Genomic DNA, 57,671 nt, shown 5'->3' with positions numbered 1-57,671 from the left:
TGGCTCGATCGAGGACTTCCAGTAGATGCACACATGCCGTAACGCTCTGCGGTCCGCCGTCAATGGGTGGCCGTCTCAGCGCGGCCGCACTGTGAACGCACCCATGCGCACCTTCCGGAGCGCGCGAATCACCTCGTCCATCCACGAGGGCGCCGCGAGCAAGGCGTGGTGCGGTAGCCAGATGCTGTCGCGGCAGTAGGCTTCGGCGTGTGGACAGGGCTCCACGCGATGCCGATGCGCGTCGAACAACGGATTGCGATACAGCGGATGAGGATATCCGGCAGTCACGGGCACGCCTTCCGCCGCCAGCGCAGCAATGACGTCTGCCCGGGTCGCGCCCTCGAATGCCGCGGTGTCCAGCCGCATAGAGAAGATGTGGTACGCATGGGCGTCGATGCCCGGATCGAGCGAGGTCGGCGTGGGCACCACACCGCCGATCTCACGCAGCGCGTCGCGCAGCCGGGCCGCGGCGGTGACCCGTCGGCGACTCTGCTCCGGAAGCCGCGCGAGCTGCGCCAGCAGGAGCGCGGCCTGGAATCCCGTCAGTCGCGCGTTGGTGCCAAGACGTACGTGCTCGTACCATGCTCCCCCGGCGCGGCGCCCCTGGTTCATCAGCGATCGCGCACGTTCTGCCAGGTTGGCGTCGCTCGTGATGAGCATGCCTCCCTCGCCGGCCGTCAGGTTCTTGCTGGCCTGAAAACTGAACGACCCGAACGCCCCGACGCTGCCCACCGGCCGGCCTCGCCACGCGGCACCAGGCGCGTGCGCGCAGTCCTCGATGAGCACCAGTTGCCGCTCTCGGCAGAGCGCGCCGAACGCGTCGAGATCCGCCGGGCACCCGGCAAAGTGCACGAGCACGATCGCACGCGTGCGTTCGGTAATCGCTTCGGATGCACGTTCAACGTCCAGGTTGGTCGTCTCGGGATCGACGTCCGCAAACACAGGCACCGCTCCGGCGCGCACAATCGACGTCGCCGACGCGACAAAGCTGATTGGCGGGACGATCACCTCATCGCCGGGGCCGACGCCAGTCGCAGCCAGCGCAATCTCGAGCGAGACCGTGCCGTTGGCGACCGCAATCCCGAACCGGCCGCCGTGCATCGCCGCCATCCGGCTCTCCAACTCGGCCACGGATGAGTGGTAGCCGCCCCACGTCTCGCTCTCGAGCACGGCGACCAGTGCGCGCCGTTCGCGATCGTCGAATTCCGGCCAGCGGGGGGCGGGCGTCTGAACGGCCGGCGTGCCGCCGTGTATTGCGAGTGCATCATTCACGTTCATGGCTCTTTCTCCAGCAATCGCGCGCATTCCCGGGCGGCCTCCACCAACGCCGCGACCTTCCGCGCCGACACCTTGCCCGTGGGTGACGCTGGCGATCGGGTGGCTCGCCCGACGTGCGCTTCTGCCACGCCTTCGGCAGCGAGCAGGCGCAGGCGTCCAGCGTGACGCCGCCGCCGGCGAGCACGGTCACGGTGGGTGCGGCGCGGAACGCCAGCCGTGCGAGCCGAGCGGCCTTCTCCCCCCACGTGCCGGCGACGCAGACGCCCGACCTTTAGGTCGGGCGCTAAGTGAACAGCATTGCTGTTACAGGACACTAGTTAGCGGAGTAGTATTCCTCCAGAATGCAGTTGTCAAGTGATTTTTAACTCCATGACCGGCTGGATTGGGGGCAGCGAATCGGCTAGCGGCGCTCCAGGATCCGATCGAACACCAGAAGATTCAGCATCAGGTGCCGCGGATGGTGGTAGTTTTCGAGGCGCGGCGGCATCCGGTCAAATGATGCCATCGTCATGGCGCGGTCGCCGGCGTACATCCAGACCGGTGACGGCCGGCCGCGCGCGCGGAGCGGATACGTCTCCGTCACGTACCGGTGCATCCGCGCGAGCTCATCCTGTGCCCACTGCGCGCCCGTCTCCTCCACGATCAGGAGCGTTCCAATGAGCACCTCTTCCTGCGCCCACAGCACCTTGTCCACAGCCACACGTTCCGATCGACATGCTGCAGGTTGCGGAACACGCCGCCGTACACATCGTCCCACGCCACGGCGATGTGACGCCGATCGTGGCCGGCCGCACGATCGAACAACGCACGGTCGCCGCGCCGGCGTGCCTCGGCCAGCACCATCCAGAGCACCTCGATCGCGTGGCCTGTGTAGACGAGTTGCGCGTACTCGTTCTGGGGGCGTGACAGGTCGTGCTCGAGCAGCTCGTTGAGAAGACCGAAGCCCGGATGCAGGTGATGGTCGAGCAACGCCGTGAGGGCGCGGTCGGCGACCCGTTCCACCCCGGCGTCCGTGCGGCGCTCGAGCATTTGGGAGGCAACGCGCAGCAGGACCATCCAGACGCCGAGAATGCGTGCGCCGGCGATGGGCCGTGCGCCTGGGCCCAGATACGTTTCGCCGACGACCGGCCGGTAGTCCGGCCGGTCGTACCGGCGTACACACTTGAAGAACAGGTCCCGCGCGGTGTCGGTGAAGCGCGTTTCACCCGTCGCGGCGGCGTATTCCTGCAGCGCTTCGGCCACGAACAGATCGCCGTAGATCTCCCCGTCGGCGAGCTGCAGCGGCCGGCCTTCGCGCGTGTAGGTCTTCGGCCAGAGTCCGTCCGGGCCCGACGGGCCAACCTGGCAGACGGAGGCGACGCGGTCGGCGGCGTCTGCGCGGCGGCTTCTGCCTCCGCTGAATCTGGGTGACCCCCTCTTCCACCGGGGAACTCCTCGGCTCGCTCAGAAATCCCCGTCTTTGACGTAGGGGTGACTCCACAACGTTACCTGCAAGAGGCATGATTTCATCCACGCAGCATGCATCTTCTCAACGTCTTCGGCCGAGTGTCCCTTCTTGGCGAGGAACGGCTTGAGCGTGAATGTCACCGGGAATACCAGCAGGAACAGGTTGCGGAACGGCACGATATCGGTCGAGGCCGCGCCATCGGTGCGGTTCTTCTTCGTGCGGTGGTGGCGGAGGCCGATCTCATGCTGGTAGTCGAGCCACTTCTGGTCGTACTCGGCTGCGGCCGTGTCGAGGATCCACCGGCCGAAGCGCTTGCGGACTGCGGTCAAGTACTCCACGAGTGGCTTCCCGTCGCGCGCGCCCGTGAACGAGGCGAGCAGGTGTGGGTTCGAGCCCACGAAGCCGTACCAGACGTCGAGGATCGCCTCGACCTGGTCCTGCAGCACCTCCCGCGAGAGGCGGAGGTACTTGACGTCCTCCTCGCCAAACAGGACGCTCTTCTTCATCAGGTCGAGGTCGCCGAGCGTGATAGGGGAGGGCGCCACGGCACTCGTGCCGTACGTGTACCCGGGGATGGTCATCGTGTTCCTCCTGGGGTCGTGGCTATTCAATCTTCCGGAGACTCGGACTCATCGTGCTCCGTCGGATCAATCCTACGCAGCAAGGAACCCCTTGTCAGGAATGCACTTTTCGGTAAGGTAGTGACCAAATGGTTCAGGGACGATTTCGTGAGTGGCGCCAGATCGAGGCCCTGTTCGCCTGCCTCACGTTGGAGCCGCGTGCTCCCCAGCAAGCGTCTTCAGAACGACGTAGCGCAGGAACCGAGTGCGGTTGCGGGCCGACCGAAACTGGGGGTTCTGCAGGACACGGTCGAGCTCCCGGCGGATGTCACCAGCGTCCATCGCTTCTCTCCCAGGCCGACGCCGCTGGACCCAGCGCGGACGGATCTCGGGCTCCGCCAGCCAAGCCGAGCGGGCGAGTTTCACAGCTTCTATACCCTGGACATCGTGCTTGCCGTCGGTGGCGTGACCGACGAAGTCACCGTCAGCGCTGGGGCGTCGCTGCTGGAGACGGAAGATAGCAGTTTCGGCACGGTCATCAACGAGCGCACGATCAGAGAGTTACCGTTGAACGTTCGCGACTCGATGGGGCTGATTGCCCTGACTCCTCCAGGAGTGTTCACCGCTGAAGGCTTTGGGGCAAGTGGGGGTAGCGACGTCGGCCGGAGCTTCTTCAAGTCCGACTTCAAGGTGGGCGGTGGCATGATGCGGGGGCAGGAAATCCTTCTCGACGGCGCGCCCAGCACGACCTCGGACCGCAACTTCGCACCCTATGTTCCTTCCGTGGACCCACGCAGGAGTTCAAGGTCCAGGCCAACAGCTTCTCGGCGGAGTTCGGGCGGACCATCGGTGGCGTCGTGAACATCGTGACCAAGTCGGGCACCAACGACTTCCGCGGCACCACCTTCGAGTTTCACCGCAACAACGCGCTGGACGCGAACACCCTCTTCGCCAACCGCTCCGGCCTCGAAGGGGTGGACTTTCGGCGGAACCAGTTCGGTATCAATGCCGGCGGGCCACTCGTTCGAGGTCAGACCTTCTTTTTCGCAGCCTATGAGGGGTTCCGCCAGGAACCCCCGACACGAGGCTGTCTACGGTGCCGACCGCTCGTCAACGGCAGGGTGACTTCTCTCAGACGCTTGCTTCGGACGGCAGCCTGATATCAGGATTTATGACCCCCGACGCTCACTCGAGCCCGGGCTCACCCACAGCAGACCAGTATTTCCGAAGGATTTGATCTCGGTCAGCTCGGCTTTCCGCAGGACTACGTGGACGTGGCGGCCCCACACTTTCCCACGTTCAGCGTCGCCGATATGAGCAACCTCGGCAACGGGGTCTTTCACAACCAACCGCGGAACACGTATGCGCTGCAGGGGAGTGTCAACAAGGTCGCGGGCCGGCATTCGCTGAAGAGCGGATTCGACATTCGGGCGCCTCGTTTTCACGCACTTCAGGATACGAACCCGACCGGCACGTTCAACTTCAGCCGTCTGACGACCCAGGGGCCCGATCCCCTCACGGCTCGGGGCGACGCCGGGTTCGGCCTGGCTTCGTTCCTGCTGGGAACCGGCAATGGCGGCAGCATCAATCACACGCAAGGCCTCTCGCTGCAGCGCCTCTACTACGCGTTCTACGTCCAGGACGACTGGAAGATCACGCCTCGGCTCACGTTGAACGTCGGGCTCCGCTACGATCTTGATTATGCTCAAACCGAGCGATTCGACCGGCTGACTGTCATGGACCTGGAGGCCCGCAGTCCGCTGAGCGACCAGGTGGGGATGGAGCTACACGGCGTCCTCCGCTATCTGGGCGACGAGGGGGGCCCCCGCAATCAGTTAAGACGGACAAGAACAACGTCGCCCCACGGGCTGGCTTCGCCTATCAGCTGAGGGAAATGACCGTCGTCAGAGGTGGCTATGGCATCTTTTATATTCCCGTGGTCGTGATCGCAGATGGTTCTATTGGTTTCAACTCGTCCACGCCGTGGGTGGCCACGCTCGACGATCTGAGGTCCGAAGCCCTCATCTCGGATCCATTTCCGCAAGGTTTCAACCTTCCGACCCATGCGCGCGATCCGCTGACGGATGTTGGCTTTGGCATCTCCGGCTTCGTGCACGACGAGCCGGTTGGCTACACGCAGCAGTGGAACCTCTCCGTCCAGCAGGAGCTTGGCCGCGATTTCCTGCTCGACCTCGCGTACTAGGGGAACAAGGGGACCAAGCTGCAATACCAACGGGAGACATCGATAACGATGGAGACGTCGATCTCCTGACTTCCAATAACAATGGTCCGGCCAGGCTGCTGCTCAATCGGTCGAGCTCACGAGGCCACTGGATTTCCGTGGGGCCCCAGGGCCGGGTGAGCAATCGGGAGGGTCTCGGGTCCCTGGTGACAGTCCTCCTTCGCGGCTCGCCTCCCTTGGTCCAGCGCGTGCGCCGCGACGGAAGCTATCTCGCCTCGAGCGATCCGCGTGTGCACGTCCGACTGGGAAAACCACCACGGTGGACGAGATCAGAGTCTGTTGGCCGACTGGACAGTGCGAAGGATGGGACGAAATCGAGACAAATAGTCTTGTGATCCTGAAAGAAGACAGCGGAAAGCCTGTACGCTCCTCATCGCTCAACTCTCGCGCAGCACCGCAGCGGGGTCGATACTCGCCGCCCGACTGGGAGCGCCGCCGCCAGACCGATGACAACGAGTACGACGACCGCTCCAACCAGGGTGACGGGATCGTGCGGTTCGATCGATCCCGCGTGGGGCCACCTCACGATCAAGATGGCCGGGCACCCCCCTTCGGAGCGCAGATCATCCTGAACGGGCATGAGTACGTGGCCTGCCAGGGACGCCAACAGGAGGTGACGTTCACCAAGGAAGGCAATTGTTTCACCGCCATCGACACGCCCGCAGCCTTCGCGACCATCGCAGACACCTTGTCCGACCCCCGGACGATAGGGCGCTTGAGCCAAGTCTGTGAGGCGTGGATCTACGGTACGTGCTTGTGCTTTGCGGTCGATCGCGCCGACCAGGAACACAGCGGATTCTGCTACGAGTATTCGGTCTACCAGGTCGAAATGAGCCGCAATCTCCTCTTTCAGCGCGGCGGCCACATGGAGCAGATCTTTCAAGGCGTGATCGATCGGACCCGCACGCGCCTGAACGTCAAACGACTCAAAACGATCTTCGGGATGAAGGCCCGGCCGCATCGGGATCGGAAGGGGACATCGCCTCGCATCGAAGTCGTGGTCGAGACACCTCAGTATGACCTGGTCATCTTCAAGATTCACGTCGGCAAGGTGACCCTCAAGGCCGATACCAAAGGCGAACGCGTGCTCCGGTTCGAAGCGATTGTGCACAACACGAAAGAACTCCACTGCGGCCGGGCCCTGGATCGGTTTCCCCTGATCGTCAACCGGCTCCAGCAGATCCTGGAGCGGTTCATGGACACCCTCTCCGGCATGGATGCCGCGTTCGTCAGCGACGACACGTTGGACCACCTCCCCACTCCTTCTCGGGTCGGGCACACGCGCGTCGGCGGCGTCGATCTCAACTCGCCACGCATGCGCGCGGTGCTGACAAGCGTGCTCGCCTTGGCGGCTGCCCCGGAGGGCTTCACGGTCACACAGGTCGCGGCGATCGTCCGTCCGCGGCTGGCGACCTCGACGCCGACCTATGGCGCCCGCCAGGCCGCGTACGACCTCAAGAAACTCCGAGGGAAGACCCTGCTCACGAGACCCGCCCGTTCTCACCGCTACCGCATCCCGACCGACGCGATTCGTACGATCGCCGCACTCGTCACTCTCCGCGAGAACGTCCTTCGACCCATCCTCGCGGGCGTCGCGCACACCAGGGCGCCTCGCACATGTAACAACCGGAGCCCGATCGATAACCATTACGCTACGATCCGACAAACCATGTTCACCCTATTCCAAGACCTGGGCATCGCCGCCGTCTAAAAACTGACAAACATTTGCCGATCTCGTTTCCGTAAGCGCCTAAAAGTTGATCCGGTGATTTGTTACGCCCCGTGGGGGCACTACGAAGGGAATCCGGATCACTACATCACCGCCAGGGCGGTGGAGGCGGCTTGCTGGATGGCGGGAGGGCGATGGGATTATCCAGAACACCGGGAAGCAGGCATTCTCCCTCATGCCGTGCGGGAGAAATACTACTTCGCGCGCGGGCCTCAACTGATCAATCGAGTCGTTGATATTAGTTCGGTGATCGATCAGAACGTGGAAGTCAACCTTGTCAACGTGACGCAAGGTCCCGCGGGCGCTAGCGGCGCCGCCTGGCGCGTGCGTCTAGCGCGAGAGGGAAGAAAACTCCCCATTCTTGGCGATAGTGACGAAGAAGCGAATCGCCAATACATCAAGCATTTCGTCCTGGAAGATGATGCGGCCGTCGGCAGCCGTTTCGGTCTCGCCTACCCTGAGCCGTTTCACTATATTGGGCCACAGCCTGATAAACTCTCCCGCTACAGTGACGACAATGCCGCGCCATTGTAGGCAGCCGGTCGTTCTATTGGGCTCCTTACAAAACGTCCGCGGTCATGGTCCCCGAAAGCGGAGGCCACGAGGTCTGCCGGGTCGCTCCCATTCAGATCTTTGAGAACGGTATGAGAGATACGGTGGTACGCGGTCAGGGCTGCGTCGCCCACTCGGCCAATCACCTTGCCGGTTCACCCCCCATCTGCCTGGTGTGGATCGCCTGTGTCGTCATCGGCAGCGGTGTGGCGGCATGCACGCGCGAACGCCGTGTGGCGACTGAGACGCCGCTTCTGCCGTCGCAGGCGGTCGCACAAACCTCGGCCTCCTGCCGCGAGTGTCACGGGGACATCGTCGCCGCGTGGGCAGGTACCGACCACGCGCGCGCCAACCAGCCGGTGGAAGATGCGGATCTGGCGGGTGCGTTCGATCCGCCGCGGGCGGAGGAGGACGGCGGTTCGCGATTCCGCGTCGGACGCAGCGAGAAGGGGCACCCGCAGATGATCGCGGGTGACCCGTCTGCCGGCAGCGCGACACATCCGGTCGAGGCCGTGCTGGGCTGGAAGCCTTCACGCCAGGTGCTGGTGCCGGCGGAGGGTGGGCGCTGGCAGGCGGTCGACCTCGCGTGGGATCCCGCGCGACAGGAGTGGTTCAACGTGTTTGGGAACGAGCGTCGTCATGCCGGTGAGTGGGGCCATTGGACGGGCCGCGGCATGAACTGGAACTCGATGTGCGCGCACTGCCATATGACGGGTTACCGCAAGCATTACGACGCTGCGACGGATCGCTATCGCTCCACGTGGGTCGAGCACGGCGTGGGGTGCATCCAGTGTCACGGCCCGGTATCCGCCACGCATGGTCGGCGGTCGGCGAACGAGAGCAAGGACTCGAGCGGGTCGAGGCTGGCGTGGATTCGCGATCCTCAGCGCGCCATGGAGCGCTGCGCCTATTGCCATGCGCGCAACGAGCCGTTGACCGCGGAGCTCCCACCCGGCGCCAACTATCACGACCATTTTCGGCTCACGCTGCCGGTGGATCCCGCGATGTTCTGGCCCGACGGCCAGCAGCGCGACGAGGTGTTCAATTGGACCTCGGTGATGCTGAGCCGGATGCGCCACGCCGGCGTGACATGCACGGACTGTCACGACCCGCACACGACGAAGCCAATGCTGCCTGTCAGGAACAACGCGTTGTGTCTGCAGTGTCACAGCGCGCCCGGGCAAGTCATGCCGGACACAGGCATCGAGGCCCCGGCGATTGATCCCACCGCGCACTCGCACCATGCGGCCGATTCCACCGGCAACCAATGTGTCACGTGCCACATGCCCACGACGAGCTATATGGTGCGCTCACCGCGACACGATCACGGCTGGCTCAAGCCGGATCCGCTCCTGACCAAAGAGTTGGGCATTCCCAATGCGTGCAATCGCTGTCATACCGACGAATCGGTCGACTGGGCGATCGCGCACGTGACGAAGTGGTATGGCGACAGGCTCGAGTCCCGGCAGCGTGCGCGCGCGCGAGCCGTGGCGGCGGTGCAAGCCGGCGACGCGTCCGCGGAGCAGGCGTTGCTGAGGTTGCTGGCGTCGGAGGACATCGCGGCGTGGCGCGCGACGTATCTCCAGTTGCTCGCCGGCCGCCCGGATGCGCCCGCGGTCGTATCTGCCGCGCGCGCGGCGCTACGCGATGCGGACCCACTGGTGCGTGCGTCGGCGGTGCAGGTGTTGACCGGCGAGTCGTCCACCGCGGCGGCGCTCGGCCCGTCGCTGCGTGATCCGGCGCGGCTGGTGAGGCTCGACGCGGCCTGGGCCCAGGCGGCGACGCTGCCGGCGGGCTCAGCGGTCGAACGGGAGCTTCTCGATTACCTCGATCTGCTCCTGGATCAGCCGAGCGGCCGGTTGCGACGCGGTCAGTTCCTCGCCAACACGAGCCGCCTCGAGGAGGCAGAGGCGGAGATGCGTCTCGCGGCCACGTGGGATCGCTATTCTGCGGGGATCCACGAGAGCCATGGGAGGGTATTGCAGGCACTGGGCCGGGCCGGAGACGCGGCTGACGCATGGTCTCGCGCGGCGGAGCTCGAGCCTGACAACGGGGAACTGATGCTGCGCGCCGGTCTTGCTTACGCTGAGGCCAACCGGCTGCCTGAAGCCGAGATGGCGCTGCGCGCGGCAGTCGAGCGTCAACCGGCGCTCCACCGGGGCTGGTACAATCTCGGTCTCCTCTTGGCGCAGACGAGCCGGCGGGACGAGGCGTTGGAGACGCTGGCCGAGGCGGAGCGGCGTGCCCCGGCCGTTCCCGAGTATCCGTACGCGGCGGCAACCATCCACTGGCAGTTGGGTGATCGCGACCGGGCGGTCGCGGCAGCGCGCCGCGCGCTCGCAGCCGACTCGGGATTTGCGCCGGCGCGGACGCTGCTGCAACAGCGTTGACCCCGCCGGTTCTCGCGTGCACTGGCGCTCTGGCCGATTTTAGCCGCACACTCGAACGTCGGGGCTCCAGGCGCGGCTTCACTTCCGGTCAGCGTAGAACTGTTTCCGATGCTGTTCGGCGAGCTGTTGGAGCGTCTGCGCGATCGCAGGATGATCGTCGATCACATTCATGCGCTCGTAGGGATCGGCCCCGAGATCATACAAGGCCAATTGCTGCGCTCTCTGCTCGTGCTCACCGGGGAACCCACCCTCACCGTGTCGAATCACATGCCTGTACTCGTGAGGAAGATGCAATTTCCATTTCCCATCCCCCGACATGACCGCCTCGAACCGGTCCCCGGTGGAGAAGGCATAATAGGCATGCGGGTTCTGCGCGCCAGGTTTGCCGGCGATGAGATCCCACACGTTGCGCCCATCGATGTCGTTGTCCGGCGGCTGGGCGCCCGCCAGGTGGGCAATGGTCGGCAGGATGTCAATGGAGCAGATGGCTGTTTCAGACGTCGTCCCCGGCTGAATCTTGCCCGGATACGAGCCGGTGAGCAGGGCGGCTCTCGACGCCGAGCAGACGCCCTGGGGCACGTAGAAATTGTTGAATCGACGGCCCTCCGATGCCAGTCGATCGACATTCGGGGTTGGATATCCCGGATTGGCGAAGGGCCGAAAATCCGCCCATCCGGAATCGTCGAGAAAAACAATCACGAAGTTTGGTGTGGCGCGGCTCTGTGAGACGAGTAGTCGACCCGGCAGCCCCGGGGACACCGTGAACAGGACGACACACGCGGCCAGCGTCCGTTGGGCTGCGGTCGTCCACCTACGAGTAGACCGATGGTTCTTCATGAAGATCATAGGGGGATCAGGCCCTCGAGTTCTTGGATGACAGCGCTTCTGAGACGCCGTCCTGAAGGTTCGGGCCTACATGACCTCATCCCAGCAGCAAGGGTGTAGGCCCACTAGGTCGGGCGCGAGGTGAATACGATTGTCTCTAAAACTGCACCCTGAGGGTGAGCTGAATCCGCCGCGCGTCGCGCGCCGCGAGGTAGGCTCCAAACTGGCCGTCGATCTGATTGCCCGCCTCGTCGAAGACGGCACCGGTGTCCACGCTCGAGAACTGGACGTTGTTGAACGCGTTGTATAGCTCGACGCGGAACTGCAAACGCCGCATACCGCCGAGCGAAACATTGCGATTGATGGCCATGTCCCAGTTGAGATAACCGGGACCAATCAGATCATCCGTCTTCGCCGTGCCGATCCGGTTCGTCTCGAGCGAGGGGGGCTGTACCACTTCGGTGCGGAACGCGCGATCAGGTGTGCGCTCACCGCGTGGCAGGTTGGGGTCGCCCGTGAGGTCGACGCGTGTATCGACTCCGGCGCCCGCACCGCCGGTGAGGTCACTGGCGCCCTCGATTGCGTACGACAGATTCAGCGCGGCGCCGCTCAGCGCGGTCGTGACACCGGACACCTGCCAGCCGTCGAAGAGCACCCGCGCCAGCGCATTGTTCCAGCGCTCGCTGAGATTCGGGAGATCGTACGCGTAGTTAATCGCCAGATTGTGCGTGCGCCCGATGCCCGCATAGTTCCGATCACGGGCATCGAGAAATGGGTTCACGGTCCCGGCCGTGGTCTTGGAGGAGGACAGCGTGTAGGAAACGCCGAACTGCAAGCCGTCCGTGTACCGCCGGTTCAACTGCACCTGGAGCGCCTGGTAGTCGGAGAAGCCGGCGAACTCGTGGAACAGGATGTCGCCGTACCCACGGAAGGGCCGCAGGAAATTCGGCGGAAGCGACTCGCCGGTCGAGGGGTCGATGCTCGAGGCCTGGAAGCGCGTGCCGTACGGCACGGCGTTCAGATTTCTGACCTGCAGCAGGTCGCGCCCGGCCGACCCCACATAGGCGACATCCGCTACCAACTGGTAGCCGAGATCCCGCTGGACACCGACGCTCCAGTTGTACTTCATCTGGGGCTCGTAGTCGGTGTCGAGATGCCGTGCGGTGGCCGGACTCAGGCTGAGCGGTGACGACAACAGCTCGTCGATGGTCGTGTAATTGACCGACGGCGTGTTCACCAGCGGCGGCAGCTCGACCAGTTGCAAGATGAGGTCGTCGTTGAAGCGGTCGGGAAAGACGCCAAAGCCACCGCGCACCGCGGTCCTGCCGTCCCCGGTAACGTCCCACGAGAATCCCACGCGCGGCGCGACTTGAATCGGCGGTGCGTCCAGCACCGTCTCGTCGAAGATCTGCACGCCGTTGGCCGGATCGCCGGAGCCAGACGCGAACGTGCCAATCTTCACCGCCGGGAGGATCTCGCCAGTCACCGGGTCGAGGCCGCGCCGGCCATCAGGCGTCATGATCGGCTGCACGAGCTCCGGCGCGTTGGCAGGGTCGAAATCGTCCGGCTGGAACACGGCGAGCTGATCGCCGCGGCTGCGGGTCGGTCCGATGTAGTAGAAGCGCACGCCCGCGTCGATCGTCAGGTGACGCCACACGCGCCAGTTGTCCTGGACGAACCACTCGAGGTTCATGAACTGCGCGTCCGCGTCCGGGTGGCTGGTCGCCTCGGAATAGCTCTGCACCGACCCGAGCAGCGCGTTCGCAAACGGATGGTTGGCATCGAGTGGATTATTGGTGTCACGTGAGAAATTGAAGGCGCCGTTGAACTGGCTGCCGCGAGCCGCCGGACGCGTCGTGTACTCGTAGAAGATGCCGGCCTTGAGGTTGTGCGCGCCCAGGATCTTGGTGAGGTTGGCCGACGTGTTCCAGATATCGTTCTCACCAAAGAACGGATAGCGCCTCTCGACACCGAGCTGCGGGAGGTTCGCGAGCGCGAGGCCGGACGCGCCAAAGCTGGCGTTCGGCACGATCCGCTGCGGATTGGCCTCCGGGAAGAACTGGGGGAGGCCGGCAAGACCAACGTTCAGTCGATCGTTGCGGTCGAGGTCCGCCTGCGTCAGCGGTTCCACCGTTTGCTTCCCGTGGTTCAGGCCCACGGTGACCTCGAGGACGGTCGTCGGGTCGAACGTGTGCAGGAGCGTGTTGACGACCCCGTAGCTGTGAATCTCGTACGCAATCGGGAGCTGCGGCCAGTTGGCGTTGTTCAAGACGAAGCCCCATCCGCCCTTGAACGCCTCGTAGCCGAAATTCAGCCGCGAGTAGAAGGTCGTCTGCGGCGCCACGTTCCAGTCGACGCGCAGCACCTGGTCGTTGCGCGGCTGGTCGAACGAGCTCTGGAACGTGTAGTTGAACTGCCTCGCCGGATCGCTTGCGTTCGGCAACGGAAAGAGGGTCAGCAACGCCTGGCCGTTGGGATCAATGCGATCGGACGGAATGACGTTTCCGGGGAACGGCTGCCCGGTCAACGGATCGTTAATGACGAGCCGATTCCCATTCGTGTCGAACGACCGTGAGAAGTCCCCCCGCCGCTCCAGCTCGGTCGGCATCGTCCGGCGCTCCAAGTTGCCGGGGTTCGTCCTGGGCAGGAACTCCTGGCTCCAGAAGAAGAACAGCTTGTTGCGCTGGCGATTGAAGCTCGGCAGCAGGACCGGCCCGCCGAGGTGGTAGCCGACGTAGTCGAATCGGTACGGCGGCTTCGGCTCGCCAAACTTGTTGTTCTCCCACTCGTTGGCGTTCAGCTTCTCGTGCCGCTTCGAATAGAAGCCGCCGCCGTGGAGCTCCTGCGTGCCACTCTTCGTCACGACGTTGATGGTGCCGCCGGAGCTGCGGCCGTACTCCGCTTGATAGTTGGAGGTGAGCACCGTGATCTCGGCAATCGAGTCGAGCCCGGGCGCCAGGAAGGGCCCAGTGTTCGACCCGGTATCGAGATTGGTGACGCCGTCGTAGGTGAGGTTGATGGTGTTGGTGCGGCCGCCGTTGACGCTCAGCCCGGTGAGATTGTTCCAGCCCGGCGCTTCCCTGGCGTTCGTGTCCACCACGCCCGGCAGCAGACGTAGCATGCCCATGTAGTCGCGCCCTTTGAGCGCGATGTTCTCGAGCTGCTCCTCCGTGACGAGCCCAGAGCGCTCCGCGCTCCTCGTTTGGACGCGGGCGACATCGGCGGTCACCGACACGGTCTCGGTCACGTCGCCGACCTCGAGCACGATCTGCCTCAGCGCGACACGCTCGTTGGCCGACAGCGCGACGCCGGTGCGCGTGTGGGCCTTGAACCCGTCCAGCGCGACGGTCACGTCGTAGGTGCCCGCCAGCAGCTCGGTGATGACGAACCCACCCGTCGAATCCGAGGCCACGCTGCGTGTGGCCTCGGTCCCGGTGTTCCGGACGGTCACCGTTGCGCCTGGTAACACGCTGCCAGACGAGTCCATCACGGTTCCGGAGATCTGCCCGGTCAAGCCCTGGGCGTAGAGGGTGGCGGGAGCGAGCGCGGCAAGCCAGACGACGAACACACGCACGAACGAACGGACCTCGGGAGTCACAATGCCCTCCTGCAGATTCGTGATGCTCACGTAGTGCACGCGGAGATTCACGCGTACGACGAGGCGCCCGCCGTGACGTGAGCGCCGCGCTCCTTGGCGACCCGCTCCAGATACCCGCTCTGGCGGAACGCAGCGATCGGATCCTCAGGCAGTCCCTTCGAGGCGCGCCAGTCCCGAATCACCGGCCGCACATCCGTCGCAAAGGCATCCTGCAGGCACGCCTCCGCTCGGATCAGGTCGGGCGCGCGCTGGGCCGCCGCCAGGCGCTCGTGGTCCACGAGCGCGGCCTTTGCGAACAGCTCCTGCGCCATGGTCACTGTCTGGATCATCGCTTCGATCTTGGCCTTCAGGTTGTGACTCTGGTCGATGACGTAGGCGATGTCGGCGCGCGTGTCAGTCTCCCACGCGAACGATCGAATCTCGTGGAAGATGCGAAACACTTGATACGGGTCGATAGATCCCAACGTCAGGTCATCATCCGCATACCGTCGATCGTTGAAGTGAAAGCCCGCGAGCATATGCTCGGCCAAGAGCCAGGCGACGATCTGCTCGATATTCTGTGCGGCGTAATGGTGTCCCGTGTCGACCAGCACTTTCGCCCGCGGCCCTGCTGCGCGCGCCAAGAGGAGCGCCATCCCCCAGTCCGCGATGTCAGTGTGGTAGAAGGCGGGCTCGAACGGTTTGTATTCCACCAAGAGCCGCTGGTCTGGCGATAGCTCCCCGTGCAGGCGGGCGAGCGCGGTTTCAAACCACTGTCGTCGCTGGCGAATGTTCGCCGTCCCGGGATAGTTGGAGCCGTCAGCAAACCAACAGGAGATATCGCGGCTGCCGACGCGCGTCGCGATGCGCACGCTGTCGATGCCATGCTGCACCGCCCGCTCGCGAATCGCCGCATCCGGATTCCCGAACGAGCCGTACTTGTATTCCTGATCCTGGAAGAAGTTGGGATTGATCGCACCGGGCTGGACGCCGTGCCGGCGCGACAGCGCCTTGACCATCTCCGCGTCGGCGGGGCCGCCAGGGAAGTCCCACTGCACGTGCAAGGCGACAATCGGACAAATCCCGGTGAGCGCGTGGACCTGTCCCGCATCGGCGAGCTTCTCCTCGAGCGTGCTCGCCGCGCCAGGCTGCAGATACTTGCCAAACCGCGTGCCGGTATTCGCGAATCCCCAGGACGGCAGCTCGATGCGAAAGGTCTCCAGAGCTCCGAACACCTGATCTCCCAGTCTGCGATCCATACAGGAGAGCCTGCCACTCACCGCGAGCGATCGCAAGCGAGTTCTCTGACGGCGCACGCGTTCTGCAATGCGAAATATCGTGGCGCCTGGACTCATCCAGGCCAATTTGCGGGGAAATGGGAGAGAATATTGTGTATCGAAACGATGAATCCGACGTAAACAGGCCTTCTTGACCGCGGCGCGCGTGAAGCCTTACGGCCTCTCACGTTTCTCGATGCGATACGCCTGTCCCTTCCATAGTTTCCGTTTCGCGGACGCTTGGCGGCGTGAGAGAATCCGGGCCACCAGCGCACAGAAGTGTCTGTTTTGCCAACAGAGCCGCCGAAACTGCGCGGCAGCACTGCAAGGAAAGGATGTCAGTATGAGCGCTCAGTCCCCAAAGCGCGATCGCTATCTGGTGAAGGCCGTTGTCCACTCCTCTCAGCTCTTGTCTGCCTTTCGGTCGCCCGGCGAGGCATTGCCGCTTCGTGAAGTCGCGGCGCGAAGCGGCTTACCGAAGAGCATGGCGTTCCGGCTGCTATATACACTCGAGCGGTGCAGCTTGATCGAGAAGGTCGGCGAAAACCTGTATCGGTCCTGCCTTCGGCCGTTCAAACCACGGCTCTACAGACTTGGGTATGCGGCACAAGGTACCGATTATCAGTTCTCAACGGAGGTCTCGACGAGCTTGCAGCGAGCGGCGGATGCCGAGGGCATCGAGCTGATCTCGGTCAACAACGCGTACAGCGCCAAGACCGCCCTGCGCAATGCCGATGTGCTCGTGCGCGAGAAGGTCGACCTCGTGATCGAGTTCCAAACCGACGAGACCGTCGCCCCGATCGTGGCGGCGAAGTATCGCGAGGCGAATATTCCACTGATTGCCATCGAGATCCCGCATCCCGGTGCGACCTATTTTGGCGCGAACAACTACGAGGCGGGCGTCATTGGCGGACGCCAGCTCGGTCGCTGGGCCAAGCAGCGCTGGCAGGGCCAGGTGGACGAGATTGTCCTGATGGCGCTGCCGCGTGCGGGGAACCTGCCGATGATGCGCCTCACCGGCATGTTGGTGGGGATGAAGGAGATGTGTCCGGTGCTCGAGAACTGCCGGGTGACGTTTCTCGATGGCGATGGCACGCTTGGTCCGAGCTTCGAGGCCATGCGGCGTTGCCTCCGCACGAGCCGATCGCGCCGTCTGCTGGTCGGCGCCATCAACGATCCCAGCGCCTTGGGCGCGCTGCGCGCGTTTCAGGAGGCGGGCCGCACCGAGTGCTGCGCCATCATGGGCCAGAACGCCTCCCCGGAAGGACGGAGCGAGCTCCGCCAGCCGGGCACCCGCCTCATTGGCTCGGTCGCGTACTTTCCTGAAAAGTACGGCACGGCCATCGTGGGCGTGGCGCTCGATATCCTGGACCGGCGTCCCGTTCCGCCCGCGGTGTTCGTAAAGCATCAATTGGTCACGCCGGACAACGTGAATCACGTCTATCCGAATGACGAACTGATGCACGTGAATGGAGGTCATTACCCGAGAAACGCCCCAGGCAATCGGCTGTTCACTGGAATGACATGACCCGTGGTCTTGGCGCGGTGGTCGTCGTCCAACCAGCAGATCGCGTTCGCGCAATCCACGGGGAGGACTGGCCGGTGCGTCATCGTGCGGTGGGCGCTCGACCTGGTGTCCTGGGACAGTAACGTGTGAAGTGGATATGCCCTCGAAGGGTTATGTATATGTATCAACAACTCCAGCGCGCTCGGTTCCACGCCGACGGTTTGTCGAAACGGTGCCTGCGCCACCTTGGCATTCTCGGCGGCATGAAGGTGGGTCGCCTGTCCGTTCTTGCGGCGAGTGTCGTCATTCTCACGGCCGTCGCTTGCGGCGGACGCGCCGCGCCGCCCGCCGCCGCGCGGCCGAACATCCTGTTCATCGCCATCGACGATCTCAACGACTGGGTCGGACCGCTGCAAGGCCATCCGCAAGTTCAAACGCCCCACATGGATCGGCTGGCCGCTCGCGGCACGACCTTCCTCAACGCCCATGCGCAGGCTCCGCTGTGCAACCCCTCGCGGACGAGCCTCATGACCGGGCTGCGGCCCTCGACCACCGGCATCTACGGCCTGGCGCCCTGGTTTCGCGACGTCGCCGAGTTGCGCGACGTCACGACGCTGCCGCAACACGTCGAGCGCGCCGGCTACCGCACGTACTCGACCGGCAAGATCTACCACGGCGGTTACGGCCGCAAGGCGGAGGACCGCGAATTCAACGTCCTGGGTCCGCCAGCGGGCGTCGGCGCCAAGCCGGACAAGAAGCTCGTCGACACTCCAAACCCGCACCCGCTGGTCGATTGGGGCCTGTTTCCTCACCGCGACGAGGACAAGGGCGACTGGCAGGTCGCCAGCTGGGCGGTCGAGCGCCTCGAGGAAGACCTCGAAGCGCCGTTCTTTCTGTCGGTGGGGTTCTTCCTGCCGCACGTGCCGTGCTACGCCACCGAGAAGTGGTTCGATCTCTACTCCGAGGATCACCTCGATCTGCCGCGCGTGCGCGAGGACGACCGCGACGACACGCCGCGCTTTTCGTGGTTCCTGCACTGGAAGCTCCCCGAGCCGCGCTTGAAGTTCCTCGAGGAAGCCGACGAGTGGAAGAACCTGACGCGCTCCTATCTCGCCTCGATCAGCTTCGTCGACAGCCAGGTCGGCCGTCTGCTCGACGCGCTGGACGGCTCGGGCCACGCCGACGACACCATCGTGGTGTTGTGGTCCGATCACGGCTGGCATCTCGGCGAGAAGCTCATCACCGGCAAGAACACGCTGTGGGAGCCCTCGACGCGGGTACCGTTGATCTTCGCCGGGCCGGGGATCGCCGAGGGCGCCGCCTCGACGCGTCCGGCCGAGCTGCTCGACGTCTACCCGACGCTGGTCGCGTTGGCGGGGCTGCCGGCAAAAGAGGGGATCGAGGGCGTGAGCCTCGTTCCGCAACTGCAGGACGCCGCCGCGCCGCGCGAGCGCCCGGCGATCACCACGCACAACGCGGGCAATCACGGCGTGCGAAGTGAAGATTGGCGCTACATCCGCTACGCCGACGGCTCGGAAGAGCTCTACGACATGCGCGCCGACCCGAATGAGTGGACAAACCTCGCGGGGGATCCGAAGTTCGCGTCGATTCTGGAGGAGCACCGCCGCTGGGCGCCCGCGTCGAGCGCGCCGCCCGCGCCCGGCAGCGCGTCTCGCATCCTCACGTACGAGAACGGACGCGCGGTGTGGGAGGGCGAGGCGATCGCCCCCGGCACGCCGATCCCGGAGCTGTAGTCCGCGAGACGGACGCCCAACGCCCTAGGTCGCCTCGGGCGACGACATCACCAGAAGAAACGCTCCGACCACGGCGAGCGCTGGAGGCGATTAATCCAAGGGGCGAATTCAGTAGCGAGGTTGTCTCCGCTGGCCGTCGCTATGACGAGAGCCCGTCAACGAGGGCCATTCCGTTTTGGGGCGAAAGTTGTAAGGCAAGAAGTGTTGATTGATCGTGGCGCTGTTCCAGCGTGACACCAGCGCCATCCTCCGCTTCTGCAACAACTGTCGCGGATCGATCACGCGAGAGACATTGATGAAGTCTTTCCAGGTGCCGGTAAAACGTTCGGTTGCTGCCGTCGCTGGCGACGACCTCCGTTCCTGTCTCGGGATCGAAGTTGACGAAGCGGTTCTCCGCCTCTCGAGGAGGCGTCGCGTATTCGTCCAACTGAACGTCGCTCGAGGATTCCATGAGCGTGGTGTCTGAAACTGTGGCGTCGACGTATGACGGCCAATGGCGTCAAAGCCCTGGATGTTCATCTTTGGGAGACCGCCCATGATCGCCGGATCGTTGGGCACGTTGGTCAACCCGATTTCAGCCGGGCCGTCCACGCCGAAGGTCGGTGGATACGTGAAGTTAGTTCCCGCGCGCATACCCGAATCGGATGTCGCCGACGAGGGTGGGGCTCAACGTCCACGTCAGACCCAGCGCAAGCCCTTGAGAGCGATTCAGACTCGAGCCGCAGGCCACTCTTCATGTGTGAAACCTCGTTCCGCTGCGTCTCATAATCGTTCATGGCTTGGTCGGTGGCGGTTGGCGCTTTGCGAGCTCGGTGGCGCGCTGAGGATCGTACTGCGGATTGGACCGGGGCATCCGCGCGCCGACCTCTTCTCTCCAAGTCTCGAGAGCTGTGTGGAGCTCTTGTCCCTTCTCTGTCATGTGGGCGGCACGATTGGTCTGCTCGCCTGGGTCCGCGCGGAGATTGTAGAGCTCAAGGGCGCCGTCTTCAAAAAACTCGATCAGCTTCCAGTCGCCGCGCCGAATTGCGCTGGCCGGCGTGCTGTGATGATAGTGGGGCAGGTGCCAGTACAGGGCGTCACGCGCGAGAGGGGTGGTGGGGGCCTGCAGCAACGAGGCGAAGCTGGTGCCGTCGAGGGGCTGGTTCTTCGGCCCGGTGAGATCCACGATTTCGAGGAGCGTGGGATACAGGTCGATCGTGGTCACGGGCGTATCGGAGTGGGTGGCGGCGGGGATGCGGCCCGTCCACCGCGCGATGGCCGGAACCCGGATCCCTCCCTCGTACAATGTCCCCTTCTCACCGCGCAGCGGCTGGTTCGAGGTCACGACGCGCCCACTCTGCTCGTGTTCTAGCCCACCATTGTCGGACAGAAAAAGGATCAGCGTCCGCTCGGCCAGACCGAGGCGATCAACCGTGTCGGCAATGCGGCCGACGCCCTGATCCAACTCCTCGAGGAGTCCCGCATACACGGGCAGACTGGGGTAGCCGGACATCGGCGGCTTGGCCTCGTACTTGGCCAGCAAATGCGGCGTCGTGGAAAGCGGGATATGCACCGCGAAGTGGGATACCTGCAGCAGGAAAGGCTGGTCTCGATTCGCCTCGATAAAGTCCAGTGCCTTGTCGGTGAGAAATTCCGCTGTGCGTTGCTCTCCGCCGCGCCCGGAAACCCGTGGCGGCGCCGTATTGCCCTGATGCTCCACAGCCGTCTCCCAACCCTGGTCCGCCGGCCCGTACCCGGGGCCGCCCAGATGCCACTTGCCGAAGTACCCCGTGGCGTAGCCGGTGCGGCGTAGCCGCTCGGCAAAGGTTTCCACCTCCAGCGGCAGATGCAGCGGGACAATCGGATCGATCAGTCTGGCATACGGGCGCCGGTGGCCCGGAATGTGCTGGGTGATGCCGAACCGCGCTTGATCCTGTCCTGACTGCAGATTCGCACGAGTCGGCGAGCAGACCGGTCCGGCATAGAACTGCGTGAAACGAACACCTTGCCGTGCCAGACGATCAATGTTCGGCGTTTCGTTGTACGTGTTCCCGTACGCTGCGAGGTCTGCCCAGCCGAGATCGTCGGCCAGGATAAGAATGACGTTCGGCCTCACGGCACGAACAGCCGCGGCCGACTGGTCACGCGCTGCGCCGAGCGGCGCCAGGGAAGCGGGCCTCGGGAGCAATAAGAGTAGCAACGCCGCAGCTAGTCGGGCTGCCATTGGCATGCCTCTCGAGCTCCTCATCCGTCCGTTCGCTTCGACGCCCATAATCATTCGCGGTCAGAATTCCACCTTGAGGCCGAGCTGCACCTCTCTGGGAGCCCCGGCCGAGCTGATCACGCCGAAGTTGGGCGATCCCAACGCCCGGCCCGGATTGTTGAAGTTTGGGTGGTTGAAGACGTTGAAAGCCTCGATACGGAACTGGACGTTGTAGTGCTGTCCCCAGCGATGGTTCTTGATCAGCGACACATCGAAGTTGGCCAGTCCTGGTCCGGTCAGCAGCGAGCGGCCGGCGTTGCCAAACGTGAGTTCCGGCGGCGCAACCACGGCCTCCGTATCGAAGTAGCGCTCGACAGTCCGCTCGGACGTGGGCAGACTCGGGTCCCGGAGGACGTTCACCCGCTGGGGCCCCGGCGTGAAACCGTTCGTCGTGTTCACCTGCGTCACCAGGCCTATCGGGTTGCCCGCCTGCAGTGTCATGATGAGCCCGACGTCCCAGCCTCCGAGCACGCTGGCCGCGATCCCTTCATTGAGCGTCGCCCGCCCTTTGCCGAACGGCAGCATGTACACCGAGCTCCACACCAGGCGGTGGCGAACGTCATTGCCGGAGAGGGCCTTCTCCGACGCGCGGTCAAAGAGGTTTTGCGGGCCGCCGCCGACCGAGCCCGCCTCGAACTGCGCGGGCACATCGTCGATGAACTTCGACCAGGTGTAGTTGGCCAGGAAGTTCAAGCCGTGCGAGAACCTCTTCTCGACCTTGATGTTCATGCCGTGATAACTGGAGGTCCCGTCCATGGGACTGACGCGGGTGACGTCGTTGAACTGAGGGAACGGGCGAAGCGCCTGCCGGTTGCCCGGGCCGAAGTTGTCCGGGGGCACCTGGTTGATGCTGATACTTGGGCCAGGGACATTGCGGCCCAGGTTGCCGAGGTAGCTGAGCTCGACCATCGTGCTGAAGCCGATCTCCCCCTGAATCGAGAGGTTGAACATGTGCGAGTACCCGAGCCGGCGGTCCTTGTCGATGAACTCGGGAGAGAACACCGGCGCTTCCCCCACCGGAACCGCTCCGAAACCGGGTCCCAACTCGAGCCGGGACGACGCCGGAAAACCGTCCCGCAACAGGAAGGGCGCGGTGATGCCGTTGTCGGGTGTCTGGAGGTCTCCCTCGATGCCGAAGCCGGCAGCCGTGTTGTTGGATCCCGGCAGCGGCGGGCCGTAAAAGATGCCATAGCCCGACCGGATCACCGCATTTCTGCTGCCGAATGGCCTCCAGGCGAGACCGATGCGGGGACCGATGTTGTTGTAGTCGCCATCATAGACAGTGCGGCCGAGGCCATCCCGCCCGGCGAACGTGACCACGCCCGGCGTGCCGGAGACCGGGTTGGTGGCCACGGGGTCAAATCCGTTTTGCCGGTCGTTGGCATCGACGCGCGGCGTATGGGCCTCCCACCGGATGCCCAGGTTCACCGTGAGAGTCGGGGTGACCTTCCAATCGTCCTGCACGAACAGCGCGAAGTAGTTCGCGCGCCGATCGAGGATGTCGAATTCCGCCACTCGGCCGCGGTGCACGTAGCCGAGCAGCAGGCTGGCAATCGCGTTGCCCGTATTAGCCTGTCCGGGCAATCCGGTGCCCTGTGGCTGGAACGTGAGGTTCCCAGAAATCGACTGCGCCAGCGCCTCCTGGTTTCGGGACAACCGGATTTCCCCTCCGAGCTTCAGCGCGTGCGACTTCCGGAACCAGGAGAACGTATTCACGATGTGCGTGTCAGTGATCGGCGCTTGCACACGCCCTTGGTTGTTGTTGCCCAGCGCCACGAAACCGGCCGCGTTCACCCGCGGGAAGGGAGAGCCGTTCACTCCGTTCAAGCCAAGTTGCGCCGGCCAGTTCCCGTCGGGTTCCAGCGGGTGAATCTGAAACCGCCGCGGCTGGTAATTCACCCGCAGATCGTTGAGCAGGGTTGGGGAGAAATTGTGCAGGTGGTTGAACAGGAAGCTGTAGGCCCGCCTGTCCGTTTCAACCCCGAACGGATCGGCCGCCGCCTGTGAGAAGACGGGTGTATTGTTGGTCGGAAAGTCATGGAGGATAAAGCGGAACGCGAACCGGTCCGTGTCGCTGAACGTGTGATCCACTTTTGCTGTCAGGGTGGAAAGATTCAGCGCGTTCGTGCGATTGCCGACAAAGTTGTTCGCGCCGGCCGGGTTGGTCGGCGCCTGGTTGGGCAGCGGATAGAACTCGACCAGCGTCGCGCCCACCGGATCGAAGCGGTCCTCCGGGATGACATTGTTGGGAAACGGATCGCGTATGATTCGGCTCGGGTCTTCCGGATCCTGGTGCGCGGTGAGCGGATCGTAGATCGCCGTCAGCGCGCCGGCGTTGTCCGTGGTCTGTGAGAAATCTCCCGAACGCTGGAGCTCGGTGGGGACGGTGAGGGTGTTGGTCACGCCAATCCGCTGCCGCTGCCACTCGTTGTGCACGAAGAAGAACGTGCGATTCCTGATGATGGGCCCTCCCATCGCCGCGCCGAACACGTTCCAGCGAAGGGGGGCTTTGTCGGCCGCGAAGAAGTTCCTGGCGTCCAGTGCGTCATTGCGGAGGAACTCGTAGAGGCCCCCGCGATACTCGTTGGTGCCCGACTTGGTCGAGATCGTGACGACACCCCCGGCGCTGTTGCCGAGCTCCGCGGAGTACGCGTTCTGCTGGACCCGCATCTCCTGAACGGCTTCCACCGGCGGGTTGAACAGGGCTTGCGGAATCTCCAACGCGATGTTGGAGGCATTGACGCCGTCGATCATCCACTGCTGCTGATCCCCGCGTCCGCCCGCCGCGGCCACGCGTGGGCGAAGCACGTCTTTGGATATGGTGATGGCGTTCCCCATCAGCGAGATCAACTCGCCAGCGCGGCGGGCGTTGAGCGGCATGTTGATTACCGTCTCGTTCTCGATGAACTGCCCCACGCTCGACGTCTCCGACTCGAGCAGTGGCGTGGTGGCACGAACCTCCACCGAATCGGTCACCTCGCCCAGCTCCAACGCCATGTCGAGCCGAATAACCCGCCCCAACTCCACGACCAGGCCGCTTCGCGTGAAGGCGCGGAAACTGGGGAGGCTTGCCGTCAACTGATACTCTCCTGGTTGGAGCAGCGGAATCGTATACTCGCCTTGCGCATTCGTCACGGTCGACCGCGAGACGCCGGTCGCCACGTTCGTCGCGACCACGTCGACACCCGGCAGGTGCGCGTGCGACGGGTCGGTAACCACCCCAGTAATCGTCCCGGTCGAACCCTGCCCAAACAGCGGCATCACGATCAAGAGAAGGCAGGTCGCCATGCTCCCGAGAAGTCGGACTCCCGCGAGAGCACACCCCGTGCGAACCTGAATGTCAGCGTTGGAGAACATAAAGGGCCCCCTCCGGACAAACGGACGCGCGTCAGCCCCCTCTGTGCCGGGATCGCGGATGTCTCCACGACAGATCCAACCGGCTGGAGGGCGAGGCATGCCATGCAGTGGATAGCTTCAGCTTCCTCGGCCCGTAGGGACAGACGCATGTACCGCTGAACAGCGAAAGAATGACCAATGCGTCATGACACCGTCAACAGCTTTTCGCTGAGCGCTTTCAGTTTGACTCTGCGAAATACTTCCATAGCCACCTGAATGGATGTAAGTGATACAGCGAGCGAGACTAAGCAAAGGCGCATCCTCTTGGACCGAGACGTATGACCAGCATGCGACATCCCGCGTTTCGAAACGGCGCTGTTCTGAGCAATGACGCCATCGAGCGTGAGCGTACGGACGTGGATCGTTGGGAAATCCGAATGTGTCGCCGTTTTGTATGGCAAAACGGCAGGAAGGCCCAGGCCCTGCGCACCCCATCGGCCGTGGAGAGCGTTTGCCGCGCTTGCGCTCGGCGAGCCCTCGAGTTATCGCCACTGAGTGGTTCATTGATGCATTTCGACACGTCAAACGAGCCCCTCCGAGCGTAAAACGCTTGATGCTCACGGGAAATCAGGTAATGTCTCGGTGCATCCACGGGGTTGAGAAGGGGCTGCCCCCAGCAAGAGGAACCCGCAGCGAGAGATCGCAGGTAGCGCAGGGGCCCCTGCTGTTGCGCCGCGGTCTTGGCTCTATGGCTACAGCGCGTCAGCCTAGCCAAGCGACGAAGAGCCTGGAAGAGCCAGGAAACGAGGGAACGCCATGAAACGGTCACGGTCGCCTTCAGAGCCGAAGCGTTCAATCTCTTCAACCGGGCCAATTTCAACCTGCCCGTGGCCAACACCGCGGATCCGAACTTCGGCCGCATCTTGAGCGCCAGGGCCCCGAGACAGGTGCAGTTCGGCCTGAAGGTCTTGTTTTGAAGGAGGAGGACGACGTGATGCACGGCGCGACGACGATCATTGGGGTCTTGCTTCTGGCTGCGTTGGCCAGAGCTGAGACCGCCTGGGCGCAGACCGCGGAGCAGGCGAGGCCCAACATTGTGCTGATCGTTTCCGATGACCAGGCGTGGACAGACTACGGTTTCATGGGGCATCCGATCGTTCAGACGCCGCGCCTCGATCGTCTGGCGGATCACAGTGCGGTCTTCCGCCGAGGCTATGTCGCGACGGCGCTGTGCCGGCCGTCGCTGGCGACACTGATCACGGGCGTGTACGCGCACCAGCACAAGATCAGCGGGAACGATCCCTCGCCTGCGCTCGCGCCGCCGGACTCGACCCGGTACGCGGAGTTGCGCGAGCAGATGATCAGTCACATCGATCGTTACCCGACCGTGCCGAAGCTGCTGGCCGAGCGGGGCTATCTGAGCTTCCAGTCGGGCAAGTGGTGGGAGGGATCGTATCAGCGCGGCGGCTTCACGCATGGCATGACTCGTGGGTTTCCCAAACCCGGCGGCCGCCACGGCGACGACGGATTGACGATCGGACGAGAGGGCATGGAACCGGTCTTCGAGTTTATCGACCATACGGTCGCCGAGAAGAGGCCCTTCTTCGTATGGTACGCCCCCTTTCTCCCACATACCCCCCACAACCCACCGGAGCGCCTCCTGGCGAAGTATCGCGACAAGGTCGATTCGCTGTTCGTCGCGAAGTACTACGCGATGTGCGAGTGGTTCGACGAGACCTCCGGCCAGTTGATCGACTATCTCGACGAGAAAGGGCTGACGGAGAACACGCTCTTTCTCTACGTGGCCGACAACGGCTGGATTCAGCGAGACGACGCCGGAGGCTATGCGTTACGTTCGAAGCAATCGCCGAACGAGGGAGGTGTGCGAACGCCGATCATGCTGAGCTGGAAAGGTGTGATCGATCCCCAGGAGCATGACACGCTGGTGAGCAGCGTTGATCTCGCGCCGACGATTCTGAGTGCAGCGGGTGCCGCGATTCCGAAGAACCTGCCCGGCATCGACCTGCTGCCGGTGGTGCGGGACGGGAAGAAGTTGGATCGCGACACGATCTTTGGCGAGGGGTTCGCCCATGATGTGGCGGATCTCGACAACCCGGAAGCGTCGCTGCTGTATCGCTGGGCGATCGAGGGCCGATGGAAGCTGATATTGACCTACGACGGGGCGCTCGGCCGCTACGCCAGCTCGCATCCCCGGACGGAGCGCCGACCGCAGCTGTACGACCTCACCGCGGACCCGCACGAGACGGACAACGTGGCCGCGCGGCATCCGGAGGTCGCCGAGCGCCTGGCGAAGAAGATCGCTCGATGGTGGCCGGTGACCGAGCGCCAGGTCCAGACCGCCTGGCCGCATTGATCGCTGGCACGGCGAAGGCCCCCACTGGCTCTTCGCTACGAAAGAACCTACCGTGGAACGTCGTTGATGGGGTAATGATCAACAGCCATGACGACCGCGGCTAGCGCAAGCGAACCGACGGATGTGAGCGATACGAGCACTAATCGGACGAGCATAGCGAATAACCACACTCCCTCGGCCATCGCGCCCGATGAACCCACCGGGCGAAAGGGCGCGTCTATCTGGCGCTGGCTCTCATCGGACGCGGTGCCTTGCTCGCGCTACCGGAGGGACAGGGTGGTGACGCCATCCGCTACGTGTGGGACGCGCGTGTCCAGCGTGCGGGGCTGGATCCCTACCGCGCTCGCCCAAACGACCCGGCGCTCAGCGGGCTCCACTCGGACCTGGTTTGGTATCTGCGATCGCTGGATGGATCGTGGATTGTGCCCGTGCCGTTGCTTACGCTCGAGTATGGCGCGGTCGCCGTCGCGGCGCTGTGGCTCGCGATGGGCCTCACGCGCAACCTGTATCCAGAGACGCGGGGGGGGGCGGCGCGCCGCAGACGCCGATCGCCGAGCCGCCTCCATTCACCTTGTCACCTTGTGACCCTGTCACCTGCGTCTTGCTGCGTGGGCCACCCATGGGCGCTGCGCGCGGGTGGCGGAGCGGTGAGGATCCCTCAGTCAGAAGGGCGGTGAGACTACGCGCAGCCGACCCATGATTTGACTACTTGGACCGGTCAGAGTAGTCTAGTCGCATGAGTCCATTGAATCCACCTGCGCGGGCCTGGAGGCTTCATCAGGCCAAGGCGCGCTTCAGCGAATTGTTCCGACTCGCGCGCGCGGGGGGGCCTCAACGCGTTGTTAAGCAGGGTGGTGAGGCGGTCGTGATCGTGCCGGCCGAGGAGTTCGACCGGCTCCGAGGACGAGCCGAGCAGCCTGAATCGCTCGTTGAGTTCTTCCACCAGGCGCCCACCGGCGGGCGGGCGCTCGACATCCAGCGCAAGCGTGACACCACACGGGACATCGAGTGGTAGCAGCGACGCTAGCGGGGGAACATCGAGCCGATGAACGCTCTGTCTCCAGAAGTGGCTACCTCCTCGACACGAGTGTGATCTCAGAGCTTATGAAGCGTCGGCCGAACCGAGGTGTCACGGCCTGGGTCGATGCCACAGCCGAGGAGCTCCTGCACCTAAGTGTCATCACCATCGGTGAGGTCCGGAAGGGCATCGACCTTCTTCCACACGACGATCCGAAGCGCGCCTCCCTCCAGAGCTGGCTCGATCGGGACGTGCGTCTCCGGTTCGCAGGGCGCTTATTGGCCTTCGATGATGCCGTGGCCGAGCGATGGGGCCAAGTCGAGGCGCTCGCGAAGCGACAGCGCGTCACCCTGCCGACAATCGACGCCCAACTCGCCGCCACCGCGCTGCATCACGGGCTCACGTTCGTCACGCGGAATACTGCGGACGTGGCCACAACCGGTGTGCCGGTCTTCAACCCGTGGAGCGGCTGAGAGTGAGTGAGCCGTAATCTCAGAGAGGTTCGTGGCGTCTCAGATCGGGGAACGGTCGGCACTGTGCCGTTCCGTCGCCGCTACCCATTCGCCCGGTGGCGGCGACCCCGTGATCGCAGCGACGACAAAGGTCGCGATCGGCAGAAAGGTCAGGGCCCCGCCCGCGCACCGCCGGGACCCTGATGGTCATCCGCTATTTGAGGTTTCCCAGGTCAGTCGTTCCGTCTGCATTTTTCACCAGCCGAATGATCCCAACGGACAACGCCCCGGCACCCGCAAACGCCTCGGCGCCGGCAGCGCCTAAGCTGCTACCACCGAGTTCAACGGCAGCCTGTGCCATCGCCTGGACTTCAACTTTCTGAACCCCCGGAACAACGTTCGCGCTCAGGAAATTGAAGTGGTGAGCGCCCAGCGTTTTCAGAATCAGTTGGAGCTCCTCAGGATCTACGCACGTGACCTCACCCGTGACGGGGTCGGCAGTGCAGTTCAGACCCGCGAACTTCGCCGCCAGCTTCTGGTACCTGTCGCAGTACGTAACACCGGGCCCGGGATCTAGAAGCGTGCCGGCAAGATCGGCCCCGTTGCTAGGCTGCGCATAAACGATGGTCCCGTCTGGCTGCGTGATCTTGACTCTGACCTTGATTCTCCCTTGGGCGGCAGCGGTATCTTGGTTCCCACCAACGCTCTTGACGGTAGTATCGGTGACAATCCCACACTGAAGCGAAACGCCGATCGCCAGCTCCTTGGCATTGGGTGTCTTGATGTGAGTTGTAAGGATGCTCACCCAACCCGTGCCGTTCGGACCGGGATCCTCCGTCTCGGCGACCGCATGGTCAAGCGCGACGATTTCTTCAAACCTCCACGCGGCCTGAGAAGCCTGGGCAAACGCCGATGTGGTCACGAAGATGACGAGACCTGCCCCTGCCAGTAGAGACGCTGTAAACTTCTTCATAGCCTTCCTCCCTGTGATGACGAGTTGGTCATGTGTTGCAACGGGCGCGAGTGCGGATCGAACGATAGCCGTGTGCTGAAACGAGGGTGTCACCGTCGCGTCAACTTCTCGTAACGATCGAGCGCAATGCATCATGTCCGCACGCATCGGAGCCCTCGCTGAAACCTTGAAAGGTTGAAGGACTCGGCAACCTCCACGCGCGCTGCAAGTGCGGACTGGCTAGTTGTTTCGAGGATTCGGACGCCCGCATCCGTATTGAGGCACGTCATGTCGTCGGTGGCCTCCCCGACGGAGGGGAGACTGCCGAACGAAGCATCGGGGTCAGCCACCAAGAATCGGTCAATCCACCAGTCAAGCAGGAGGGAGCCGTTGACGCCTTCGGCGTACGGTCCGAATGAGATTGAAGCGCGCTGCCGCCGCAAGTTGCGACCGGTAAGCATACCCAGTTCCTCCCAACGGGTCTGCAAACCCGCGCCCATCCATATCTGAGCTGAAGTGCAGTATTTTACGAGTCTCGGGCGACGCTGTCAAGGCGCGTATGGACAGGGGGTGCTTCACGGAAATGAGGGTCGTGACCACACTGAGCAACGTTGTTGACGCGAATGACACCTGATAGAATGAATAGTTCGCGACGACAACTAATGAGCTCCGGAGCTCGGAGGTGTATTGTGAAATGGCTGTCGCTTTTCCTTGCGCCCGTACGCACGCATCGCGCTGGTGGCCTTCCGCTGTTGCTGGTGCCATTTGTGTTGGCGGTCGCGGTCCTGCCCGCGTCGACGCAAGTGCTTTACGGCTCGCTCACTGGCACGGTCACGGATGCCACTGACCAGGCGGTGCCGGGCGCCGATGTCGAGGCGTTGAACGTCGGCACGGGCGTGGCGAAGCGGGTCACCACGGATCAGCGCGGTGGGTACTTCTTTGGTGACTTGCTGCCGGGTGCCTACCGGGTGACCGTCTCCCTGCAGGGCTTCACCACCGTTGTGCAGGAGGACGTGCGCATCGAGACCAACCGCGTCCAGCGCGTCGATGTCACGCTGGAGGTCGCCGAGGTGGCCGAAACGGTCGAAGTCTCAGGCACCAACGTGACGCTCCAGACCGATCGTGCCGACGTCAACGTGGTGCAAACGGCCAGGCAGGTGAACAACCTGCCGCTCCAAGGCAGCATGGGCCGGAATTACCAGGGCCTGATGGGCCTCGTGCCGGGCGTCACCTTGGTCGGCGAGATCAACTCCGTCGCGGGCAGCCCGCAACGCTCCATCTCGTTCAACGTCAACGGCGTCTCGAGGGTGCAGAACAACACGAAGATCGATGGCGCCAGCATCCAGTACCCATGGCTCCCCACTAACACGGCCTACGTGCCGTCGGCGGAGGCCATCGAATCGGTCAACATCGTGACCAATGCCTTCGGCGCCGAGCAGGGGATCGCAGGCGGCGCCGCCATCAACGTGAGCATCAAGTCGGGCACGAACGCGTACGCCGCCACCGGCTGGTGGAACCACACGAACAGCGCGACCAAAGCGCGCAACGTCTTTCTCACGACGCCAGACGTCCCCAAGGATCTCCTCAACCAGTTCGGCGCGAATCTGGGCGGCCCGATTCTGAAGAACAAGCTGTTCTTCTTCGGCAATTGGGAGACGACGACGCGGCGGCAGGCCTCGCCGGTCCGGCTCTCGAGCCTGCCGACCGAGGCGCTCCGCAACGGCGACTTCAGTGGGGTCGACACCGTCATCTACGACCCCGCCTCCGGCCCCGACCCGCGTCAGCGCGCGCCGTTTCCAAACAACCAGGTTCCGCGCGACAGAATCGACCTGGCCGCGCGAGAGCTCATCGCGCGCATGCCGGATCCCACGGGGCCCGGCCTCGTCGACAACTTTCAAGCAAGCGGCACGAACACGTTCGACCGCGACAACCTCGATTTCAAGGTGAGCCTCAACGCCAGCGACAGGTCCACCCTGTGGGGGCGCTACAGCCTGTCGCCGAGCGAGGTCTTCGATCCGCCGGCCCTGGGCGAGGCGGGCGGCGACGCGCTTGCCGGTGGCCAACAGGGCCTCTCGCCTGCCCGCACTCAAGTCGCGGGCGTTGGCGGCACCTATACCTTCGGTCCGACGCTCGTGTTCGACGGCAACGTGGGATACACGCGCCAGCGACTGGGCGCCGAGAACGTGGACATCGACACCAACTTCGGATTGGATGTCTTCGGCATTCCCGGCACGAATGGTCCGGACCGGCTGCAGGGTGGCATGCCGGCGTTCCGCATCAACAACTGGGCCAGTCTCGGGAACCCAAATCCGAGCAACCCGTTTCTGTTTCGCGATAACCAGTACGTGGCGACGGCCAACCTGAGTTGGTTGACGGGCGCGCACGCCTTCCGCATGGGATGGGACTATCAGAATCAGCAACTCAATCACTTTCAGCCCCAGGCGCGAGGCCTGTCACCCCGTGGCACCTTCGGCTTCAACGGCAACGCCACGGCGCGGCAGGGGGGCGCTGCGGCCGATCGGTTCAACAGTTGGGCCGACTTCCTGCTCGGCTTGCCCATGCGCGCCGGCAAGACCGACCAGCTGTCGAATCCGAGCGCGGTCTACATGCAGGTGCACGCGCTCTACGCGCAGGACCAGTGGCAAGTGGCGCGCAATCTCACCCTGACCTATGGTCTGCGATGGGAACAGTATCTCTGGCCCAGCCGCGACAACGACATCGGCGTGTCACGCTTCGACCCCGCGACGGGCAACGTCCTCATCGGCGGTCTCGGCGATGTGCCGAAGGACACGGGTGCGGATGTGGGGACCGGCAAGCTCCTGCCGCGCGTGGGTGTGGCGTATCGCGCCAGCGAGAAGACCGTCGTCCGCGCGGGCTACGGCCTGTCGGCCGACGGCACCTCGTTCAAAGACTTTCGCGACGCGTTTCCTGCGGTGCTGTCGTTCGAACACCCCACCATCCAATTGAACGGCGTCGACAATGAGTTCATCCCGGTGACCACGCTCAGGGACGGGCTCGACGTCGAGCGCTTTGGCCAACCACCTGATATCGGCTCCGGGGTGATCCCGCTGCCGACTGGTGTGGGGACGCTCACGTGGCCGCAAGAGGTCGAGCGCGAGCACACCCACTCGTTCAACGTCACCATCCAGCATGAGGTGACGCGATCGCTGACGGCACAGGTCGGCTATGTCGGCACGCGCATCACGGGGCAGATGGGCCGCATCAACCTGAACGCCGCGCCGCCGGGCGCAGGCGATCAGGGACGGCCGCTGGCGCAGTTTGGCATTGTGGATGACATCGTCTCCATTCAACCGTTCGCAGACGCGTTCTACGACGCCCTGCAGTCGCAGCTCACGTACCGGAAGGGGGGCTCGCTGGTGGGCGTGTCCTATACGTGGTCGAAAGCCATCAACTTGCTAAGCGATGGAGAAAATGCTGGCGGTGCGCGCATCCAAGCGCCGGGCGAGATTGACCGTAATAGAGGCCGCGCGTCGTTCGACCGAACGCACAACCTACAGGTCCACTGGGTGTTGGACGCTCCGTTCGGGCGCGGTCAGGCGTGGTTGCAAGAGGGACTCGGGAGCGTGCTGCTCGGCGGGTGGCAGCTCAACGGCGTGCTGACTGCGATGAGCGGGACCCCGTTCTCTATCGTGCAAGGCACGGCGCCGCAGCTCCTCGCGGGCGGCAGCGGACAGGTCCCCGACCAGGTCAAGCCGGAGGTCGAGATCTTCGACAACAACCAGAAGGGCGTGCCGCCGCCTGGCGCCGACCCCGCGCAGTTCCAGTACTTCGACACGTCGGCGTTCGCCCCCGTCGACGAAGCGCGCTTCGGCGACGTGGGCAGAAACACGATTCGCGGGCCGGGATTCTTCAACCTGGATCTCGGCCTGTTCCGGACGATCTCCCTGCCCTTCGGTATCCAGATGCAGCTCCGCGCGGAGGCTTTGAACGTGCTGAACCATCCCAACTTCGCCAATCCCGGCGGCAACGTGTCCGATGCGGGGACGTTCGGCTTTATTCGTTCAACCAGGGGTGTGGGAGAGCGCAACTTCCGTTTCGGCGTGCGTCTGCAGTACTGAGTTGCGTGTCTTGGGGATAGAACGGCAGCGGGAGCGGGCCTCGCCCGCGGAGGTTGGCCAGCAGTGCGTCACGTATCACACGGCCTGCCTTGCGGAGCGCCGGATCCCCAGAGTGGAGCGGCTCGAGCGTGATCGAGACGTCGGGCTCGAAGTGCGCGCCGTCCGTGACTGCTCAGCCACGACAGCATGGATGAGGGCGCTCGTGGTTTATAGACGGCGAGAGCCCCAGAAAATCAAAGCCGCACAGATGAAGCACAACAGCCACTGGCTGAGGACGAGGAAGTCTTTGGCGGGGCGCCTCAGCACGATCAAAGGGACTAGCCATGCCACACCCCACAAGGCATAAAACGCCGACGTTGCCAAGGCCACGGTTTTCCGTGCGGGAACGTACTCGGTCGCCCAAACGCAACTAGTACTAGTGTCCCGTAACAGTGATTCGTCACATAAGTCCCGGGGGCATCCCGGCTGGCGGCGTTGCTCGTCGGTCAAATACGGCCTGTATGCTCCCTCCGCTTCTCCGCGTTCCCTGCCTCCGATCGCCGGGCATTGCGTCGGTTTGCCAATGGCATCTTCTGCGGCGACGACACCTGGGGGTGGGCGTCGGCGCGTGAGTACCTCGAGGCCGCGGCACACAGCCAGACCGTCACGTCCGGGGCGACTCGCTTCTCCGTGTCGCCCTGCTTGTAATACACGAACAGGTCGGAGCCGACGTAGACCCTCCGTTTGCGGTGCCGCCATTCCATCGGGCTGCGAGTGCGGACGGTCTGTCTCCAGTGGACGTCGGTCTCGGTCATCGGCTAGGAGGTCCGCTTATGCAGTTCTCTCGTCGTGAGTTCATCCATGCGTCAGCCGCCGGGATCGCCGCGGCGCCGTTCGCCAGGATCTCCGCCGCCGTTGCGAATGAGGATTCGCCCGCCGATCTGCGCCTCGCGCCGTTTCGTTTCGACGTTTCTCCCCCGATCGGCCATCCCTGCTGCGGGGGCTGGATCAAGCCCGTCGAAGGCTACGACGATCCGCTGGAAGCGATCGGGTTCGTCCTGCTTGGCGCCGGCCGGCCGATCGTGATCTGCGCCGTCGACTGGACCGGCATCCTCAACAAGGCGCATCTGGAATGGCGGACGGCGCTGGCCGAAGCCGCCGGCGCGCCCCCCGAGCGCGTCGCCGTGCAGTGCGTCCATCAGCACAACGCCCCCTTCGCCTGTCTCGAAGCCGAGCGGATCACGCAGGAGCAGGGGGATCTGCCGCACATCGTGGATGTCGATTTCTTCCGCCGCTGTCTCTACGCGGGACGTAAGGCGATCGCCGCCGCGCTGCCCCGCGCCCGGCGCGTCACTCACGTAGCGCATGGCCAGGCGAAAGTTGTGCAGGTCGCTTCCAACCGCCGGATTCTCGACCCCGACGGCAAGGTCCGCGCGATGCGCGGCAGCAGCTCCACAAATCCCGAGTTCCGCGCGCTCCCCGAGGGATTGATCGACCCCTTCCTCAAGACCATCGCTTTTTACGATCGCGACAAGAAGCTCGCCGCCTGCCACTACTACGCTTGCCATCCCATGAGCTACTACGGCGACGGCCGCGTGAGCGCCGATTTCTGCGGTCTCGCCCGCCGACGCCGGCAAGAGGACGAGCCGGACTGCACGCACCTTTACTTCAACGGCTGCGGCGGCAACATCGGGGCCGGGAAGTACAACGACGGCTCCAAGGAGATGCGACCGGTGCTTGTAGAGCGAATGTACAAGGGGATCGTCGAGTCGGAAGCGGACCTGAAGCCCGAGCCGATCGAGTCCGTCCGCTGGGTCACGCACGACATCCTCCCGCCGACTGACGAACGCTGGGACGCCGCGCGTATTCTGCGGCAAATCGCGGACAAGTCCCAAATCGTCGTCAACCGCAACCGGCCTGCATACACGGTGGCGTGGATCCGGCGGCACGAACGGAAGCTGCCGATCGTGCTCAGCGCGCTGCACGTCAACGATGTTTCGCTACTGCACCTGCCCGCGGAGTGCTTCGTCGAGTATCAGCTTGCGGCCCAGCGGACGGCTCCCGGGCGGTTCGTGGTATGCGCGGCGTACGGTGACGGAGGGCCGTGGTATATCCCGACGAAAGGAGCGTATCCGCAGGGAGGGTACGAAGTGAGCGTGGCGTGGTGCGCGCCGCAGGTCGACGGCATCCTCTCGGACGGGATGCGCCGCTTGCTCTCGATCACCTCCGATCAAGATCCGTGATTGAGAACACCGCGTCCACGGCGAGATCGGTTGTGGCGCGTCGAAGCGGCAGGCGCGCTCCGTGCGCTTCGTAGTATGCTGCGCTCGGCAGGGCGGCCTGCGCTGGGGCTGGGGTGACGGGTCGCGTGAATCCGATAACGGACGATATGTAAACTGAGGAGGCGGGTGGGAGGTGAGCATGACAGGGCCGTCATGCTATCGTCTCGGTGTATATAAATGCTCATGGGATCCTCCGTCGGCCGCTTGCGCGCGCTTGCTGCCTTCGGCGTGCTCGCGTGCGGTGCGGCGCTTGCCGCACAGGGCACGTCCACTCGAGGCGCCGCTGAGCCACAGCGGCCCCCGCTCGCGTATGAGACGTCGGCCTACGAGCTCGACCCCTTCATCCCGCAAGACGACCGGCCGTGGACTCGCACTGATCTGCAACGCGTGCTCGCTGAGCGCACGGCACGGGAAAAACAGCGCCGCGAGTTGAACGTTTATTACTACCGGATCGGTCATACGCTTGCCTTTCCGCTGCCGGTGGCAACGCGTCCGACGCCGGAGGAGCTGCCCGCCGGCATCAGCACGATTACGTATCCGTGGTTGACCTGGTTGGCGTGGGATCTCGAGGAGCGCTGGCGCATTCTGCACGCGGCATGGCGCGGGAACAACGACCTCGAGGCAGGGCGCCTCCTCCAGCACGAGCTCGCCGCGCTGGCGGGATGGGATCGATTTTACGAGATGACCAATCAGGCGGGGCTCGTGACCGCTCACCTGGCAGCGAGCCTGTCACTCGCGCTGGCGGACTCGAGCCGCTGGGACCCCGCCCTCCTGCGAGAGGCCCGCGCCGCGGCCGAGGCGTTGATCGAGCGCGACGTCTGGCCCTGGTTCGAGGAGCAGTGGAGCGCGAAGGTGGATGCTCCCGCGCGCCTGCACAATATTCCGGTCATCACGCTCGCGCGCAGCGCTCAGCTCGCGCGCATCATCGGCAGCGCGCGGACCAATGCCTTGGAAGGGAAAATGACCGAAGTGCTCACCGCCTGGGGCCGGTTTCGCACGGGCAAGGAATATCACACCGAAGGCACGAGCTATGACGGGTATTTGATGGACAGCGTGACCGAGTGGCTGGCGGGACTGCCGGGCGTCCGCGACATATTGGAGAAGCATCGCGATGCGTTCCGCAGCGTCGCGGACGAGTGGATTGATCTCACGCTGCCGGGCCGGCCCGACCTCCATGCACCGCTGGGCGATGTCGAGCCCGAGATGCCGTTTTGGAGCAGCGCGCTGCTGCGGCTCGCGCGCTGGTATGAGTGGCGCGATGCGGCCTGGCTTCTCGCGCATGTGCCCGCCGTGCGGCTGCCTGCGGCCGCGCTCGTCGCGGCGCGCGGCGACTTCCGCTTTTTCGAGCAAGCGTCCGCCTCGCGGCGGCCGGTCGCTGCCCCGCATGAGCACCCGCACGCCGTCACGCTTCGAACCGGTTGGGCCAGTGGCGACGCTGCCGCGTCCGTGAGTCTGACACGCAACGCGATGCGCCATCTGCACGCCGATGGCGGCCATGTCATCCTCGGCTGGCAGAATCGCTTCTGGATTACCGATCCTGGCTATCAGCAATATCGGCCGGGCGCGGAACGGGACTACACCTTGGGAATCTGGGCGCACAACAGCCCCGTGATCGACGGCGAGGCGCAGAAGCCGCGCGCCGCCCGACTGCGTGTCTTGGAAACGGACAGGCGTGGGTGGCAGCATGTGGGCATTGACTTGAGCGCCTGTTATGAGGGCTTGCCCGCAGGCGCTGTCGTTCGGCGCGACGTGTGGCTCATGAGCGGCGAGGCGCCGGCGATGGTTGTGCGCGACACCTTCCGCTCACTGAAGAAGGATGCCGAAGTCGGCACGAGTTGGACGGGCGGCGCGTATCTCGCGTGGGCGTTCGTCGGCGGTTGGGCTCGATTGAGCGACGGCGAGCATGCGCTCTGGGTAGGCACGTCGCCAGGCGGCCTAGAGGCATCTCAATTGGTCCGTCACGCCGGCAGCCGCGGACCGCTGACGCTGACGCCCAGGGCTCGCCTGCCCGAGGGGAGCGGCGTCCGCTGGTGGATCTTTTGGCGCGGCGGGGTTGCGGGGTGGACGCCGCCGGTCACCAGGATGGAAGGTGAGACATTGCTCCTAGCGGGTCCCGCGGACCGTGCTGCCACCAAGTGGATCCGTCTCGAGTAGAAGGGGACTGGTGACACTGAACCAACGTTCGTGCCTCCTCAGGGTGCTGCGCGTGCGGCGGAAAACCGCGGCCAGCACGAGGCCATCGGGGCCCCAGCGAAGTGGCACAAGGGTTGTGCCGAACGGTCCAGACCTGTGGTGTTGACCATCGAAGCTTGTCCGGGCTATATCTAGTCCAGACAAGGGTAACCGCCGATGCCGTCTTTCGAAGCACCGCCGCTCCTAGACATCTCCTAAGGGAGATGTCTAGGTTCCGTTGGTCCGCGAGCGTCGTATATGCGGTTGAGAATATCGACGGCTCTCGAACGCAGGTGCGCACGCGTTCGAGGTCAGGATCCGGAGACGAGGGCGGCTGCGGGTGTGGCGGTACGGCGGCCGCGTCTGTGCAGCATGGCGCCGAACGCCACCAGCAGCACGCCGATCGCGAGGTCGCTCAGGCGTGCCGCCTGCGATCGCGCGAGCAGCCCCGCGAGCACGAGCAGCATCCCGACGGCCATGGTCGACCGCCCGAGAATGGGCATCGCCGTGTTGCTGGTCGCTCCGGGCACTTCGTGCGCCGCGATCGGACGATCCAGCGCGTCGAAGAACGCAGCCGCCCGCTCGCTCTCCGCGTTGTCGCGCGGTCCGAGCATCGTGCCGATTACGAGTCCGATCACCGTCACCGCGGCATTCACCAGCAGCGAGAGCCCTTCGAATGCGTACGTCGTGGTCAGCGACGCCCCACCCGGCAGGGACGGCAGCCACCAGGTCTTGGCCGCCAACATCACGAACCCCGTGATCAACCCCAGGCAAAAACCGAGGAGGGCGCCGTGCGCGGTCAAGCGACGCGATGCCAAACCCGCCAGCAGCGGCAGGAACGTCGGCGCCATGAACAGTCCCAGAAGCGTCACCATCGTGTTGAAGAGCGCCTGCTGGCCGAGCGCGGCAATCCACAGCGCAAGCCCGATCGTGACCAGGCCCAGCGCGAGCGTCGCCCAGCGTCCGACCTGCAGGAGCTGCCGGTCGGACGCGCCGGGCCGAAGCAGCCGCTGATAGACGTCCTTCGTGAGGACGCTGGCAATCGCATTGAAGTCCGCGCTGACGACGGCCATGGTGGCCGAGAACATCGCCGCCACGATGATGCCGACCATGCCAACCGGCAGCAAGGTGAGCACGAGCAGGATGTAGACGTCGGCCGTCCGCTGCTCGGCGAGTAGGTCGGGCAAGAGGTGGCGTCCGACGAGCGCGGGCAGGATCATCAGCGGGGCACCCACGAAGTTCAGCGCCGCGGCGCAATACGCGGCCTTGGCTGCCTCCGTTTCGTCCCGCACCGAATAGTACTTCTGCGCGAGCGACCAGCTCGCGTTGTAGCTGATCGTCATGAGCACGACGAAGCCCGCGATGTAGATCATCCCGTAGGGGCCGCCTGTCGGCGCGAAGAACCCCTGCGGAAGGCCTGCGAACGCACGCGCGGCGCCTCCCGCCTGCACGATCGCCAGCGGGAGCAGCAGCAGGATCGCGAGCGTCTTCATCAGAAACTGCACGTAATCCGTCACCACGAGCGCCCAGAGCCCACCGAGGAACGTGTACGCCACCATGACGAGGCCGCAGACGGCGATCATCCATTCCAGATCGACACCCGTCGACGCCGACACGAACAGCCCCGTCGCGAACACCTTCAGCGCATCGTCGAGCACCTTCATCGGAATTCCCGACCACGCGAACAGCTGCCGCACGAAGCTGTTGAACCGGGCCTCGAGGAACTGGATCGGGGTGATGATCCGCGCGCGGCGCCACCGTCGCGCGAAGAACAGCGCTCCTGCGAGGCAGCCGGGAATCGTCGCCCAGAACAGCGTTACCGACACCCAGCCGTACATGTAGCCCATCTGCGCGTACGCGACGAACGAGAACGCGCTGAAGCTCGACATGTAGTGCGAGATACCCGCCAGCCACCACGGCACACGATGGCCGCCGGCGAAGTAGTCTTTCGGCGCGTCGAGCCGCGACCGGAAGTAGAACCCGATCCACAGGACAATGACGAAGTATCCCGCAATGACCACATAATCCGGCATCGAGAGCTGCGCGCGCGTCATCGCCCCTCACTCCACGAAGATTCGCCGATCCAGCGTGTGGCGCTCCAGCGACCGCTCGTCCACGGTGAAGCCGAGGCCCGGCCCCGACGGCACATGCAGATAGCCGCGTTCGAGCTGGAGCGCTGGCGCGAGGAGGTCATCCACGTACCAGCGCGCGCTCGGCTCGACGTCGGTTGGAAAGCGGCATGCCGGATGAGATGCCAGGACCAGCGCCTGGGCGGCGCCGACGCCCAGCTCCGGCATGGTGCCCATCCAGACGGGAACGCCGCTCTCGGCGCATGCCTCCATGATCCGCAGCGCGTCGAGAAAGCCGCCCACGCGCTGCAGCTTGACATTGACGATCCGGCAGCTGCGCAGAGCGATCGCGCGCGCGGCCGCTTCGACACTGTCCACGCTTTCATCGAGACAGATCGGTGTGCGCACGATGCGCTGGAGCGCCGCGGACGTCTCGAGGTCGCGCTTGCCGAAGGGTTGCTCGAACATCACCAGGCCCGAGCGATCGAGTGCCTCGAAGACGGGGAAGTCGTCGCGTGCGTAATCCCCGTTTGCGTCGACGGACAGGGGCATGCCGGGCCACCAGTCCTGCACGGCCTGGGCGAGCGCGATGTCGTCGCCGCGCGTGATCTTGATCTTCAGCCGCAGGTAGTCGCGCGGCCGGTACCGCTCGAGCGCGGCGCGCAGCCCGCTCAGATCGTCGTAGAGCCCGACCGCGAGGCCAGAGGGCACGGCACGGTCCGGCAGGCCGAACAGAGCACGCAGCGACTGCCCGCGGGCACGCGCCGCTAGCTCCCATGCCGCGGTCTCGACGGCGACACGCACGAATGGGGTCGTCGCGCGCTCCCGGAGGAAGCCATCGAGCGCGGCGAGATCGGTGAACGTCCGTCCAGCGAGCGCCGGCAGCAGCGTGGCCGTCAGCTCGTGCCAGCAGCCGTCGGGCGTCTCCGACGAGTAGAACCCGCCCGGCATCGCCGACGATTCTCCCCAGCCGAGCGACTCGCCGTCGCGTATGCACACGATGACCGCCTCCTTCGAGGCCACCGTCCCGGAGCTGATCCGGAAGGGCTCGTGCATGGCGATCTCGACACGCGACGCTTCGAGGCGCGCGAGCCGGATGGGGCCGGTGCGGCGCGCGAGCTCATCGACCGCGAACATGGTTACGCAGAGTATAACCGCGTTTGATTATTCCGCAACGAGATTCGATCTCGTGCGATACGCAGGGGCCACGGCGATGCGCCTGGATGCGCTGTGCGGACGTGAGGCGCGCGGCCGGCGGGATCAGGCCCGGGGGCCTCGCCCGTATCCGAGCTTGGCGCGAATCTCTCCGGCGGCGCGGCGTAGGGCGTCGCTCGCCGCAGGCACGACGGATTCGTTGAAGCGCGTGATGGGCCCTGAGATGCTGACTGCGGCGATTGGGGCGTCGTGATCGTCGAGGATCGGCACGCCCAGGCAGAACGCTCCCTCCATGCTCTCCTGAGCGTCGACCGCATAGCCCTGCCGGCGGACGCCGTCGAGCTCCGCCTTCAGGGCGGTCAACGTAACAATGGTGCGCGTGGTTTGCCGCGGCATGCCTTGTGCCTTCAGCAGTTGCCGCGCTTGGTCGAACGGGAGGAACGCCAGATGACACTTGCCCAGCGCTGTGCAGTGCAGGAAGTCGCTGCCGCCCACCCGCTCGGCGAGGCGAAAACGATGAGGGCTCTCGCGCACGTCGACGTACCGGATCTGGCCTCCCTCCAGCACGCCGAGGTTGACCGTCTCCTGGAACTGCCGACGCAGCGCGTCGAGCGACGGCCCGGCGGCGCTCAGCAGATCCCGTCGTCCCAGCTTCGACTCGCTCAAGTCCAGCACCTTGGGGCCCAGCTCGTACTCGTGCTGCCGCTTGACCACGTAGTCGTGCTCGACGAGCGTATAGAGCACACGGAACACCGTGTTCTTGTTCAGTCGGCTGAGCGTCGAGATCTCCTGCAGCGTCAGACGCGGCTTCTGCGCCTGGACGAACACGTCGAGGATGTCGAGCGCTTTGCCCAGCACCTCGATGTAATAGATGTCCGATTTCGACGTTGGCCGCGTGGCTAGCGGGCCATCGCGCGGGAGAAGTGCCGGGCGACCTTGCGGATCGCCGACGCGATCTGCCTCACGTGCTCGTCGGTGTACGCCTCGTTCCACCATAGGGCAATGACGTTGCGGAGTCCGTGTTCTGCACGCGGGCAGAGGCCGCTGTCGTAGACCTGCCGCCCGAATGGCCGGAACGGATACTCCGACGCTCCGTATGTGTGTCGTTCCGTGAAGAGCGGCGACAGATACAACGGATCGACGATGTATTGTACCCACGACGGAACGCCCTCCGCCAGCAGCGCTGTCCCGAAGTCCGCCGTGCGGGCGCCGCACCGTTCCTCGTTCACGCGCAGCATGTACAGCCAGAACGAATGTGTCGTGCCCGCGGCCGCCCGCGGACACTGCACTTCGGGCACGTCCTCGAGCAGCGCCGTGAGCGCGGCAGCCTGCCTCCGCCGGCACGCGAGCGTGGCCTGCAGCTTCCCGAGTTGCGCGAGCGCCACGGCCCCCTGCAGCTCGCTCATCCTGTAGTTCTGCGCCAGGAAGAGGAATCGCATCGATCCGAGCGACGTGAGATCGCGGGGCCAGGCCTTGTCCGCGAAGAGCCGCGCGCGCGCAGCGTACGCGTGATTGGGGGTTGCGAGGAGCCCCCCTTCGCCGCAGGTCATGTGCTTGCTCTGCTGCAAGCTGAAACAGGCCAGATCGCCCATCGTGCCCACGATCTGCCCGTGGCATTCAGCCCAGTACGCCTGCGAGCAGTCCTCGATCAGCACGAACCCGTGCCGGCGGCAAAGCGCCGTCAGCGCCGGCATATCGCATGGCTGTCCCGCGAGGTGCACGGCAATGACCGCGCGGGTGCGCGGCGAGATCCGCGAGGCCAGATCCTCCGGGTCGAGGCACAGCGTCACCGGATCCACATCGGCGAACACCGGCACGGCGTTCTGCCAGAGCACGGGCAGGATCGAGCCGATGTCGGTGATGGGTGGCACGATGACCTCGTCACCCGGCTCGAGATCCAGCGCGGCGAGCGCCAGGTGCACGGCCGCCGTGCCGGTGGAACAGGCGATCGCGTGCGGCACGCCGAGCGCGGTGGCAAAGTCGCGCTCGAGGCGCTCGACCATGGCGCCGCCGTTGCGGCTCAGACACCCCGAACGCAGGACCTCGATGACGAGGCGCTCCTCCTCCGTGCCAAACGTGCGTCCGGCCGCGTCGAGGAACGTGGGCAGCTTCTCGGCCACGGCCTTCGGGCCGCCGTCAATGGCGAGCGCGTGCGTCATTGATTCTCCTTCACGCGACCGAGGTGCACGGTTCGTCCGAGCCTCGCGGAACGATACGCCGCCTCCGCTACTTCGACCGCTGCCCGCCCGTCTTCACCCGTGACCGACGGCACGCGCCGCTCGAGGATGCTATCGACGAACTCCTGGTGCTGCAGCTGATACGCCTTCATCCGCACGCGCGCCAGCATCCCTTCACCCTTCCAGTCGATGGGCTCCTGCTCGGCCACGACGGTCCACGTCTCGTCCCTGCCCAGACGTAGCTGGCCGTACGCATCGAGATCGAGATTGCCCGTACGTCCCGCGATCCACGCACCGGACGCGCTGCCCGGGAACAGTGGCTTGGCGACGTTCCACGATGACCAGATGGTCGCCATCCCGCCGTTGCTCAACGAGAGCAGCGCCATGGTCGACACTTCGGCGCCGCGCGCGGGATCGTGCTGGACCTGCGCGCTGACGCTCGTCACCTCCGCCCCGGTCAGCCACCGGATCCGGTCGATGTTGTGGACGGCGTGACCGAGGAACGTGCCGCCGTTCTGCGGCTCGCTCTGCCAGGGTGGCAGCGATCCAATCCCGCCCGTGGCGAGGATTCGCTCCTCGACCATGCGCACCTCGCCGATCGCCCCCTCGCGAATCAGGCGATGCGCGGTCATGTTGCAGGTGCGGAACCGCTGGCCGAACATGATCATCAGCGTGACGCCCGCTTCCTGCGTGGCGTGCAGGATGTGATTGCATTCCTCCACCGTGGTCGCCATCGGCTTGTCCAGCAGGACGTGCTTGCCGTGTGCGGCCGCGGCGATGGCGTGCGCCGCATGTTCGGACGGTGGTGTGCTGATCAGCACGGCGTCGAGGTCGTCCCGTGCCACCAGTGCCTCGACGGACGATTCGGACGCCGCGCCGTAGTCCTGCGCGAGCGCGGCCGCCCGCGACCCGCCAGCGATCGCGACGAGCGCGGCTCGCGTCAGATAGCGGGTGACCGTCTCGGCATTCGTCCGGCCCATGAAGCCGGCGCCGATGATGCCGATCCGGACGGCTCTCATCGCGGCGCCTCGGCGGTGATCAGCGTGTCGAGCACGCCAATGCCCTCGATCTCGCCGCGCACGCGATCGCCTGGCTTCAGCGACAGCCCGCGCGCGGCGCCCACGCCGTCCGGTGTGCCCATCGCGATGATGTCGCCAGGCTCGAGCGTCACCACCGACGAGATGTACGCGATGGTCTCTGGAATGCGAAAGATCATCTGGGACGTGTGGCCGTCCTGCATCAGCTCGTCGTTCACCCACAGCCGGAGGCGAAGATCGTGCGGCTCCGGGATCTCGTCCTTCGTCACGATCTCGGGACCGAGCGGCGCCGAGCCGTCGAACCACTTTCCCATGAGCCAGTCGAAGAACGGATCGAGCTCGCGCAGGGTCCGGGGCTCGACGCGCGCGTTGAACCGGCGCTCGCTGATGTCGTTCATGGCCGTGTAGCCGAAGACCGCCTCCATCGCCTCGTCTGTGCTCACGCGCGTCGCCGCCCGGCCAATCACGACGGCCAGCTCGATCTCCCAATCGAGGCAGACGTTGTTCGGCCGCAGCGCGATGGCGCCGCCCGGACGGTTGACGGCCGTTGGCGGTTTCCAGAAGACCTGCGGCGTCACCGTCTCGCGCTCCCCGACCGGCGTGAAGCCGCTCTCGACGACATGCGAGCGGTAGTTGCCGGCCAGCGCGAGCAGCTTGCGCGAGCCGCGGATGGGCGCGTCGAGCCGCAGCGTCGCCAACGGCCGCTCCGCGATGGGCGGCGCCAGCGGCACGCTGAGCGGCGCACGCACGCCGCCCGCGCCGGCATCGAGCCCGGGGGCCGGCCCGAGATCCAACACCGTGGCGCCCCGACGCACGCCAACGTGCACGGCATCGTCGTCAGCGAAGAATCGGAGGATGCGCATCGGATCCCCACTACAAGGCGAGCAGTCGCCGCGCGTTGCCGCCGAGCACGGCGTCCCGGTCAGCGTCGCTGATGCGCGCCCGCAGGATCTTCGCGAGGCCCGCGGCCGCGAGCTGGATCGGCGCGCCGCTGCCGAACAGGATCCGGTCGCTCCCACATTGCGCCACGAGCGTCGTGATGGCCTCGTACCCCATCACGCACGATGTTTCGAGATGTACGTCCCGATAGCGCGCCATCAGCCAGACCGCGAGCTGCAGCTCCCACAGATAGTTGATGCCGGCCAGCAGCCAGACCACACGTGGGTGCCGTGCCACCAGCGCCTCGATGACCGGCAGCTCCTGCATCGGCACGCCCCAGTTCATCACGATCCGGAGCGGCAGCAGCACGGGCCATCGCCGCGCGGCGGCGTCCTCGAGGATGCGGTCGACGAACGCGTTGTACAGCGGATGGTAGCTGTGGTGCTGCGGATACAGCCGGATGCCGCGAAAGCCGCGTCGCGCGTACGCCTCGAGATCGAGCTCGCGCGGCGGGAGCGCGTGGCTGAGCTCGAGCGTGCCGAGGCAGGCGAAGGGCACGAACCGGCCGTCGTGCTCGCGGCACGCGCGCTCCACGTCGCCGTTGCCATCTTCCCAGTGCACGAACACGCTGCGCGTGGAACAGATGGCCGCCCGATCGATGCCAGCCGCGGCGAGCGTCTCGGCGACCTCTTGCGGTGCGGAGGCGGGGATGGGCCAGTACGGCCATCTGCCGATGAAGGCGTTGATGTCGAGAATCACGCCTGCACTCCCATCACGCGCAGGATGTTGCCGCCGAGGATCGCCTCGAGCTGTGACGAGGAGACGCGCGCGCCGCGGATCTTCTCGAGCTGCGGCCAGGGATCGAGCAGCGGCATGTCGGTGCCGAAGAGGATGCGGTCCGCGCCGAGCGCCGCCACACACGTCTCGAGGAACCCGGTGTCGATCGTCGAGCTGGCGGTGTCCAGGTACAGGTGCTCGAACCGCTGGGCCGCTTGAATGGCCCGGTTCCAGTCGCCCTTCGCGAAGGGCTGCGCGCCGGCGTGCGCCATGATGAGGCGACACTCCGGCACGTGCCCGAGCAGGTAGTCACACTCCGGCGGTGTCGTGTGCGCGAGGACTGGAAACTGCAGCTCGACACATTTCTCGAGGATGGGGATCATCGCCGGCTCGGCAATGCTCATCTCGGGCGTCGAATAGATCTTGAGCCCGCGCATGCCGTAGTCGTGGCGGCAGCGCTCCAGCTCGTCGAGCGCCTCCCGGCCGAACCGCGTGGAGTGCAGGCTCGCATACCCGAGGATGCGATCGGGAAAGCGACGCATCTCCTCGAAGAGCAGCCGATTGCCTTCGTGCATGTCGTAGAAGAGCGCGGTCAGGTCGGTGCAGCAGATCATGTCGATGCCGAGCTCGTCCGCGCGACGCACGAGCAGGTCGCCGTCGGCGTCGATCTGCAGCCGGGTGGACTTGCCGATGTGGACGTGACAGTCCACCAGCATCAGTGCGCCTCGCCTTCGATGCGCTCCGGCCACGGAGTTCGCGCGAGCCGCAGGTGCTCGATCCGCACGGCTGCGCGCGCCTGCTGTTCCACGTGCGTCAGGTGCGAGAGCAGGTCGCGAATACCGGTGCCGCTCCAGGCGGCGGCGAGCCAGTACTGGCCCTCGACGAGCTGTCCCGGCGCGAGCTGCCGGCGGAACAGCACGACCTCGTTCGCGCCGTCCTTCGTCGCGATCGGCGGCGCCGCTGCGGCCGTGGACGTGTCGTAGTAGAGCGCGAGGCCGAGCGCCCCAATCTCGGGCGATTCGGTGCCGCGCAGCGCGAGACGTCCGGCCGCGTGGTCCACGGTCATGTCCGGGAGGTGGCGCACGCCGGCGCCGACCTCGTAGCGGCGGACGATCTGCAGCGGCACGACTTGAAACCGGCATTCGACGTGCGTTGCGCCGGCCGTGATCGTGTACGTGGCGCGCACGGCGACCTGCTCGGCCTCGCTCAACCGCCACCGATCCAGGCGGGCCTCGACGATCGCCCGCAGCGGGCCGGATGCGACGACGCGGTACCGCGGCACGTGGGGTGGCGGACGCGCGTGCGCGTAATCGGGAACGTTGAGCGGAGGCCGCTGGACCTCGCGCCCGTGGCGGAGGAAGAGCCCGCCAAGACCGAGCGTGTCGCCCAGGTGGATGACGTCGCGTCCGGCCGGCGATGGATGACGCGATCCCAGGTACCCCACCAGCGCGTTGAACAGACCCGGCTGCCCCTCGTGCCGGGCCTGCACATCGAGGAAGAAGCCGCCGTACGTGCGATACCCGATCAGCGCCGACTCGAGCGTCGCGGTCGCGTGGTTGTACCCGAAGGCGTGGCTCGCGTGCACGCGCTTCGGCCAGGGAAGCGTGTCGCGTAGCGTGCGCGAGAAATACACATGGACTGGTGCCGAGGCGTGAGCGTCCAGCTCGATCGGAAACACGAGCTCGTCTGGCGTGCCGTCGCTGTCCAGATCGTCGATCTGGGACGGGAGCACCGCCGGCGGCGAACCGGGTCGCACGACGATCGCAAGCGTGCCAGGAAAGCGCAGCGCGGCCGAGGACGCCCGCGCGACCGGCACTGCGGCGAGCGTGCGCACGGAGGCCGAGGACGGGTTGATCACGTCGAGCTCCAAGCGCTCGGCGAAGTTCGGAAGCAGCCAGTCCGGCGGCACGTCGTCCGGGGGCTGGGCCTGGGGCGCCATGAGCGCGCTGGCGAGGAGGGATACCGCGAGCATGACCATCTCGTGTCGGCGCGCATGATGACACTGCCGTGTCACTCTGTCAAATGGCGGTTGACAATTGTGACAAACAGAGTTTAACTCTCCCCAACGCTCAGTGACCAGACGACGGCTGCCGTCTCCCCGCACGGCGGCACTCGAATGCACCCCGGACCGGAGCGTCCACGCGTGCCTGCGGTGACGACGGTGTGATTGGGAGGACATATGGGTTGGGCGATCCGCCTTCTGCTCGTTCTGCCTGCGCTGCCGCTCGCGTCCGGTGCGGTCTTGGCGCAGAGCACCGACGCGACCTTGCTCGGCACCGTCTACGACCCGTCCGGCACCGTGCTGCCGGGCGTGACGATCACGGTGACCAACGTTCGCACGAACGCCACGTGGACCGTCGTCACCGGCGACGCCGGCGGCTACGAGGTGCGCGCCCTCCAGCCCAGCGGGTATACGCTTGCCGCCGAGCTGGCCGGATTCAAGAAGCAGGTGCTCACCGGGCTCGTGCTCCAGGTGAACCAGGCCGCACGTGTCGACGTCACCCTGCAGCTCGGCGACATCGTTGAATCGGTGGCCGTTGAGGCCAAGGCGCCGCTCGTCCAGTCGACGACCGGCGCGCTCGGCCAGGTGATTGACAATCGCAAGATCGTGGAGCTGCCGCTGAACGGCAGGAACTTCACCCAGCTTGCGACGCTCACGCCGGGCGTCACCGCCAGCGGGCCGCTGGGAACGGGCCGCGCCAGCTCCGTGGCGGTGAGCGGCTCGCGCGCGACGAAGACCGAGTTCCTGCTCGACGGCGTGTCGACCACGGGGCCGATCAACGGCGGCACCGGCGTGCTGCCATCGGTGGACGCGCTGCAGGAGTTCAAGGTGCAGACGAGCGCGTTCGCAGCCGAGTTCGGACGCTCGCCGGGCCTCGTGAACATCTCCATCAAGTCCGGGACGAACGAGCTCAACGGCGGCGCCTACGGCTTCTTCCGAAACGACGTCTTCGACGCGCGCCAGACGTTCGCACTCGAGAAGCCGCCGCTCGACCGCAGGCAGTTCGGCACGCTGCTCGGTGGCCCGATTCGCCGGAACAGCCTCTTCTTCTTCGCCAACTATGAAGGACTTCGCGAACGCCGCGGCGTCACATACAACCTCGTCGTCCCCACGGCCGCACAACGGCAGGGCGACTTTGGGGCCACGCCTATCTTCGATCCAGCGACCACGGTGGTGGAGGGCAGCTCGTTCAGGCGTGCGACCTTCCCGGATAACCGCATCCCGGCCGACCGCATCGCGCCGCAGGCCGCCTACTTCCTCCAGTTTCTGCCCGAGCCGAACACACCTGACGGGCAGCGCTTCGTGCACTCGCCGAGCACGCGCGACGACAACGATCAGCTCACGCTGCGCGTCGACAAGGCGCTCGGCGGAGGCAGCAGTCTATTCGGACGCTACACACTCGTCGACGTCGAGACGTTCACGCCGGCGGCCCTTCCGGCGCTCATCGGCCAGACGCTCACGTCGCGGTTTCAGAACGCCGCTGCCAGCTACACGCGCACGCTAGGCCCGGCCATGCTTTCCGAGACGCGGTTCGGCTACAACCGCGAATACACGCTCGAGGGTGCCCCTGGCCTCGGCACGAACCACACGCAGGCCGCCGGCATCGGCGGCTTCGAGCGCACGACCGAGGAGCTCCCGCGGTTCCCGCAGATCGGGATCATCGGCTTCGCGGGCATCGACGGGCGCACCTTCAGGCCACTCAACAACACCAACGACATCTACCAGCTGATTCAGACGATCTCCTGGTTCGCCGGCAACCACACCTGGAAGGCCGGCCTCGACTACCGGTATCAGGACAACAGCAACTTCAACGCTGCGTACAACAGTGGATTGTTCAGCTTCACAGGCGCGTACACGCGCGCCCCGTCGGTCAGCGGATCCGGATCGGCCTTCGCCGATTTCCTGCTGGGCCTGCCCGGCTCGGCCCAGCGGTCGTTCCCGCGCGAGCGGTTCGGTAACCGCTTCACCAACCTGCACGCGTTCGTCCAGGACGACTGGCGCGTCTCGAACGACCTGACGATCAACCTCGGGTTGCGCTACGAGTACAATCCGTGGCCGCTCGGCTACGACAACCAGCTGTCGCTGTTCGATATCAGCCGCGGCCAGGTGATCCTGTCGTCGCCCGTGAACCTGGACGGCCAGAAGATCGCCCGCGCCGCGTACGACGCGCTGCCTGGCGCATACGTGACGACCGACGAGCTCGGCCTGCCCCGCCGGATCCAGTCGAACGACCTGAACAACGTCGCGCCGCGCGTGAGCGCCGCCTGGCGCCTGTTCGGCGACGGCCGCACCGTGCTGCGCGGCGGGTACGGTGTGTTCTACGAGCCGGTGAACGCCAACGGGCGCACGGGCGGCGTGATCAATCCGCCCTTCCTGTTCGACGAGGCCGCGAGCAACGACACGCCTATCCCGAACCGCTCGCTCGCGGAGTTCTTCGCGGCGCAGCCGCCGTCAGCTGCCTCGCCGCCGATCATCGACGCGCGCCCGCTGGATCAACGATCGCCCGACGAAGAGACCTGGAACGTGACCGTCCAGCGCGAGTTGCTCGACGACATGGCCGTCGAGATCTCCTACTTGGGCAAGCGCGGTAAGCATCTCGAGCGCGATGTGTGGTTCAATCAGCCGGAGCCCGGCCCCGGTGACATCCAGACGCGGCGCCCGTTCCCGCGCTTCGGCCGGGGCATCCTGCGTGACGATGGCGGCCGCAGCACGTATCACGCGCTGCAGGCCAAGGTCGAGCGGCGGCTGTCGGCGGGCCTGTCGTTTCTCGCGTCATACGCCTACGCCAAGTCCATGGACGATGTCAGCTCCGATATCGGCGGCGCGGTGCAGAACCCGCGGGACTTCGACGCGGAATGGGCGGTCTCGGACTTCGATGTCACGCACAACTTCGTGTTCAGCGGGTTGTACGAGCTGCCGTTCGGTCCCGACAAGCCCTGGCTCTCGGAGGGCGTAGCGGGCGCGCTGCTCGGCGGGTGGCAGGTGGGCACGATCGTGCAGGTGCGGAGCGGGCTGCCGTTCACGCCGCGCATCAGCGTGGATCAGGCGAACACGGGGACGCCCCAGCGGCCTAACCGTATCGGCTCAGGGGGCCGTGACGAGCCCACGGTGGCTCAGTGGTTCAACCCGGCCGATTTCGAGGTGCCGGCCGCATTCACGTTCGGCGACTCCGGCCGCAACATCCTGCGCGCCGACAATTACGTCAACGTGGACCTCGTGCTGTCGAGGACGCAGCGGCTCGTTGGGCGGGCCGCGCTGCAGTTCCGTGCGGAGGCGTTCAACCTGTTCAACCACGCGAACTACGGCAGGCCGGCTGCGTTCATCGACACCGCGACGGCTGGCACTGTCTTCTCGGCCGCGGCTCCGCGGATCCTGCAGTTTGGCCTGAAGCTGACGTTCTAGCGTGAAAAAGGAACCGGGGACCTTTTCCGGGACGAACGATACCCAGAGAAGGACCTCCCTCCTTGGTCGCGGAAAAGGTCCCCGGTTCCTTTTTCACGGCGCGTTCGGCGAACGCGCCCTACCACACGGTAGGGGACGCCTCGCCCGAGGCGTGGGTTCAATGGTAGGGACACCTCGCCGAGGCGTCCGTTTCTAACGGACTGGCAGCGCGGACGCGAGCGCGTCGAGCGCTCGCGCCGCCTCCACGTAGCGGCCTTCGTCGTAGCGCTGGCTGAACGCCTCGATCTCCTTCGTCATCCTCCAGAAGCGCAGGCTGTCGCCCATCGAGTAGCCGGTCTCCAGGGAGCCGGGGTCCATGCTGCGCCTTTTCCGGCCATCTCGCTCCCGCGACGGATACGGACCGGCCGCCGCCCGCGCGTACAGGGCGTCGCGTACCGCGAGATAGTGGAGCTCACGCGCGATGTCGAGACAGTAGCGGATGCGCTCCGGGTGCGAAGCGCGCGCGGCCTCGGCCTCGTAGGCGGTGGCGGCCGGCGAGCGCGCCACGTTCTTCAGCGCCGCGATGATCTGGCGGTTCTCCTCGATGGCCCTCGGGAGCACGCGCTCGTGGTACTCGCGTGTCAAGGCCTCCCGATCGAGCGGCACTCGCCGTGCCCGCGGCGTGAACCGCGCGACACGCACGGGCGTGGGACGGTCGGGCAGGAACACCTGCACGGTGTCCAGATAGCCGTCGCGATCGGTGTCGAACCAGCGGAATTCGAGATCCTTGCGCGGCTCCACGAGATATCCGGCTTCGAGCCATCCTTCCGTCGCGCCGAACAGGTGATAGCGCTTGTCAGCGTCCGAGTAGTAGATCGCACGCGCCGACGACGGCGTCGGAGAATACTCGCGGCGCATGTTCCAGCGCGTGGTTGGGCCGCCGGTGTTGGAAAGATAGACGCGCTCGTAGATCCAGAACTGTCCCTCCCATCGCCGCACCGAGCGCGACTCATCCCAGGTGAACCCCGTTTCCTGTGCGGGATAGCGCAGGCCGACGGCGATGCCCCGCTTCCACGCGATGCGCCGCACCGTTTGCGGCGGGCGACGACGCGGATTCGTGTAGGTCATGTCGGGATAGTCGTACGGCGCACGTCCCACCATGGTGAATCCGAACGTATAGTGCGGCGCGTCGACTCCCTCCGGCCGCGGCTCGACATCGAGATTGAAGCTCAGGCGCACGTTCACGTTGCCGAGCTCGCCGAGCGGCGTGGCCTGTGGTGCCCACATGTAGTCGTAGTTGTTCGCGTAGTCGGTATCGGGGCCCGTCAGGCTGGCGAGCGGCGCCGCGCTCACGCGCAGCACCGTATCGCCATGTCCGTCACCATCGTCGTCCCAGAACGCAAAGGGACACTCCGAGAGCGGTAGCCACTCTTTCGTCACCGGATCGTACTTGTTTAGAAAGATCTGCAGGTTGCCGCGAAACCTGTTGATCCCCTCCTCGCCGGCGTACGACCACTCCTTCAGCCCGAAGATCTGTGCGCCGTCGTCGTCATAGTTCTCGCCGAACCAGGCGTAGCGCAGGTACCCGTCGCGGTAGTACCGCAGCTCCATCTCGTCGGCCCGGCCGTCGTCGTCATTGTCGATGTAGTCGACCAGCCGGTCCACGAGACCGGTGCCCTTGAAGCTCACGAGATAGGCGGTGCTCGCCCTGTTCCAGATCTCCTCGGCGCGCCCCGAGTCGTCGATCGCCTCGACGATGTGCCCGTTCTGACGGGTGACGATCGTCTCCGGCCGGCCGTTGCCGTCGAGGTCCAGCGTGAAGCGCTCGCCGTCGGCCAGGGCCTGCGCTTTCGGCCACCAGGGCTTGGTCAGGAAGGTGAGCCGGCCCTCCTCCGTCATCGCGGTCTCGCGCATGTACCAGGGCAGCGACGCCGGGGACAGCGGTGCGACGTTGCGCGCGCGGCCGGGCGCGGCACCCGAGGAAGCTGCGATCTGTCCCGTCGTGAGCGGCGTCGTCGCCAGGAGCAGTGTCGCGAGCAGCCGTGCGGCCATGGCGCGAGTCATCGGGCTCTCCCAGAAGGCCAAAGCCCGACCGTCGGGCTGGCAGGCGTCACCATGGCATGCGTGGCCTCGCTCTGTCAAATCATGTTTGACACAGCAATACCCGTCGCTCTTCCCGGTCGCGATCCGCGCACCGCGGTCTCGATCGCGTCGCGCCAACTTCGGAACAGCCGAGCCTTCACTATAGCTGTTGACAGGCTACAGCTTTGGCCTTGTCATGCATCTGTAGCGAAACAACATGTCTGGTTTCAAGACTGACGTGCCGTATGGCATGCTCGATTTGCCGGAGTCGCTGTCATCAGTGTCCGTGCGCTGGTCGCCCGCGTGCTGGGTCTCGCTCGTGGCCGACAGGTCGAGAGACGCGCAAGCGTTTTCCGCCACTTTGTCGGGCCTACCGCTTCCGGAGGATCCATATTGACCTCTGTCCGCTCCTCAGGGGCAGCGAGAAGACGACGCCGTCGTTCCGGCTTGCTGCGATGCGGCAGCGACGGGAGCTGCAGGCGGGCGACTTCAGCGCGTCGACCGCCACCGCCTGTCGCGCACGGACATGCCGAACCCTCACTGCCCGGCGTACAGGCGGTCGAGGTCGACGAGCTCGACGTCACCTCGACGCTGCGCTTCGGCACGGAGGTCGCGCGCGACTCCGGCCGTGGACACCAGAATCAGACGCGGCGGGACCGTGACCTGGCTAGGCGGCAGGAGAGCGCGGAGATGATCGAGCCGCTTCAGCTCCTCGATGGCCAGGGCTCGTCCGTGGGCCTTGGCTTCGCCGATCGCGATGATCCGTTCGCCTTTGCCAGGCCGGCCGTCGGTGACGACCAGATCGAGTTGGTGTCCCCGCCGGTGGTCGCGGCAGGCGAGAACGGCCGGCCGCACCTTGGTCGCGACACCACCGACGGTCGCTTCGGCGGCATGGTGCATGCACCAGATTCGCGCCAGATCCTCCAGGTGGGGGCCATAAATGAGGGAGACGACCGTCTCTCGAGCGTCCGCCCACACCCGTGCCGAGGCTCGCGCGACGAGACGCGCCTCGTTGGGGCGAAGGATCAACTGGTGCGTACGGATGATCGGTTCGCGGATTCGATAAATACTTCGCTTCTGCCGAAACGCATCCTCCACCTTCTCGACGAGCTGGACCTGTTCCAGGGCAACGAGCGGATGAGTCAGGCTGGAATCCGGCCGCCCGAGCGCGGCGGCGATCTCCCCACGGCGCGTGCGGCCCTGGCTCAGCGCGGCCAGGACCGCGTGGCAGGTGAGCCGGTCGGTGATCTCGGGCTCCTCCTGCAGCAGCACGTTGCCTTCGCGGAAGAGCGCGCTCGACGGGTGGAGCAGACGTTGCTGAACCCAACGGTCAAAAGCGGCGAGGGTCGTTGGGGCGGCACCGGCCATCTCAGGATACGCGGGCGTGCCGCCGAGGAGCGCATGTACGCGGAAGGCGAGCGCCGGCTGCCCCGCGAGTCCCCAGAGACCGGCCGCGGCGCGGTAGTCCAAGGGATTGAGCATGATCTCCGCGCTGGCCCTGCCCCGCAGCGGCGCGCTCCCCGTGAGGAGACTGCGCATCGTTGTCAAGGCGCTGCCACAAAGAATCAACCGAGTGCGGCCACGCCGACGCGCGGTACCACGCGGGCTGAGGCCGTTCTGAATGACCGACGCGAGCTCGCGGGATGCCTCGAGCAGGTAGCCGAACTCGTCGAGCACGACCGGGACCGGTGCCTTGACGCCGTCGCCCAGGGCGAGCAGGGCGTCGATCGCCGTCCGCCAGTCCGCGAACGCGCTTCGTGTTGGCAGCCTCCGGAAGCGAGCGTAGGCTTCGCCAAGACCCGCCAGCTGCTGTGTGGCTGACTGCTGGAGGCCGGTGAACATGAAGCCGCCGGTTGCCTCGGTGAGCAGCTCCAGCATGAGCGTCTTGCCCTGCCGCCGCCGCCCGTAGAGTAGTGCCAGCGTGGCGCCGGGCCTGGGGTCGGTGGCGACCGTCGCGAGGTCGGTCCACTCGGCGTCGCGATTCCAGAGGATGTCCGGCTTGCGCATCGGCACAATGGTATCTCAGACAATGGTTGTTTCAACTACCATTATCGGCGTGACTATTGTATGGTCACGAGCCGGCGGGCAGCCCGCTGAGGACCGGATCATCGACGGCCATCCAGTCCTTCCCTCGGCGTTCAAGACTGCCGCCGACCAGCCGAACGGCACGGATGCCCGCCGCCGACAGTCGCATGCGCTCGAGCAGACGGGCGTCCTTGGACACGACGTCGGGTAAGAGGCCGTTGCGGCGAAGACTTGCGGAGAACGAGCCACGGTGTCGAGCAGATAGCGGTGGTCGCTCGCCAACCAGCAGCTCCGGCGGCGACCTCACTCGCCGGACGCTCTTCCACTCCGCGAGATTGCCCTCATGTTAAGGTCTTTGGGCCATCGATCCCACCGACATGAACACCGAGCTCCTGCATGCCGATGTCGAGTTCCTCGAGCGAGCACTTGCCAGACCGCTTCAATTGAGCAACGGACCGATCACGAAGCTGACGGAAGCTCGCGTCGCGGTCCGCGTCATCGTCGCGGGGAAGGAGGCTACGGGCCGTGCCTCCATCTATTTGAGCGATCTCTGGGCCTGGCCCGATGCGTCGCTCTCGCACGCAGAAAAGAACGCAGCGCTCCGCCGTCTCTGCGAAACCATTGCAGGAGGCCTCGGTTCGCTCTGCGGGGGCGAGGCGGAACATCCCTTGGAGCTCGGCCTCCGCCTGCATGGTGCCATGTGGGCAGCGGATCATCCGCCGGTGCTCGCCCGGCTGATGTGCGCCAGCCCGTTCGATGCCGCCATACACGACGCTGCCGGCATCGCCCTGGGTCGCTCGGCATTCCAGCTCTACACCGAGCCAGTCCCCATCCCCACCGCAGACCGCTACTTTCCGAAGACCGGCGCCTGTCGAGCCATCCAGCGCATCGTCCGCGAGCCGGTCACAGCGCTTCCGCCTGGTGGATCGTCGGCGCACACGACTCCCTGACGGCCGAGGTGCTGCCGATCGTGCGCGCAGGGGGCTACGGTTGCTTCAAGCTGAAGCTCTCCGGAAAGGACAGCGCGGCGGACGTGGCTCGCACGGTCGAGATCTTTCGAACAGCCAAGGCGCTCAGTCGCGGACGTCCCAGGCTGTCGCTCGACAGCAATGAAGGCAACCCGGACGCGGACAGCGTCGTCGACTATCTCGAGCGGCTTCGTGGGGCCGATCCCGAGGCGTTCCAGGCCGTCGCGTATCTCGAGCAGCCGACCGGTCGCGACATCCGCCGCCACGCCTTCGATTGGCGCAAGGTGGCACGGCTCAAGCCTGTCCTGTTGGATGAAGGCCTCGTCGGCGGCGACGTGCTTCCGGCGGCTGTCGAGCAGGGGTGGAGCGGTCTCGCCGTCAAGACCTGCAAGGGACACAGCTTCTCGCTGGTCGTTGCGGCATGGGCGGCCCAACACAAGCTTCTGCTCGCCATGCAGGACCTGACGAACCCTGGCCTGGCGGCCATTCATGCCGCCCTGTTCGCGGCCCACGTGCCGACGATCAATGGCGTCGAGCTGAACTCGCCGCAGTTCACGCCTGACGCCAATCGTGACTGGCTGCCTCGACTGGCGTCCCTCTTCCAGCCACGAGGAGGCCTGCATCAGCTCGCGTTCGCGATACCGGCCGGCCTCGGATCCACGCTGTGAATGCTGGACCGCACCGAGGCCCACGCCGGCCGCCCCGGTGCGAGCTGACGGGGGTCTCCGTTCCGACAGCGCTCAGGGGAGCAGCTTTGCTCCCATTCGGTCTCGCACGCAGGAGACAGACACATCTTTGGACTGTTCGCGGGCATTTCACGCAAACATTTCGCGGGCAAGCTGTTGACACTCTCGGTACGCATGAGTAGACTCCGTAGCCAGCCGTCACAAATAGAACCAGTTCTGCATAGCAGAAATTCCTGCGGTCAATTGGCGGGTCCGCGCGGGCACCCCAAAGGAGACTGTCATGCACGGTAGCGTTTCGAAGGCTCGCCGGAACCTAGTGTCCCGTAACAGTGATTCGTCACATAAGTCCCGGGCGGGGCATCCCGGCTGGCGGCGTTGCTCGTCGGTCAAATACGGCCTGTATGCTCCC

General features: G+C 65.3%; 41 protein-coding genes and 1 pseudogene. 19 read left to right on the top strand and 23 right to left on the bottom strand.

Annotation, left to right across the window (positions count from 1 at the left end):
• Positions 1-75: 75 nt before the first annotated feature.
• From GEV06_14380 to GEV06_14365, 4 genes are all read right to left on the bottom strand, one after another.
• Positions 76-1,278: an aminotransferase class I/II-fold pyridoxal phosphate-dependent enzyme gene (locus GEV06_14380; GenBank protein ID MPZ19082.1), complete on the bottom strand. Its 1,203-nt coding sequence runs from the start codon at positions 1,276-1,278 to the stop codon at positions 76-78.
• Positions 1,279-1,678: 400 nt separating this feature from the next.
• A complete protein-coding gene (locus GEV06_14375) occupies positions 1,679-1,978 on the bottom strand; it encodes a hypothetical protein (protein ID MPZ19081.1) in 300 nt (99 codons plus the stop codon).
• Positions 1,921-2,559, bottom strand: coding sequence for a hypothetical protein (locus tag GEV06_14370; GenBank protein MPZ19080.1), 639 nt, complete (start codon positions 2,557-2,559; stop codon positions 1,921-1,923). Before GEV06_14370 ends, GEV06_14375 begins: the two co-directional genes overlap by 58 nt.
• Positions 2,560-2,721: 162 nt before the next feature.
• A complete protein-coding gene (locus GEV06_14365) occupies positions 2,722-3,306 on the bottom strand; it encodes a protogloblin ApPgb (GenBank protein MPZ19079.1) in 585 nt (194 codons plus the stop codon).
• A gap of 198 nt (positions 3,307-3,504) precedes the next feature.
• Here GEV06_14365 and GEV06_14360 point away from each other — a divergent pair, with 198 nt between their 5' ends.
• From GEV06_14360 to GEV06_14330, 7 genes are all read left to right on the top strand, one after another.
• Positions 3,505-4,146 (top strand): hypothetical protein, encoded by a 642-nt coding sequence (locus GEV06_14360; GenBank protein ID MPZ19078.1) that lies wholly within the window; start codon positions 3,505-3,507, stop codon positions 4,144-4,146.
• Positions 4,143-4,445: a hypothetical protein gene (locus GEV06_14355; protein MPZ19077.1), complete on the top strand. Its 303-nt coding sequence runs from the start codon at positions 4,143-4,145 to the stop codon at positions 4,443-4,445. The genes GEV06_14360 and GEV06_14355 overlap by 4 nt, the downstream gene beginning before the upstream one ends.
• Positions 4,446-4,559: 114 nt before the next feature.
• Entirely contained in the window at positions 4,560-5,174 is a 615-nt protein-coding gene (locus tag GEV06_14350) for a hypothetical protein (protein MPZ19076.1), read from the top strand.
• Positions 5,175-5,179: 5 nt separating this feature from the next.
• Complete coding sequence (locus GEV06_14345) at positions 5,180-5,488, top strand: hypothetical protein (GenBank protein MPZ19075.1); 309 nt, start codon at positions 5,180-5,182, stop codon at positions 5,486-5,488.
• A gap of 370 nt (positions 5,489-5,858) precedes the next feature.
• On the top strand, positions 5,859-7,238 hold the full coding sequence (locus GEV06_14340) for a hypothetical protein (protein ID MPZ19074.1): 1,380 nt from the start codon (positions 5,859-5,861) through the stop codon (positions 7,236-7,238).
• 54 nt (positions 7,239-7,292) lie between these two features.
• Positions 7,293-7,790, top strand: coding sequence for a hypothetical protein (locus GEV06_14335; protein MPZ19073.1), 498 nt, complete (start codon positions 7,293-7,295; stop codon positions 7,788-7,790).
• Between the two features lie 44 nt (positions 7,791-7,834).
• Positions 7,835-10,198: a hypothetical protein gene (locus tag GEV06_14330; GenBank protein ID MPZ19072.1), complete on the top strand. Its 2,364-nt coding sequence runs from the start codon at positions 7,835-7,837 to the stop codon at positions 10,196-10,198.
• A gap of 78 nt (positions 10,199-10,276) precedes the next feature.
• Here the strand turns inward: GEV06_14330 and GEV06_14325 are convergent, their stop codons facing one another.
• The 3 genes from GEV06_14325 to GEV06_14315 all read right to left on the bottom strand — a co-directional run bounded on the left by GEV06_14325 (position 10,277) and on the right by GEV06_14315 (position 15,859).
• Entirely contained in the window at positions 10,277-11,044 is a 768-nt protein-coding gene (locus GEV06_14325; GenBank protein ID MPZ19071.1) for a sulfatase-like hydrolase/transferase, read from the bottom strand.
• Positions 11,045-11,180: 136 nt separating this feature from the next.
• Positions 11,181-14,672 (bottom strand): TonB-dependent receptor plug domain-containing protein, encoded by a 3,492-nt coding sequence (locus tag GEV06_14320; protein ID MPZ19070.1) that lies wholly within the window; start codon positions 14,670-14,672, stop codon positions 11,181-11,183.
• Complete coding sequence (locus GEV06_14315) at positions 14,669-15,859, bottom strand: sugar isomerase (GenBank protein ID MPZ19069.1); 1,191 nt, start codon at positions 15,857-15,859, stop codon at positions 14,669-14,671. The genes GEV06_14320 and GEV06_14315 overlap by 4 nt, the downstream gene beginning before the upstream one ends.
• A gap of 361 nt (positions 15,860-16,220) precedes the next feature.
• Here GEV06_14315 and GEV06_14310 point away from each other — a divergent pair, with 361 nt between their 5' ends.
• Both GEV06_14310 and GEV06_14305 read left to right on the top strand, forming a co-directional pair.
• Positions 16,221-17,405, top strand: coding sequence for a substrate-binding domain-containing protein (locus GEV06_14310; GenBank protein MPZ19068.1), 1,185 nt, complete (start codon positions 16,221-16,223; stop codon positions 17,403-17,405).
• A 242-nt stretch (positions 17,406-17,647) separates the two neighbouring features.
• A complete protein-coding gene (locus GEV06_14305; GenBank protein MPZ19067.1) occupies positions 17,648-19,138 on the top strand; it encodes a sulfatase-like hydrolase/transferase in 1,491 nt (496 codons plus the stop codon).
• A 108-nt stretch (positions 19,139-19,246) separates the two neighbouring features.
• On the opposite strand, the gene GEV06_14300 is transcribed toward GEV06_14305, so the two are convergent.
• The 3 genes from GEV06_14300 to GEV06_14290 form a co-directional block, all read right to left on the bottom strand.
• On the bottom strand, positions 19,247-19,771 hold the full coding sequence (locus GEV06_14300) for a hypothetical protein (protein ID MPZ19066.1): 525 nt from the start codon (positions 19,769-19,771) through the stop codon (positions 19,247-19,249).
• Between the two features lie 139 nt (positions 19,772-19,910).
• On the bottom strand, positions 19,911-21,395 hold the full coding sequence (locus GEV06_14295) for a sulfatase-like hydrolase/transferase (GenBank protein MPZ19065.1): 1,485 nt from the start codon (positions 21,393-21,395) through the stop codon (positions 19,911-19,913).
• 6 nt (positions 21,396-21,401) lie between these two features.
• Complete coding sequence (locus GEV06_14290; GenBank protein ID MPZ19064.1) at positions 21,402-24,836, bottom strand: hypothetical protein; 3,435 nt, start codon at positions 24,834-24,836, stop codon at positions 21,402-21,404.
• A gap of 620 nt (positions 24,837-25,456) precedes the next feature.
• Here GEV06_14290 and GEV06_14285 point away from each other — a divergent pair.
• The 5 genes from GEV06_14285 (at position 25,457) to GEV06_14265 (ending at position 28,581) form a co-directional block, all read left to right on the top strand.
• Positions 25,457-25,693 (top strand): hypothetical protein, encoded by a 237-nt coding sequence (locus tag GEV06_14285; GenBank protein ID MPZ19063.1) that lies wholly within the window; start codon positions 25,457-25,459, stop codon positions 25,691-25,693.
• A 17-nt stretch (positions 25,694-25,710) separates the two neighbouring features.
• Positions 25,711-27,090, top strand: a complete 1,380-nt coding sequence (locus GEV06_14280) for a sulfatase-like hydrolase/transferase (GenBank protein ID MPZ19062.1) — start codon at positions 25,711-25,713, stop codon at positions 27,088-27,090.
• A 251-nt stretch (positions 27,091-27,341) separates the two neighbouring features.
• Complete coding sequence (locus tag GEV06_14275; protein MPZ19061.1) at positions 27,342-27,767, top strand: hypothetical protein; 426 nt, start codon at positions 27,342-27,344, stop codon at positions 27,765-27,767.
• Positions 27,768-27,826: 59 nt separating this feature from the next.
• Complete coding sequence (locus GEV06_14270) at positions 27,827-28,105, top strand: type II toxin-antitoxin system prevent-host-death family antitoxin (GenBank protein ID MPZ19060.1); 279 nt, start codon at positions 27,827-27,829, stop codon at positions 28,103-28,105.
• 89 nt (positions 28,106-28,194) lie between these two features.
• Positions 28,195-28,581 (top strand): PIN domain-containing protein, encoded by a 387-nt coding sequence (locus GEV06_14265; GenBank protein MPZ19059.1) that lies wholly within the window; start codon positions 28,195-28,197, stop codon positions 28,579-28,581.
• Between the two features lie 193 nt (positions 28,582-28,774).
• Here GEV06_14265 and GEV06_14260 read toward each other — a convergent pair whose 3' ends face one another.
• Positions 28,775-29,533: a hypothetical protein gene (locus GEV06_14260; GenBank protein MPZ19058.1), complete on the bottom strand. Its 759-nt coding sequence runs from the start codon at positions 29,531-29,533 to the stop codon at positions 28,775-28,777.
• 602 nt (positions 29,534-30,135) lie between these two features.
• Between GEV06_14260 and GEV06_14255 the strand changes: the two genes are divergently transcribed.
• The 3 genes from GEV06_14255 (at position 30,136) to GEV06_14245 (ending at position 38,006) form a co-directional block, all read left to right on the top strand.
• Positions 30,136-33,591: a hypothetical protein gene (locus GEV06_14255; protein MPZ19057.1), complete on the top strand. Its 3,456-nt coding sequence runs from the start codon at positions 30,136-30,138 to the stop codon at positions 33,589-33,591.
• Positions 33,592-34,472: 881 nt separating this feature from the next.
• Complete coding sequence (locus tag GEV06_14250) at positions 34,473-35,813, top strand: hypothetical protein (GenBank protein ID MPZ19056.1); 1,341 nt, start codon at positions 34,473-34,475, stop codon at positions 35,811-35,813.
• Positions 35,814-36,029: 216 nt separating this feature from the next.
• Entirely contained in the window at positions 36,030-38,006 is a 1,977-nt protein-coding gene (locus GEV06_14245) for a hypothetical protein (GenBank protein MPZ19055.1), read from the top strand.
• A gap of 329 nt (positions 38,007-38,335) precedes the next feature.
• Here the strand turns inward: GEV06_14245 and GEV06_14240 are convergent, their stop codons facing one another.
• From GEV06_14240 to GEV06_14200, 9 genes are all read right to left on the bottom strand, one after another.
• Positions 38,336-40,078 carry a hypothetical protein gene (locus tag GEV06_14240; GenBank protein ID MPZ19054.1) on the bottom strand — a complete coding sequence of 581 codons (1,743 nt, stop codon included), beginning with the start codon at positions 40,076-40,078 and terminating at the stop codon, positions 38,336-38,338.
• A 6-nt stretch (positions 40,079-40,084) separates the two neighbouring features.
• Entirely contained in the window at positions 40,085-41,230 is a 1,146-nt protein-coding gene (gene menC, locus GEV06_14235; protein ID MPZ19053.1) for an o-succinylbenzoate synthase, read from the bottom strand.
• A gap of 123 nt (positions 41,231-41,353) precedes the next feature.
• Positions 41,354-42,244, bottom strand: a complete 891-nt coding sequence (locus tag GEV06_14230) for a helix-turn-helix domain-containing protein (protein ID MPZ19052.1) — start codon at positions 42,242-42,244, stop codon at positions 41,354-41,356.
• The gene (locus GEV06_14225; protein ID MPZ19051.1) at positions 42,148-43,407 is read right to left on the bottom strand and encodes an aminotransferase class V-fold PLP-dependent enzyme; all 1,260 of its coding nucleotides are present in this window, start codon (positions 43,405-43,407) and stop codon (positions 42,148-42,150) included. Before GEV06_14225 ends, GEV06_14230 begins: the two co-directional genes overlap by 97 nt.
• Entirely contained in the window at positions 43,404-44,444 is a 1,041-nt protein-coding gene (locus GEV06_14220) for a hypothetical protein (protein MPZ19050.1), read from the bottom strand. The genes GEV06_14225 and GEV06_14220 overlap by 4 nt, the downstream gene beginning before the upstream one ends.
• On the bottom strand, positions 44,441-45,325 hold the full coding sequence (locus GEV06_14215; GenBank protein ID MPZ19049.1) for an FAA hydrolase family protein: 885 nt from the start codon (positions 45,323-45,325) through the stop codon (positions 44,441-44,443). Before GEV06_14215 ends, GEV06_14220 begins: the two co-directional genes overlap by 4 nt.
• A gap of 10 nt (positions 45,326-45,335) precedes the next feature.
• Positions 45,336-46,100, bottom strand: coding sequence for an amidohydrolase family protein (locus GEV06_14210; protein MPZ19048.1), 765 nt, complete (start codon positions 46,098-46,100; stop codon positions 45,336-45,338).
• Positions 46,097-46,834 carry an amidohydrolase family protein gene (locus GEV06_14205; protein ID MPZ19047.1) on the bottom strand — a complete coding sequence of 246 codons (738 nt, stop codon included), beginning with the start codon at positions 46,832-46,834 and terminating at the stop codon, positions 46,097-46,099. The genes GEV06_14210 and GEV06_14205 overlap by 4 nt, the downstream gene beginning before the upstream one ends.
• The gene (locus tag GEV06_14200; GenBank protein ID MPZ19046.1) at positions 46,834-48,297 is read right to left on the bottom strand and encodes a DUF4861 domain-containing protein; all 1,464 of its coding nucleotides are present in this window, start codon (positions 48,295-48,297) and stop codon (positions 46,834-46,836) included. The genes GEV06_14205 and GEV06_14200 overlap by 1 nt, the downstream gene beginning before the upstream one ends.
• On the opposite strand from GEV06_14200, the gene GEV06_14195 reads away from it, so the two are divergent.
• Positions 48,298-51,522 carry a TonB-dependent receptor plug domain-containing protein gene (locus GEV06_14195; GenBank protein MPZ19045.1) on the top strand — a complete coding sequence of 1,075 codons (3,225 nt, stop codon included), beginning with the start codon at positions 48,298-48,300 and terminating at the stop codon, positions 51,520-51,522.
• Positions 51,523-51,714: 192 nt separating this feature from the next.
• On the opposite strand, the gene GEV06_14190 is transcribed toward GEV06_14195, so the two are convergent.
• From GEV06_14190 to GEV06_14180, 3 genes are all read right to left on the bottom strand, one after another.
• Entirely contained in the window at positions 51,715-53,565 is a 1,851-nt protein-coding gene (locus GEV06_14190) for a hypothetical protein (GenBank protein ID MPZ19044.1), read from the bottom strand.
• Between the two features lie 555 nt (positions 53,566-54,120).
• Positions 54,121-55,590, bottom strand: a complete 1,470-nt coding sequence (locus GEV06_14185) for an ATP-binding protein (GenBank protein ID MPZ19043.1) — start codon at positions 55,588-55,590, stop codon at positions 54,121-54,123.
• Positions 55,591-55,654: 64 nt separating this feature from the next.
• Positions 55,655-55,915, bottom strand: a complete 261-nt coding sequence (locus GEV06_14180; GenBank protein ID MPZ19042.1) for a hypothetical protein — start codon at positions 55,913-55,915, stop codon at positions 55,655-55,657.
• A 70-nt stretch (positions 55,916-55,985) separates the two neighbouring features.
• On the opposite strand from GEV06_14180, the pseudogene GEV06_14175 reads away from it, so the two are divergent.
• Positions 55,986-57,244, top strand: a pseudogene (locus tag GEV06_14175) (hypothetical protein).
• Positions 57,245-57,671 lie beyond the last annotated feature (427 nt).

It is taken from the genome of Luteitalea sp. (genome assembly GCA_009377605.1).
Taxonomy (GTDB): domain Bacteria; phylum Acidobacteriota; class Vicinamibacteria; order Vicinamibacterales; family Vicinamibacteraceae; genus WHTT01.
This window is presented reverse-complemented; position numbering and strand designations above follow the sequence as displayed.

What these genes read in the sequence shown, in the direction of transcription:
- GEV06_14380 (MPZ19082.1), bottom strand. Translation starts at nt 1,278, where the DNA reads ATGAACGTGAATGATGCACTCGCAATACACGGCGGCACGCCGGCCGTT.
- GEV06_14365 (MPZ19079.1), bottom strand. Translation starts at nt 3,306, where the DNA reads ATGACCATCCCCGGGTACACGTACGGCACGAGTGCCGTGGCGCCCTCC.
- GEV06_14345 (MPZ19075.1), top strand. Translation starts at nt 5,180, where the DNA reads ATGACCGTCGTCAGAGGTGGCTATGGCATCTTTTATATTCCCGTGGTC.
- GEV06_14330 (MPZ19072.1), top strand. Translation starts at nt 7,835, where the DNA reads ATGGTCCCCGAAAGCGGAGGCCACGAGGTCTGCCGGGTCGCTCCCATT.
- GEV06_14325 (MPZ19071.1), bottom strand. Translation starts at nt 11,044, where the DNA reads ATGATCTTCATGAAGAACCATCGGTCTACTCGTAGGTGGACGACCGCA.
- GEV06_14315 (MPZ19069.1), bottom strand. Translation starts at nt 15,859, where the DNA reads ATGGATCGCAGACTGGGAGATCAGGTGTTCGGAGCTCTGGAGACCTTT.
- GEV06_14310 (MPZ19068.1), top strand. Translation starts at nt 16,221, where the DNA reads ATGAGCGCTCAGTCCCCAAAGCGCGATCGCTATCTGGTGAAGGCCGTT.
- GEV06_14305 (MPZ19067.1), top strand. Translation starts at nt 17,648, where the DNA reads ATGAAGGTGGGTCGCCTGTCCGTTCTTGCGGCGAGTGTCGTCATTCTC.
- GEV06_14300 (MPZ19066.1), bottom strand. Translation starts at nt 19,771, where the DNA reads ATGCGCGCGGGAACTAACTTCACGTATCCACCGACCTTCGGCGTGGAC.
- GEV06_14295 (MPZ19065.1), bottom strand. Translation starts at nt 21,395, where the DNA reads ATGATTATGGGCGTCGAAGCGAACGGACGGATGAGGAGCTCGAGAGGC.
- GEV06_14290 (MPZ19064.1), bottom strand. Translation starts at nt 24,836, where the DNA reads ATGCCTCGCCCTCCAGCCGGTTGGATCTGTCGTGGAGACATCCGCGAT.
- GEV06_14280 (MPZ19062.1), top strand. Translation starts at nt 25,711, where the DNA reads ATGCACGGCGCGACGACGATCATTGGGGTCTTGCTTCTGGCTGCGTTG.
- GEV06_14270 (MPZ19060.1), top strand. Translation starts at nt 27,827, where the DNA reads ATGAGTCCATTGAATCCACCTGCGCGGGCCTGGAGGCTTCATCAGGCC.
- GEV06_14265 (MPZ19059.1), top strand. Translation starts at nt 28,195, where the DNA reads ATGAAGCGTCGGCCGAACCGAGGTGTCACGGCCTGGGTCGATGCCACA.
- GEV06_14260 (MPZ19058.1), bottom strand. Translation starts at nt 29,533, where the DNA reads ATGAAGAAGTTTACAGCGTCTCTACTGGCAGGGGCAGGTCTCGTCATC.
- GEV06_14255 (MPZ19057.1), top strand. Translation starts at nt 30,136, where the DNA reads ATGACACCTGATAGAATGAATAGTTCGCGACGACAACTAATGAGCTCC.
- GEV06_14245 (MPZ19055.1), top strand. Translation starts at nt 36,030, where the DNA reads ATGCTCATGGGATCCTCCGTCGGCCGCTTGCGCGCGCTTGCTGCCTTC.
- GEV06_14240 (MPZ19054.1), bottom strand. Translation starts at nt 40,078, where the DNA reads ATGACGCGCGCGCAGCTCTCGATGCCGGATTATGTGGTCATTGCGGGA.
- menC (MPZ19053.1), bottom strand. Translation starts at nt 41,230, where the DNA reads ATGTTCGCGGTCGATGAGCTCGCGCGCCGCACCGGCCCCATCCGGCTC.
- GEV06_14230 (MPZ19052.1), bottom strand. Translation starts at nt 42,244, where the DNA reads ATGGTGGAACGAGGCGTACACCGACGAGCACGTGAGGCAGATCGCGTC.
- GEV06_14225 (MPZ19051.1), bottom strand. Translation starts at nt 43,407, where the DNA reads ATGACGCACGCGCTCGCCATTGACGGCGGCCCGAAGGCCGTGGCCGAG.
- GEV06_14220 (MPZ19050.1), bottom strand. Translation starts at nt 44,444, where the DNA reads ATGAGAGCCGTCCGGATCGGCATCATCGGCGCCGGCTTCATGGGCCGG.
- GEV06_14215 (MPZ19049.1), bottom strand. Translation starts at nt 45,325, where the DNA reads ATGCGCATCCTCCGATTCTTCGCTGACGACGATGCCGTGCACGTTGGC.
- GEV06_14205 (MPZ19047.1), bottom strand. Translation starts at nt 46,834, where the DNA reads ATGCTGGTGGACTGTCACGTCCACATCGGCAAGTCCACCCGGCTGCAG.
- GEV06_14200 (MPZ19046.1), bottom strand. Translation starts at nt 48,297, where the DNA reads ATGTCCTCCCAATCACACCGTCGTCACCGCAGGCACGCGTGGACGCTC.
- GEV06_14195 (MPZ19045.1), top strand. Translation starts at nt 48,298, where the DNA reads ATGGGTTGGGCGATCCGCCTTCTGCTCGTTCTGCCTGCGCTGCCGCTC.
- GEV06_14190 (MPZ19044.1), bottom strand. Translation starts at nt 53,565, where the DNA reads ATGACTCGCGCCATGGCCGCACGGCTGCTCGCGACACTGCTCCTGGCG.
- GEV06_14185 (MPZ19043.1), bottom strand. Translation starts at nt 55,590, where the DNA reads ATGCGCAAGCCGGACATCCTCTGGAATCGCGACGCCGAGTGGACCGAC.